Genomic DNA, 57,671 nt, shown 5'->3' with positions numbered 1-57,671 from the left:
AAAACTGGAGTACATGGGTTGCGATTATGTTCAGCTGGACATGGAGGGCACCGGGATGAACCCATTTAAGGATCTGCTTTTACTTCTCAGTCTGAGCAAAATACTAAAGTCCGTCCGACCCGATGTAGTCCTTAGCTATACGATCAAACCAAATTTGTATGCTTCTATAGTGGCTGGGAGGCTTGGCATCCCCTGCATTTGTAATGTGAGCGGACTGGGAACGGTTTTTCTATGGAAAGGCATTGTCAGAAAGCTGGCGATTCAACTTTATCGCTTCGCCTTTCGCTCCAACAAATGGATTTTTTTCCAAAACGAAGATGATCGCGAGGATTTTGTAAAACTGGTCGGTCGGTTTGCGGAGAAAAGTAGCCTACTGCCGGGATCTGGTGTAGACACCAGTCAAATTACCTTTCAGCCATTTGAGACAAAGGAAAAGACGATCTTTTTGATGGTATCCAGGTTGATAGTTGAAAAGGGTGTGCGAGAATATGCAGAAGCAGCGAGAATAATTTCCGGGCAAAGAAAAGATGTAGAATTTCGTCTTGTCGGAGCCCTGGATGAGCATCACAAACGGTCAGTGGATCAAAGTGAGCTTGATCACTGGATTGAAGCAGGGTATCTTCATTATAAACCCCATCAGGAAGACGTCATTGGTGAAATGCAGGAGTGTGAAGTGGTGGTGCTGCCCAGTTACAGGGAAGGAACGCCTAGAACTTTGTTAGAGGCAGGAGCCTTGGGTAAAGCCCTGATAGCTACCGATGTGCCGGGTTGTCGTCAGGTGGTAGATCATGGTGAAAACGGGTTTTTGTGTGATTTGAAAAACCCTCAGAACCTGGCAGAGAAAATGCTGACCTATTTATCCTTGAGCGAAAATCAGAAGCTGAAAATGAGCCTGGTTTCGAGAAAAAAGATTGAAGAACAATACGACGAAAAACATGTCATACATCTCTATGAACAGAAAATTCAGGAATTGACCCAATCCTGATCTCCTTGAAAATCCCCTTTCATTTACCATAATTTCGGCTAATTTTAGACCATACGACAACATATGCAGAAGTTCACCCACTATTCCCTTCTATTAATCGTTTGCACCCTGTTTAGCTGCCGTGTCTATCAGCAGGATATTATGTTTCGGCTCAATGAAGAGTTTGGAGAGTCTGAACTGGCCAATGCCGTGGAACAAGCTGAAAGCAACTACCGGTTACGTGCCGGGGATAAGTTACAACTTGAGGTATACACCAATGAGGGAGAACGTCTGATCGATCCCAATTATGAATTGTCTCTGGGCAATAACAATCAAGCCATGCAAATGCGGAACAGGGTATGGTACCTTGTGCAGGATGATGGGAATGTCAAACTGCCAATGGTTGGAAAAATCAAGGTGCTCGGTATGACTGTGGATGAAGCGGAGGAGGTCTTGCAGAAAGCATATGATGAAGCTTATGTGGATACCTTCGTGAAACTTACCGTTATCAATAGAAGGGTGGTGGTAATGGGAGCAGCAGGAGGTATGGTAGTGCCGCTTGAAAATGAAAACACCTCATTGATCGAAGTGCTTGCCCTGTATGGCGGGGTGAATATGCAGGCTAAAGCAGGAAATATCCGATTGATAAGAGGAAATCTAAAGGCACCGGAAGTATATGAAATTGATCTTGCTACTATCGCAGGGATGCAACAATCCATAATGGATATTGAAGCGGGGGATATTATCTATCTGGAGCCCTGGAGAAGGCCCTGGAAAGAATCAATTAAGGATATCGCTCCGGTACTTAGCCTGGTATCAAGTACGATTACGATCATATTAGTACTACAAAATCTATAACTCGGTGAGCCAGTCATTTCAAACCGAAAAATTAGGAAAGAGCCCATCCCAGGTAGAGGAGTTGGATTTGGAGAAATTGTTATTCATTCTTCGGAAAAGCCTCGTCTGGATTGGATTGATCTTCGTGGTGTTGTTGGTGGGTGCCTATCTCATGTTTGTGCGTTGGTCGAAACCATTGTATGAGTCCGAATCGATCCTGAAGCTGGATTTTGAGAGTGAAGCCAATACGCTTGGTTTGGGCTCTGAGATGAGTGGACTGAAGCTCAATGAACTGTCCGGGGAAATAGAATTGTTGAAGTCCAATTTATTCTTTTCTAAGGTGGTGGACGAAGTGGGCATGGATGTGTCCTATTTCTTTTATGGCAACTTCCTGGAAGATGAGCGATATACCAATAGTCCCTTCGTAGTTTCCTACAAGATCAAGAATGAAGGATTCTTTGATAAGCCCATTGATTTAACCATTGAGGATGCCAACAACTTTTTACTTTCCTACACCTACGGGACGGAGGTTTATAGAATTCAACGCCGGTTTGGGGAGCCCATTGAAACCCCGAATTTTAATTTTTTGATTGAAAAAAGCACCTACTTCAAAAACGACGATAGAGGACGCTACTACTTTATGATCAACTCCAGGCAGGGGCTGCTACGCTATTTTCAAAGTCGTGTAGAGGTGCAGCCGGTCAACTTCAATGCTAAAACGATTCGTATTTCTCTTTCGGATCACAATAAATACAAAGCAAGGGACCTGGTTCAGGCCATAGATACATTATATCTCGAATACACCAAAGCAGTAAAAAATCAGGCCATAGAGCAGAAGATCTCCTTTCTTCAGAATCAGATTGAAAGCACTCAGTCCAAGCTGGAGGATTTTGAAAATTACTTTGAAACCTTCACCATTACGAACAAAACCACCAACCTGGAGCGGGACATTGCCAAGACCATCGTACAACTCGATTTGCTGGATTCGCAACGCTTCAGGCTCAAAAATCAACTTTCTGATCTGTCGGTACTCAGTAATCAGATTAATTCGGAAAACACCCGTGTCTTGCCGCAGATTGGAGTGACGTCATGGCCAGAAACCATCAAAAGAAAGCTGGAGGAATATCAGACGCTCAAAATAGAACGTCAGAGAAAGCTGGGGTCTTACAGTGCCAATACATACGTTATTAAGCAGGTGGATCAGCAGATTGAATTGTTGGAGGAGGAGCTCTCCAAAATATTGGCTGATTACAAAGTCGATTTGAAAGATATGCTGGCTGAAGTTAACCGGCGACGTGCCTATTTGGAAGGTAGTTTTGTGGAATTGCCTTCCATGGGGACAGAATTTAACAAAAACAGGAGGCTGTACCAGCTGCAGGAGGAATTTTTACTGGCCCTGCGTAAGTCAAAAATGGAGCTGGAAATCACCAGGGCCGGAACGGTCACTAAATCAGTCATTCTTTCACCGGCTTCCATTCCTTCAGTTCCGATCAAGCCAAAGCCCTTTATGATTTATGGTGTTGCCTTTTCTGCTGCGCTGGCGCTAAGTATTGTGTTTGTTCTGATCAGGTATTTGCTTCATAACAACATTACCAGCTTACGCGAGCTGGAGCGACTGGTCAATGTTCCGATCCTGGGATCGATCCCGGAGTATCAGTCTGAAAAGCTGAAGGTTACGAAGATGATCATTCAGCCCAACTCCAAGTCGGCGATAAGTGAGGCGCTACGGACGATCAGAACCAACATGGAGTTTTTCAACGGGGCCAAAGGAAGTCATATCGTTACGGTTACTTCTACAGTAAGTGGCGAAGGAAAAACGTTCATAGGGGTGAATCTGGCTGCAGTGATTGCATTCTCTAATCAAAAGGTATGTGTGGTCGATCTGGATATGAGGAAGCCAAAGGTCCACCTGGCGTTCGATGATTCCGAGAGTCCTGCGGGTGTGAGCACCTACCTGATCGGTAAGGATAAAATAAAAGACTGCATCAAGAAATCACCTATCGATCATTTAGATTATATTCCGGCTGGTCCAATTCCACCTAACCCATCTGAGCTCATTCTCAATGAGCGGTACAAAGAGATGCTGGATCATTTGTCCAAACAATATGATCTGGTGGTGCTGGATACGCCTCCGGTAGGCCTGGTGACGGATGCGGTATTGTCGATGAAAAACTCAGATATACAGTTTTATGTCCTGCGGTCTGATTATTCCAAAAGAGCTTACCTCAAAACGCTGGAGACGCTTCAGAAGATGAATAACTTCACTAATCTGGGCGTTATTTTTAATTCGGTAAAAAATTCTGGGAGCCATGGTTATGGTTATGGCTACGGCTATTATGAAGATTCTGATAAAAGCTGATTAATTTTGCATGCTATCTTTTTAGCAATGCTTAGAGCGCTTTTTTCACGTAAACCACCAGAACTACTAGTTGACTTCCACTCGCATCTACTGCCGGGGATAGATGATGGTGTTCGCTCCTTTGAAGAATCCATAGAGATTTTACAGCGATTCCAGAGACAGGGTTATAAGAAGGTCATCACGACCCCACATATCAGCGAACAGTTTAGAAATACACCTGAGATCATTGAAAATCTTTGTTCTGATCTTCAAACGCGTGCTGAGCGTGCGGGATTGACCATAAAGGTGGCCTGTGCAGCAGAATACAAGGTAGATCCCACATTTTTGGATAAGCTGAAATCCGAGGAAAGGCTGCTGACTTTTGGAGATAAATACCTGCTTTTTGAAACTTCCTTTCACAGTAAACCCATGTTTTTTGATGAAGCTGTTTTCGAAATGCAATCCAGAGGTTATAAGCCCGTTTTTGCGCATCCTGAAAGATATCATTACCTGGAAGATGACTTGAGTTGGATCAAATCCGTTAGAGAACGTGGGGTTCATTTACAAATGAACCTGATGTCAATGGCGGGTGTTTACGGGAAAGAGGCTGAAAGAAGAGCAAAAACGATGTTGAAGGAGGGTTTGATCAGCTTTGTCGGTTCTGATTTGCACCGGATAAAACAATGGCAAAACATAGAAACTGCACTCAATCAAAAATTGGGTGGATATACATTTTTAAACAAGCAATTAATCTGATTTTTTGATGTGGAAAACTTTCGAACACCAAATAATGATCCCATTGGATTTTAGATTAAATTAATACCACCAGTTAGACACTTTTAAAGGTTTCTTATGCAAGAGGAATACAAACGCAAGGAGGAGAGGGAATTGATAAGAAGATTTGAGGCGCTCCTAAAGAATAAGGAATCCCATTATTTTGATGAGGAGACCTACCTGCAAATAATCACCTACTATCAGAACAGTGAAAAGTATGCCTACGCACTGAAAGCATGTGAACATGCTTTACAGCAATTTGCTTTCTCACTGGATCTTACGTTAGAAAAAGCGGATGTGTTGATCAAATTGGATCGGGCAGAAGAAGCGCTTGAAATTCTGGATGAAGTATTGAATTTCCATCCCAATGATCCTGAGGTGCTAATCCTTAAAGGGAATATCCACTCCATGCAAAGTCAGTTTGAGCAGGCCATAGAATGCTATGAAGCTGCCATTGATTATGTTGAGGATAAGGATGAGATCTATTACAATATTGGGTTGGCCTATCAGGGGCTGAGTAATTATGAAAAGGCCGCTGATAACTACAAAAAGGCCATTGAATCCAATATGCTTAACGAAAGCGCGCTCTATGAACTGGCCTACTGTCTGGATATCACTGGAGAATTGGAAGGAAGCTTATCTTATTACAAGCAATTCATTGATCAGGACCCTTATTCGGAGTATGCATGGTACAACCTGGGGATTGTATACAACAAGCTTGGTCAGTTCGAAAATGCCGTGGATGCTTACGAGTATGCCATTGCCATCGATGACGATTTTAGCAGTGCACATTTCAATGTAGGCAATTCTTATATGAGCCTCCAGCAGTTTGACAAGGCGTTGGAGTCGTATTTGAAGACGCTGGATCTGGAAGGACCAAGTGCGGAGATTTATTGCCATTTGGGTGCAGCCTATGAGAAGTTGAAACTCTACGATAGATCGATCAAATATTACCAGAAAGCTACGAAGCTGGATCAGATGTACCACGAGGCCTGGTATGGACTGGGGGTGTCCCTGGCTCTTCAGGAAAAGTGGTATGAAGCCATCCATTTTTTTAATAAAGCACTGAAAATTGATGTGGAAAATTCAGTGTACTGGAAAGCAGTGGCCGACGCCGAATTTAAAACGGGAAACATTACATCAGCGCTTGAGGCTTTTGCCGAAGCTTCTGAAATGAATCCTGATGATGAGGAGGTATGGCTGGACTGGTCTTATGTGTATTATGAGCAGGGAAATTTCGAAAAGGCACAGGATATTGTAGAAGACGGACTGAATGAATGTCCGGACTGTGCTGCGCTCTACTACAGAAGTGTTGTCTACCTCATCGAATTAGGTATGTATAAACAGGCAATAAACCGATTAGAGACAGGTTTAATGCTAGACTTTGACGGACACCTTTCATTATTCGAATTTTTCCCGAAATTGCAGACCCAAAAGGCGCTTTACAAGATTGTTGAGCAATACCGAAAAAACAACTTGTAGAAGTCGCCATTATCAACATTATTTATAATTTTTGGGGGTTTATACAAATCCGGCATAGAACTTATGAATTATCACTTAACGAATATCCCGAGCCGTACTAGCAAACCTAGGACGAATGGTTTCACCATGGTAATGGACAAGGGGTTGAGCCTGCGAGAAGTTGAAGACATGATAGACTCTTGCGGAGAATACATTGATATTGTGAAGTTGGGATGGGCCACTTCGTTTGTTACATCAAAGCTTAAGGAGAAATTGGCGCTTTTTAAAGAGGCTGGTATTCCGGTTTATTTCGGAGGCACCCTTTTTGAAGCTTTCGTGGTGAGAGGCCAATTTGATGAATATCGCAAAGTATTGGATAAGTATGGTCTTGAGCATGCTGAAGTTTCTGATGGTTCAGTAGAAATGAACCACGATGATAAATGCAACTACATCAGCACCCTTGCTGAACAAGTGACTGTTCTTAGTGAAGTGGGTTCTAAAGATGCCGCGAAGATCATTCCGCCTTACAAGTGGATCGAGCAAATGCAAACCGAACTTGATGCCGGAGCCTGGAAGGTAATAGGTGAGGCAAGAGAAAGTGGAAATGTCGGACTTTTTCGTGATTCAGGTGAGGTTAGACAAGGTTTGGTTGAGGAGATCTTGACTAAAATACCTGAAGAAAAAATTCTTTGGGAAGCACCACAGAAGGAGCAGCAGGTTTGGTTCATCAAATTGATTGGCACGAACGTAAACCTTGGAAATATTGCTCCAAATGAAGTAATTCCTCTTGAAACCATTAGACTTGGACTAAGAGGAGATACCTTCGACTATTTCTTAGACAAATGAAGCAATACATCGGACATGCCCTCAAAGGTTTAGCCATGGGGGCGGCCAATGTAATTCCTGGCGTATCCGGTGGAACCATCGCCTTTATTACAGGAATCTATGAGCGGTTGATCAATTCGGTTAAGTCCTTCGATCTTTCTGTAATCAAATTGCTGTTATCGGGTCAGTGGAAAGCATTTGTTGAGAAGACAGATTTTTACTTCCTGTTCTCAATATTGCTTGGGGTAGCAATCAGCATTGTTAGCCTTGCGAAAGTATTAGAACTGGCTTTTGTCAATTATGAAACGCTGACCCTGGCCTTTTTCTTTGGGTTGATCATTGCTTCAATTCTTGGTGTAGGAAAACAGATTGGTGTATTCAATGTGATCAATATTATTTTTCTGTTGATTGGAACTGCCATTGCTGTTGCAATAGCTTTTCTTCCTCCCGCAGAGCCTGATAGTTCATTCTTGTACCTCATTGTGTGTGGGGCAGTTGCCATTTCCAGCATGATTTTGCCGGGATTGTCAGGTTCATATGTACTGTTGCTAATGGGTAACTATGTCCTGGTGATGCAGGGGATCAGTAGTTTTAATTTTGCTATTCTGGTACCTATTGCGATTGGCTGTATCGTTGGGTTGGTGTTATTTGCCAGACTCCTTTCCTACCTGTTTAAAAATTTTCAGGACGCTACCGTGAGTTTACTCACAGGGTTCGTGGCGGGTTCTCTCGTGATTATCTGGCCATGGAAGATCACTCAGTACATGGCGCTGGAGAGTGGTAAAGAAAAAGCGACAGGATATGATTGGTATTTCCCGGAAATGGATAATAACTTTTTGATCGCGCTGGGGCTGATGGTTATCGGGTTCCTTTTGGTATGGGGGATAGAGAAATCAGCCGGTACGAATAACTAAGCACGCAGGCGACTTATAAGAGTCGCTTTTTTTATTTTTACGCCCCTTTTAATCATACTGCTTCATGAGAAAATTTGGCCTGATAGGGTTTCCGCTCACACACTCGTTTTCAAAAAAATATTTTACTGCCAAGTTTGAACAGCTAGGGTTAGCTGATCATTTCTATGACCTTTTTGAAATGGAATCTGTTGACGAGTTTGTCAAACTTTGGGAGGACCCCGAGCTGGTTGGCGTGAATGTCACCGTGCCACATAAACAAAATGTGATGCCATTTTTGGACGGATTGGATGCCAGTGCAGAAAGGGTAGGGGCTGTTAACGTCATCAAAAGACAACAGGAGGGCCTCATTGGTTACAATAGCGATTATGTAGGCTTTAAGCGGTCTCTGGAGAAATTCATTGGAGAAAACCACCCTGTAAAAAACGCAATTATCCTTGGGACAGGTGGTGCCTCGAAAGCCGTGGAGGTAGCTTTGGCTGACCTGCATATTGAGTACCAACTGGTGTCACGGCGAGCGACAGCAAACACCATTTCTTATGATCAGTTAAATGAATGTAAAGAAAAGATGCAGGAAGTACAGTTGATTGTAAACACTACTCCGCTGGGTACGTATCCTAAGGTTGATACTTGCCCGGATCTGCCTTATTCTGAGCTTTCGGATAAGCACTATTTATATGATTTGGTTTATAACCCGTCAGAGACACTCTTTCTCCAAAAAGGAAAAGCAAAGGGTGCTCAAATAATGAATGGTGCAGAAATGCTTGAGAGGCAGGCAGAGCGCTCCTGGGAAATATGGAATCAATAAACAATGGACTTTAAGCTTACCTCAGAATACACACCTACGGGAGATCAACCGAAAGCCATTGAGCAGCTATCTGAAGGAATAGAAAGTGGCGAGGCAGCACAGGTGTTGCTCGGGGTAACCGGGTCAGGTAAAACCTTTACGATGGCCAATGTGATCGCTCAGACCAATCGGCCAACACTGATTTTATGTCATAACAAAACCCTGGCAGCCCAGCTTTACGGTGAGTTCAAGAGTTTTTTTCCGGAGAACGCCGTGGAGTATTTTATCTCGTATTACGACTACTACCAGCCGGAAGCCTTTCTTCCTACCACCGGCCTTTATATAGAAAAAGATCTATCCATTAACGAGGAAATTGAGAAACTCCGCCTGAGTGCGACTTCGGCATTGCTTTCCGGGCGCAGAGATGTGATCGTAGTAGCATCGGTGTCGTGTATTTATGGTATTGGAAATCCGGAAGAGTTCGGAAAAAACGTACTTCGTTTTCAGGAAGGCGAGGAAATTCCCCGAAACCAGTTTTTGTTTTCTCTGGTCGACATCCTTTATAGTCGTACAGAAACGGACTTTAAGCGAGGAACCTTTCGGGTAAAAGGCGATACGGTGGATATCTTTTTGGCCTATGCCGACTTTGCTTATCGCTTTATTTTCTGGGGGGATGAGATTGAGGCCATCCACAGGGTTGATCCGGTTTCGGGAGAGAAGTTGGGGGACGAACGAATGGTGACCATCTTCCCTGCGAACTTATTTGTGACAGGGAAAGACCAGTTGCAGGTTGCGATCAAAGAGATCCAGAATGACATGGTGGCGCAGGTTCAGTTTTTTGAGGATGAACGTAGATTTCTTGAGGCCAAGCGATTAAAAGAACGCACAGAGTTTGATCTGGAGATGATCCGTGAGATAGGCTACTGTTCGGGTGTCGAGAACTATTCAAGGTATTTTGATCGACGAGAACCGGGAGCACGTCCGTTCTGTTTGCTGGATTATTTCCCGGATGATTTTCTATTAATGATTGATGAGAGTCACGTAACTGTACCACAGGTCAGAGCCATGTGGGGAGGTGACAGGAGTCGAAAGGTCAACCTGGTGGATTATGGATTTCGATTACCTTCAGCGCTGGATAACCGTCCATTGACCTTCAACGAATTCGAAGAGATGATCAATCAGGTGCTTTTTGTAAGTGCTACACCGTCAGAGTATGAACTTAGAAAGTCTGAAGGGGTGGTCGTAGAGCAGCTGATCCGACCGACGGGTCTGTTGGATCCGATCATTGATGTACGTCCGAGCGTGAATCAGATTGATGACCTGATGGAGGAAATACAGCTGCGTGTAGAACGAGAGGAGAGGGTGCTTGTAACGACATTGACCAAGCGAATGGCTGAGGAGCTAACCAAATACCTGATGAATGCGAGCGTGAGGACCAGGTATATCCACTCTGAAGTGGACACGCTGGATCGTGTAGAGATTCTGAGGGAATTGCGCCTGGGGGTGTTTGATGTGCTAGTAGGAGTTAATCTACTGAGAGAGGGACTTGACCTTCCGGAAGTTTCGCTCGTAGCCATATTGGATGCTGATAAAGAGGGGTTTTTGCGTAATGAGCGCTCCCTTGTTCAGACCATTGGTCGTGCGGCAAGAAATGCCAATGGTCGCGTCGTTATGTATGCAGATAAGATTACCGATTCTATGCGGAAGGCCATTGACGAGACGAATCGAAGACGCAGCATTCAGCAGGCTTATAATGAAGAGCATGGGATCGTTCCGACCACCATTATCAAAAACAGGGAAGCGGTACTCGGGCAAACAAGTGTTGCAGATAAGAAAAAAGGCGGGAAGAAGTATTATACCGGCGAGGAGGAAGCAAGTATTGCGGCCGATCCGGTGGTCGCTTATATGGCCAAAGACCAATTGCAGAAGTTGGAAGCCGAGACCAAAAGAAAAATGGAGAAGGCAGCCAAAGACCTGGATTTTATGGAAGCAGCTCGATTAAGGGACGAAATGCTCGAGATCCAGAAATTGCTCAAAGAGAGATCGTGAAATCCGATTATTTTTGAGCCTCGAAAATGACAATCAATAGCACATGTACAAACGCATAAACGGAATTCAGCACATTGGTGTAGGAGTAGCGGACTCAGAAGAGTCTCAGAAATGGTATCGTAAATTCTTAGGGATGGACATTCCCATTTTTGATGGAGTAGCACCAGCACCGTTGATGGATGTTTACACCCACAACAAGACGATCACTAAACGTGCGACGATGATCCTCAACCTGCAGGGTGGTTGCGCCATGGAGGTGGTGAATCCGACTTCGTTTGTTCCTAAAAGGCCGAACTTCGAAACTCAGCTTGGAGATATAGGCATTTATATCAACCAGATTAAGGCACGAGATGTAGCCGAGACCTACCAGTATTTCAAGGAAAATGGTGCTAAGCTACTTTCTGACGTTGTGGAATTGCCGGAAGGCGGGTTGACCTTTTACTGCGAGGATCCTAATGGATTGATTTTTCAAATACTTCCAGGTCAAAACTTCTATACCAAAGGCAAACATATTACCGGTGGTCCTAATGGCTGCGTGATTGGTGTATCTAATATTGATAAGTCATTGGAGCTCTATGCCGACATACTGGGCTATGACAAAGTAGTATATGACAAGACCGGTGTTTTTATGGATTTTGAAAGCTTGCCGGGTGGTGAAAAACAATTCAGACGAATTCGATTGACACAATCAAACCCTCCGGGTGGTGGTTTTGCCAAGGTTTCCGCAGATACTTACATTGAATTGGTCCAGGCGATTGATTACTCACCTAAGAAAATCTGGAAAGGTCGTATCTGGGGAGATGTGGGATTTGTGCATGTTGGTTTGGATGTGCGTGGCATGAAAGATCTCGGCGAAGACTTAGATGCCAAAGGTTTCGGTTTTACCTGCGACACCAAAGACACCCTGGACATGGGAGGTACGACGAGGGTCCATTGTACCTATATCGATGATCCTGATGGCATCCTAATCGAAATGATCGAGGTATATAAAATTCCGATTCTGGAAAAACTGGGAATCTTCCTGAATGTTGAGAAACGTGACCCATTAAAGCCTCTGCCGGACTTCATGCTCAAAGCTCTCAGGTTTAGCCGGGTAAAGGATTGAAGGAATTGAAGGATGTAGCAGCCTTGTTGAGATAAGGCTGTTTACTCGTTGATTAAATCTGTTTAATGCTTTAGCTGTTCAGAATACAGATTGGGTGGTGAAGTTGAAGTATTAATATCACGAGTTGCTAGTGAACCCTGGGGACTAGACTCAAAACCATCTTATGGAGTAGGGTCCATCTTTTTTGTACGCGAATCTAGGGTGCGGCTGGGTGTCCACGAAAAGCGTGGCACTTTTGAGGTTAGTGTGGTGAGCTGGGGAAAAAGGGTTTTTCGTGGTGCCCTTTTCTTGCTTCGTTCTTTTGGGCAGGCAAACAGAATGAAGTATGTCTTCTGAATCTTGGTGATTTCCAATGTGTTTTAGTAGCAATTGTGTTCATGGATCTGTACAAGGATTAAACACTTATAAGTAATAAACATATTGGTTACCCAATCACCGAGTCAAAAGCCACCTCAATTTGTATTTAATAAACTCTTGGAAACTCGCGCTTCTTCTATCTCTTATATGAATTGGAGTGACCTTTTTTAATGGGACATTAAGAAAGTCACAGATAGCCTTCACCTCAAAGCCATTATCAATATTGATTTCGAGCAGGTCCTCTGGTCTGTCCTTAAAATATGATCTCGCCTTATCATGATACTCATCGAAGGCCCGACTTAATTTTTTTTGATCATAGTTCTTGGTGCCATAGAGCTCCCTATGATATTGATCGACGGACCTGGGCCAATTCCAAATCACCTTTCCGTGACGAAACAACCACTTCATTGAATCGAGCCATGCATCTTTATTACGAGTGGTAAGAATGAATTTACTGTGCGGATATCGTTGGTCGCATGATTTGAAGAGTAGCGGTATCGGTGTGTCACTGATGGCATCATTGTGATCCACCAATGTCCAATCCTTTCCTTCAATTAGTGGCTCAATGTAATGAACGCTTCTCAAATCCAATTCCTGAAGTAGTTCATGCAGGGAGGTGGTTCCGGTTCTCGATAGTCCGATGCAAAAAACTTTGTTGTATTTAATAGTGGCATGCAATTCTGTAATGTTTGAATCAAATATACCTAACTACTTAAATGACATGACAATAGATCTGTTATTTGCTCCAGTTAAATTGCACTTAGTGAGTTTGACTTACTTCAAGATTTTTCGTCGAAATAATTATCCCTTTCAAAGAAATAATCTTGCATTCCCGGCACAACACAAGTAAATTTCATTAGGCGGACAAACCTATTAAAACTGCTAATTGGGAAAATTATTGCATGATTTTTAGCATTGTTAGAACAATTCTTATTTTTGTTTACTTGTTTATCCCGCTGAATATCATAATTTTAAGCTGTTATGCTTGACTCACTGCTTTACCGTCTAGTTAGTTACTGCTTCCTGCTCACCTTTATTACAGGAACAGCTTTTGCACAATTGGAGCCATCCCTTGCTGGTAACTCTGCTCAACTTACATATACTGAGAATCAAGGCGCACTGACGGTTGATGCTAGTTTAACAGTTTTTACCAATGTATCATCCAAGCAAGTATTAGAAGGATACGTTCAGATCTCAGGGAATTATGATTTGGATGAGGATTCGTTAATTATATCATTAGGTTCGACGCCAATTGCTGCAGTTTGGGATGAGCCATTAGGAAGGTATCGATTAGGAGGCTTTGCAACGGGGGGGTCTACTAATGATAAAGCTTTAGATTACCAGGCTCTTTTCCGTTCAATTCAATATATAAATAAGAGCGACACTCCAAATGTGGTTGTGAGAACAGTTTCATTTCAGGTCACCGATGCCAATGGTACCAGTAATACTTTTACCAGAAATATTGGTATAAATCCTGTTAATGATGCTCCCTGGTACTATAATTCAAATTCCAGTATTCCGGCGGATACCCTGGTTTATACAGCAGAGGAGGATAAGCTAAAAAACATTTTTCCGAACGCCTATGACCTGGAGGGAGATGGATATACGGTAGCGGTTTCAAGCACTGCAGAGACCGAAGGAACGGTGGTGGTCAATGGGGCTAACCCGAAGAGTGTGGATTTTCTTTCGGCTCCGGACTTTGTAGGGACTGATTATTTCGAGCTGAGTATCTGTGATGAGAATGATGGGTTGTTGTGTACTAATACGGTTTTCAAAGTAAATGTCACGCAAGTAAATGATCCTCCAAGAATCCTCAACTTTGGCGCTCGAGTAGATAGTATCTATTATGGAGCGGACCCTGACTCACTGATTGATATATGCATTGAGACCCTGGATTTAGAAGGGGATAATAGTGCGATTCAAACTATTACCACTACCACAGGAGATCCTTATCAATATGGAACGGTTTCGCAAACGGGGGATTTATGCTTTGATTATGATGCAAATCCTGATGCGCTGGGCTCTGAGTTTTTAAAGGTGATCATTTGTGATGATAATCCTATTGCTCCACGATGTGATTCTGTGGTGATCCAGGTTCAAATTCCAACAGTGAATACAGCCCCCGCTTTTGCTACTGCGGGAAAGGATACGGTGATCATTGGGGGATTGGTAAATGAGGTGCTGGAAGTAGCCATTCAGGTTACTGATCGGGAGCGGGACGATATTATTCTCACAAGAGATACAGTGCTCATGGGTAACCTTGATTCACTTTCAGCAAGTATTGTGGGAGACAGCTTGAAATTCACTTATCATCCCAACCCGGATGATTCAGCCACACAGGCTGTATTGCGATTTAATATCTGCGACGACAGACCCGTATCCCTCTGTAGCGAACTTACCGTAATTGTACCCATCAATTACTTACCGGTACTGGTAAATGACGCCGGAGGTATTGTCAACAATATTTATCTACCATTGTTGAAGAACACCCAGATTGATAGCTGTGTGAGTATGGTGGACTTTAACAGTAATTCTGTATTTGAAAGTTCTATTACCTCCACGGCACAGGGCACTTTGATTTCATCGGTTGATAATACCAATGATCGAATTTGTATGAATTACACTCCCGACACTGATTTTATCGGACTCGATACAGTGACGCTGACCATATGTGATAACGGTGATCCGGAGGGTTGTACGGATATTGAAATTGTCTGCGAGGTATTTGAAACGAATACCGCTCCGGTATTGACCGACGCGGACCTAATGACTTATACGGCCACTTTCGAGGTGAACGAAAATGATACGATCAGTATGTGTCTGCCTTTTGTGGATGTAGAAGGGGATTCTGTATATCTGGAATCCTTTGATAGCCTTTCCGGGCCGGGCAATTTCACTTTTGAGCTTTCAGGTACGAACATTTGTATGAATTACCTGCCGGACCTTAACCAATATGGCACAGCAGAAACAATGGTCACGATCTGTGATGATAATGATTATCCGATTTGTCAGACTTATGTAGTGGCGCTTAATCTTAATCCGGTAAACTATACCCCTATTTTGGGTGTGGATGAGATTGAAATTTTTAATGCTGATGAGTTTACCATGGATTTGTTGGATAATGATGCCGACCCTGAGGATGAAGGATTATTCATAGTTCAGGACCAGACACCTGCCACGGTATTGGGGGATATAGTGATTGAAAATGACAGTGTTATTCGATACATCCCCAACCCTGATGAGTATAAAGGAACGGATGAAATTATCATTATTATTTGTGATAAGGGGATTCCCGAGGTTTGTGTGGAATCAATCCTGAAGGTGAAATTTACCTTGCCCATTCCTCCATTGAAGGCTTATGAAGCGTTTTCTCCTAATGGAGATGGGATCAACGATGTGTGGTGGATTGACGGTATTACTGAGTTCCCGAACAACACTGTATATGTGACGGATCAATATTATAACGTCATCTATGAGGCAAAGGGATACGACAACCATGGGATTATCTGGACTGGAACTTCATTGAAGAAATCCGGTAATGGGCCAGCTGATGATGGCACCTATTATTATGTAGTGGATACAGGTACAGGGAAAAGATTAACCGGCTTTGTAGTCTTGAAAAGATGAGAAAGATACTGACCTATATATTGCTGTTTACAGCTGTTCAGGTTTTTGGGCAGGGAGGAAGTACGAGTTATCAGTATATGTTTAACCCCCTTCCGATCAATCCGGCATTCACCGGCTTCTTTGATGCCCCTAGTATCAGTTCCCAGTTCAGGTTTCAGAATCTAACGATTGAAGGGGCACCGGCGAATCAGAACATTGGGATGCACGCGCCAATTATGAAAGATCAGGCAGGTGTGGGGGCGTATATCTGGAATGAGACCTTTGGAGCAACCCGCAACTCAGGCGTATATGCAGCCTATTCGTACAAAATACAGACACGTACCTTAAAGCTCTCAGCAGGCTTACAGGGAGGAGTTTCCATGGGCGAGGTAGATTACGCATCTCTGAACACCCGTGCCCCAGACGATCCTGTCTTTAATGAGACTAATCGTATTCTTAACCCGAATTTCGGAGTAGGCTTCCTGGCTTATAATGACAAGTTCTACTTTGGAGCCTCAATGCCCCAGATTTTGATTGATGAAGAGTTGGGCAATGACTATCGAGAGTTGATTGGGGTGATTGGTTACGGATTTGAATTAAACCCTAATCTGGTGCTTAAGCCAAATATGCTTGCACGGGTAGGGGAAGTTGAGATAAAGGAAATGATTTTTAATGCTACCCTGACCTTTAAAGAGGTGCTCGGGGTGGGTGCGTCTTATAGCCTCCGTAACGTGGCAGCATTATTGGTACAGTTGAATGTCACGGATCAGTTACGACTGGGTTATTCAGCAGAAGGCCTTGTGGGAGACGTGAGCTTTCATGGGGTAGGATCGCACGAGATTGCGTTACACTACCTGTTTAAGAAGTCAAGGAAAAATAGTTTTTCACCAAGATATTACTAGTGAAGAAGTCTTTTGTCATACTAGCTTGTTTAATGGCATTTCAGCTATCTGCCCAGATAGACAATGTCACCATTTTGTGGAGGAATCTGGAAGAGCAGTCGGATGATCTTTACGAAAAAAGACTTTATGCCGAGGCGCTTAATGGGTATTTAAAAGTAGCCGATGATGCCTCTCCAGCCGGAGTTTCTTTGAATCTCAAAATAGCCAGAAGCTATTATAAATTACGTCGATTTAATCAGGCGGAACGATACTTTCGAATGGCTATCGAGCAGGATGATTCGCATTCCTATGCCAGTGAAGACCTGTTCAGGTATGCGGAGTGTTTGTTGTTTGACGAGAAGGTGAAGCAGGCCATCTCGATGTACAAGCGCTATCTGAGTATGACCGAAGGTGATTTGGTGGCAGAGAATCGATTGAAGGGAGCCTTAATTTACGATTCCCTGAGAGAAAGTATTAAACCTACAGTGATTGAGTCTGTCTCTGGTAATGATCGTTCTGCTTTTATCGTGCCGGTCTTTAAGGACGGTGTGATTTTCTATTCAGCCAAAGCATATCGGGAAGGTTGGTTGACAGCGGAAGAATACCTGATGGGAGACATGGAAACTTTCACACTTTATGCCAAGAATCACGATTTTGAGAGTGTAGCTGTGGAAATCCCAGGAGGATTCTATAACGTGGCTTCTCCCGTATTTCTGGAAGATGATAATGTGATTATCAGTGCAGCTAAGGATGGAGATAGAGGACTGTCTTTATATCAGGGTAAAATTAAAGATTTCAATAAGTGGACGGGATTTACAAAACTCCCTATTTCCAAGTCTGACGGCTCGATCATTTCAGCTTCTGTATCTGAGAACATGGATACTCTTTATTTTTCGTCGAATAGATCTGGTGGATTTGGGGGATTTGATCTCTATTATTCGGTTCGAACCACCAAAGGGTACACAGAACCTGTAAATATGGGGGAGTTGGTGAATACCGCCGGAGATGAAATGTATCCGCTAAGCAGAAATGGTAAATTCTATTTTACTTCGAATGGGCATCCCGGATTGGGGGGATTAGATAATTACGTGGTTGAGGGGGGTGTTGTATTCAATATGGCGGGTCCAATGAATTCATCACAGGATGACTTTGCTATCTGCTACACGGACCGTGAAAATGGTTATTTTTCGTCTAACCGAAAGGGTGGGGCCGGAAGAGATGACTTGTATGCCTTTGAACAAACGGAAAATCCGGAAGTGAATTTGAAGCTGCAGTTGACCAGAAAATATGATTCAACAATCATGGTGGATGGTGAGATCAATATGTTCGCAATTGAGAGAGAGCATGAGGTGGCTGGTCTGACTGATGAAAATGGAGAGTTTGAATCAGTCGTTCGCACCAAGACGAACTATCTGTTGACGATAGAAAAACCAGGCTTCATAACCTATAAGGATACCCTTAGGGTGGATCAGCAAGATTTGGACATTAACCTGAAACTGGATGAGCTGTTTACGTTTCAGGCGTTGGTGTTTTCAGCTGAGGATAATGGTGCTCTTGGTAATCCGCTGGTGTTTATGGATAACCTGGATAAAGGTACCAGTAAGGAATTGCAGGGAAATGGAATCGGATATTTTGAAATTAGACTGCCGGTCAGGACCAAGGCGTCCATCCTGATCACCAAAGAAGGATATGCTTTTTCAACGGATACGCTGACTTTTGAAAAACCCGAAGTAGCCCGCTCCTACTCACTGAAAAAGGCTAAACCAGCCGGAACACTTACCCTGAGGGATTTGATTTACGAGCTCGATAAATATAAGTTGAGAGATGAGTATGTGCCTGCACTGGACTCCCTTGCAGGGGTATTGAAGAAGTTTGAAAACCTCAATATCATTGTGGAGTCACATACAGATTCACGTGGAGGCTATGAGTATAATCAACAGCTATCTCAGAAGCGATCTGAGTCCGTTAGAGATTATTTGATCTCAAGAGGGGTGAATGGAGACAGGATTGGTGCAGCGGGAAAAGGAGAGGAGAATCTTCTTAACAGATGTTCTGATGGTGTTTCTTGCACCGATGCTGAGCACCGCGTCAATCGAAGGACGGAAATACGGCTTTACAACTCCAAGTAGACTTTGCAATAGACATTTCTGCTGCTAGGGTACAATCCAGGGTTCGGTAACGGGACTACCTGAAGATGTACTTTACCATCATGATGAAATGCAGGAGACTTCCTGCCATTACAAAAAGGTGCCAAATAAAGTGAGCTAATCTCATACGGTTATCAATAATGTAGAATATGATGCCGAGTGTATAAGCAACGCCACCGGAAGCAAGCAGCCAAAATGCCGGTGTTGGCAAGACTTCTTTGACCAATTCTATCTTAAAGACAATAATCCACCCCATAAAGGCATACATGATCGTGGAGATCAGGTTGTACTTACCCGTGTAGAAAACCTTCAAGATAATCCCAATCAGCGCCATGCCCCATTGTATCCCGAAGAACATCCAGCCGGTAGGTCCGCCAATGCTAATCAATAGCACAGGTGTATAAGTACCAGCTATAAGTAGGTATATGCCGCAGTGATCCAGTATGTTGAAGATGTACTTGGCCGTCTTGTGACGCAGGCCATGGTAAATGGATGAAAAGGTGTAGAGCAATACTAGGCTCGAGCCATAAAATATGGCGCTGAATAGGCTCCAGTCATTATCGCTTTTCGCACCAAAGACGATTAGTACGACCAGTCCGCCAATAGCGGCTAAACCGGTTATGCCATGAGACAACGAATTGAACCATTCCTCTAGTTTTGTTTGGGAGGATGCTTTTTCTCTTTTGGACATTTATTAGAGTTAAGTGACCCTTTTAATAAACGTAAAGAATCGCTCCACCGATATCAGAAGTGATACAAAAACAAAAAAGCCAGTGAGCTTACTCACTGGCTTTGGATATTTATCTATTCGGAGAGTTACCCGATAGAGATTCTTTTGAATGCAGAAACAGTCAAACCTTTAGATACGGTATCAAGGTACTGCTGGATAGACAAGGAGTTGTCTTTTACGAAAGACTGGCTCAACAAAGTGTTCTCTTTGAAGAACTTCTGAAGTTTACCCTGAGCAATTTTCTCAAGGATCTGCTCTGGCTTACCTTCTTGTCTTGCCTGCTCTTTACCGATCTCGATTTCCTTTTCTACGATAGAAGCATCTACACCGTCTTTGTCAACCGCTACAGGGTTCATCGCAGCAATTTGCATCGCTACATCTTTTCCAGCATCTTCTACTGAAGCACCATTTACGTTTTTAAGCGCTACAAGCACGCCAAGTTTGCTGTTGGAGTGGATGTAAGGAACAACCGCCTCACCTTCAACAAATTCGTAAGCAGTGATATCAAGTTTTTCACCGATTTTACCAGTTGCTTCGATGATCTTCTCACCTAAAGTAATGCTACCTGCAGGAAGAGCTTTGATGCCATCTACATCAGCAGGCTGGTTAGCAAACGCAGCGTCAGCGATTTCATTAGCCAATGCTACGAAATCTTCGTTTTTCGCCACGAAGTCAGTTTCGCAAGTGAAAGCCAATACCATACCTTTAGTGCCATCTTCGCTGGTTCTGGTTACCACAACACCTTCAGTAGTCTCTCTGTCAGCTCTTGATGCAGATACTTTTTGACCTTTCTTTCTAAGCAGCTCTACAGCCTTATCAAAATCTCCTTCAGCTTCGGTAAGGGCTTTTTTACAGTCCATCATACCGGCACCAGTCATTTGTCTTAGTTTGTTTACGTCTTGCGCAGTAATTGCCATTTTTATCTTGTTTTGAATTGAATCGTGTAATAACAAAAATTGAACACCAATCCCGATGGGGATCGGGACGATGTTCAATCAAAATTATAGTTTCATATGTGTGAGCGGATTAAGCTTTTTCCTGCTCGTCCACTTCTCTTTTAGCTTGCTCTTCTTCCTGAGCTTTAGCTTCTTCCTTATCTTTCTTTCTTTCGTTAAGACCTTCTTCAGCCGCTTGCGCGATGTAGTTGGTGATAAGGTTGATTGACTTCCATGCGTCGTCGTTACCAGGGATTGGGTAATCTACCTGAGTAGGGTCAGAGTTGGTATCAACCAAAGCAAATACAGGGATGTTCAGCTTTTGAGCCTCAGAGATCGCAATGTGCTCTCTTTTGATGTCGATAACGAAAAGGGCAGCTGGAAGTCTGTTTAGGTCAGCGATACCGCCTAGTACTCTTTCCAATTTATCCTTCTCACGGCTGATCATCAAACGCTCTCTCTTAGCGAGGTTTTTGTAAGCCTCATCTTTCATCAGCTTGTCGATGCTCGCCATTTTTTTCAATGACTTTCTGATCGTTGCGAAGTTGGTAAGCATACCACCTAACCATCTTTCAGTCACGAATGGCATGTTCAGGTTCTTCGCAGCAGTTTCTACTACTTCTTTCGCCTGCTTCTTTGTTGCCACGAACATCACTTTTCTTCCTGATCTTACAATTGCCTGAAGCGCATCAGCTGCTTCTTCCATGGCAGTAAGAGTTTTGTTCAGGTCTATGATGTGGATCCCGTTTTTCTCCATGAAGATGTAAGGAGCCATTTGCGGATTCCACTTGCGAGTAAGGTGTCCGAAGTGAACACCAGCATCTAATAGGTCTTTATATTCTACTTTTTGCATGTCTCTTAAATCTTAACGTTTACTGAACTGGAATCTTCTTCTAGCTTTTCTTCTACCTGGTTTCTTACGTTCAACCATTCTTGGGTCTCTCGTAAGAAAACCTTCTTTCTTTAATGCAGGCTTGTTTTCTTCGTCAAGCTCTACAAGTGCTCTTGATATCGCTAGTCTTACGGCTTCTGCCTGACCTTTTGGTCCGCCACCGTCTACGTTGATATCAATGTCGAATTTTCCATCAGCTTCAAGTGTTTCAAGAGGCTGCTTTACGATCAATTGAAGGATCTCAGAAGGGAAGTAAACGCTAAGTTCTTTCTCGTTTACTTTGATTGCTCCTTTTCCGACTTGTAGGTAAACTCTTGCTACCGACGTTTTCCTTCTTCCTATGGTGTTTATGATATCCATTCAGATTACAGTTTTACTTCAGTTGGTTGTTGTGCTTCATGTGGGTGCTCAGAACCTTCATATACAAATAGGTTCTTGTAAAGTTTGTTACCCAGTTTGTTCTTAGGTAACATACCTTTCACAGCTTTCTCTACCAGGATGGTAGAAGATTTAGCCTTCACCTCCAATGGAGTAGCAATTCTCTGTCCTCCAGGATATCCTGTGTGTCGCACGTATTGCTTTTCTGACCACTTGTTACCAGTGAGTCTGATTTTGTCAGAGTTGATGACAATGACATTATCTCCGCAATCTACGTTAGGAGTGTAGCCAGGCTTGTTCTTCCCTCTAATGATTTTAGCTACCTCACTTGCCACGCGACCAAGTACTTGTGCCTCCGCATCAACGATGACCCATTTCTTGTCAGCCGTAGCTTTGTTTAGTGATACTGTTTTATAGCTTAAAGTATCCAATGTTTTAAGTTTTAAAAATTAATTATTTTAACTACCCTTCGCGAAAAGGGACACAAAAATAGACTTTTGTTTTTGTAAAAGCAAAAGCTAACCCTCACTAAATCAAGAGTTTTTTCTCAGTTGCTTCAGTAGTACCTCGAAATCTTTAGGATAAGGAGCTTCCATCTCGATGATTTCGTCTTCATTAGCGCCAAAGTCCTGAAAAGCAATGCTATAGGCATGTAGCGCCACCCGTTTGATCAAGGGCTGCTCATCTTCAAATTTCCCGATGTTATATTTCCTTTTTAGCGAGGATAAGTAAAGCCACTCTCCACCATAGGTGGGATCACAGGCGATTGGTGCGCCATGAAAAGCCAGGTGTACACGGATTTGATGTAGACGACCGGTCACCGGAAAGCATTTGATCAGCGTGTTAGACTTGAAATGCTCAATCGCAGAGATCAGAGTCAGTGAAGGCTTTCCTTCCCTAAAGTCGACCCTGGATTTGCTATTGGATGAGTAGATGGGCTGATCTGCTTCCAGATCCTGAAAGTCATGAATGCCATTTAAAACTGCATGATAAATTTTCTTTACACGCCTCTTTTCCAAATTCATGGCAAAGTGACGGTAGGCATCGGGATGTTTAGCAATGACCAATGCTCCTGAAGTTTCTTTATCCAGACGGTGGCAGACCTGTGCTTCTTCAAAGTAGTCCTTAGCCAGGCCCAGAATATTTTGTGGGTCATTTCGATCCTCCAAAGTGGAAATGTATGGAGGTTTATTAATGACTATGTAATTGTCGTTTTCAAAAAGGATAAGGTCTTTGAAGTCTATCCTGCCTTTAATCTTCATCTTCGTCGTCTTCTTCGTAGACAAACCGGTGTGATACGGGTTTGCCCTTTTTCAGCGCAAAGCTAAAGACTGATCCTTTCTTATATTCACTTTCTACGGATACTTTGGAGTCGTGTGCCTCCATAATATGTTTTACAATCGCCAGCCCCAGGCCGGTGCCTCCTTTTTCTTTCGATCGTGACTTGTCCACACGGTAAAATCTCTCGAAGATCCTGTTGATGTCTTCTTTAGGGATTCCACGTCCATTGTCTTTTACATAGGTATAGATGGAACCGTGCTTTTCTTCAAAATCGACCCAAACTTTACCGCCCTTACGGGTATACTTGACCGCATTGGATATCAGGTTGGTAAGAACCTGGTAAATCCTGTGAAAATCTGCATAGACAAAGTGTTTTTTGACTTCTCCGGAAATGGTGATTTCGATGTCTTTTTTTGCCGCCTTTCCTTCCAACTGGTCTTCCACTTCCTTGCACATTTGCACAATGTCGAAGTGCTCATAATGCATCTTGATCTCCCCGGTCTCCATTTGTGAAATGGTGAGGAGCTCATGTACCAGGATATCCAGACCATCAAGGCTTTTTGCAGCCTTTTTAAGGAATTTCTTTCTAACTTTTTTATCCTCAATGGCACCATCCAGAAGGGTGTGAACAAATCCCTGTGCAGCGAAAATGGGTGTTTTCAATTCATGGGAGACGTCAGCCATAAATTCCCTACGGAAGGCTTCGAGTTGCTTTAGTTCAATGATTTCCTGCTGCTTTTGTTCGGCATAGTTGAAAATCTCCTTGTTGACGTTTTTGAGCGGGTTGAAAGAGGTCTTTGCGGTGGATTTGATCAAAAATGATAAATCCTGATCCTTCATGTCCCTGATATTTTCTAGCACCTCGAAAATGGAGTTGATCTGACGGAAGAAAATAAACTCTAGCGTGATGAGGATAAAAATGTAGGAAGTGGAAAACGACAAGAAAAATGCGATCGTCACCGCAACGTCATTAACCGATTCTACCATAGATATAAACGCCGTGGTGATGATAGAAATAATCAGCGCCAGCAAAAGCGAAATACCACGGGAATTAATCATAAGATCAGTTCATGTCAAACTTGTAACCTACTCCCTTTACAGTTGAGATGTATCCTTCGCCAATTTTCTCTCTTACTTTCCGGATGTGTACATCCACTGTTCGAGCAAGTACATATACGTCAGTGCCCCAAATATTTTGTAAGAGTTCGTCGCGGCTGAATACCTTTCCGGGATTTTGTGCAAGGAAATAAAGTAATTCGAATTCTTTCTTCGGAAGATTGATTTTTTCTTCTCCGGAGATGACTGTGTAAGACGATCTGTCAATGATCAAATCTCCCAGTTCCACTTTATGGGACTCTTTTTTCTTCTTGGATTCTCTTCGGAAAAGGGCATTGATACGGCTCACCAATGCCCGGGGTTTGATCGGCTTCGTGATGTAATCATCGGCTCCCATGTCAAAGGCGGCTACTTCCGAATATTCTTCAGATCTGGCAGTAAGGAAAATCACAAAGGCATTGGCCAACTCGGGAACTTCTCTCATTTGGCGACAGGTCTCCACGCCATCCTGCTTGGGCATCATAATATCAAGAATGATGAGATCAGGGATAAAGCCCTTGGCTATCTCTACACCTTTAATACCGTCAGAGGCTGTTTTTACTTCATAGCCTTCTTTGCTGAGGTTGTATTTTAGAAGTTCCAGGATATCCGGTTCGTCATCAACGAGCAGAATTTTTTGGTTTTGTTTCGCCATGAGTTATGTTAAGGAAGTAATATTCAGTTAATGATTCGATTAACTTAAATTAAATAATCCCTCTTGGAAATCTGAGCAGTCCCCCAAAAATGATTACCTGCTCGATAATATTCAAATTTAACCAGAAATCAATTTCTACCGGAAATGGTAACAATTTGTTAATTGCAGCTATTTACCATGGGTTTCTTTCATGCCCTGGATAAACAGGTGAAGATCTTTGTTGTGCTGAGCATAAAGGGTGGTTAAAGTGTCGCTTTGTCCATGGTACCTGATCAGTGACATGAAATACGCATTATTGAGTTTTCGATCTTTAAATACCTCTTTATAGAAAGGTTCGTGAAAGTCGATCGTATCAAGGTTATTTACGATTTCGCGTATGTAGAGGGCTTTTAGGTGAGCTTTGATGCTGTCCGGTTCTCTTGTAAAACTTTGATAGAGGCTATCCAGTCCATTTGCCCCTCTTAGCATGTGAACGGTAAACCTTTCATGGTCTTCAAGTTCGTTTTGATAGCTTATTAGGGCTTCGGAACTATCGCCAAAATGTTTGGAGAGGAAAAGTTCGGCTCCTCTTTCACCAATAAATGAGGCCAGGTTTTCATTAAAATCAATTTGTTCTTTGACGAAGATGGTCGCGTGCGTCAATTCATGAATGATTACCTCTGCCAATTCCCCATCACTGCGCTCAAGCATATTGCTTAAAAGGGGATCGTTGAGAATGCCCAGGGTCGACCAACCACTTACAGGACGAACGCGAGTGTCATAACCGAGCGAGTCGAGGATTTGCTCTTCCGCCTGAGCCTTCTTCAGTTTGAAAAAGCCCTTATACGGTACTTCTCCAAGGAAGGGAAAATACCAGGTATATGGCTCTAACTTAAATGGATCACTGGCAGATAGGTTCCAAAGTAAAATTTTGCCCTTTTGATCGTAAAGCTTCGTGTAGGTCTTTGACTGGTTAAGTCCCAGTTCTTCCATGGCGAATGCGCGAACTTCCTTCGACAACAGAAGCTTTTGTTTAAGTGAGTCCGGAAAATTGGGGTCAGACAGGAACTCATCGATTGGACGTGCATTTATGATCACATCAAGTTGTCCGCGTCCCTGTGCAATGCCGTATTTAAGCAAATCCCATTGCCAAATGATCGTGGCCAACAGAACCAGGATGGATAAAAGCATAAGGATACGCGTCTTTTTTTTCATGGTGGGCAAATTACTCAAAGCCGGTCAATGCGGTAACGGAGATGATGAATTTGGATTGCATGATAAGCATATTTGAATGATAATAATATTAGTCTTTTAATTAATTTGCTAAAAATTTTAGCTTTTACCTTTTATTATAGATAGATAAGCTTAATTTTGTTGGCATTGAATCAACCAAAATAAACGCTCGAAAGGAAACCTCTTATGGCTGATAATTCTGAAAAATTTAAAGCGCTGCAACTTACCATAGATAAACTGGAAAAGACCTATGGAAAGGGAACCATCATGAAACTGAGTGATAACAAGGTGCTTGATGTGCCCGTGATCTCAACAGGTTCTTTGAGTCTGGACATGGCTTTGGGAGTTGGGGGTATACCCAGAGGTAGAATCATTGAGGTTTATGGCCCGGAATCATCCGGTAAGACGACATTGGCGATGCATTGCATTGCTGAAGCGCAGAAAAAGGGAGGACTTGCAGCGATCATCGATGCGGAGCACGCTTTTGATAAGACTTATGCTGAAAAACTGGGGATCGATACGGAGAACTTGTTAATCTCTCAGCCGGATAATGGAGAGCAGGCGCTGGAGATTGCGGAGCATCTAATTAGATCCGGAGCGATTGATATCATTGTGATTGATTCCGTGGCGGCTTTGGTGCCAAGAGGAGAGCTTGAAGGCGAGATGGGAGACAGTAAAATGGGGCTTCAGGCCCGATTGATGTCTCAGGCCTTGAGGAAATTAACGGGTGCCATCAATAAAACCGGTTGCTCTTGTATTTTCATCAACCAGTTGAGAGAAAAAATTGGAGTGATGTTCGGAAACCCTGAAACAACCACGGGAGGTAATGCTTTGAAGTTCTACGCTTCTGTGAGGTTGGATATCAGAAGAATCGGCCAAATCAAGGAAAGTGCGGATAACATACTGGGAAACCGTACCCGTGTGAAAGTCGTGAAGAATAAAGTAGCGCCTCCATTCAAAGTGGTAGAGTTTGATATCATGTATGGAAGGGGAATCAGTAAGGCCGGAGAAATCATTGATATCGGGGTAGAGCTTAATGTTATCCAGAAATCAGGTTCATGGTTCTCCTACAATGACAATAAACTAGGGCAGGGAAGAGACTCCGTGAAGCAGCTTATAGAGGATAATCCTGAATTAATGGAAGAACTCGAAGTGAAGATCAAAGAAAAGATCAGTGGCGCGGTGGTTCCCGAAAAGGAAGAGGCTTAATTCAGCTTTGATAATCTCCAAAAATCCAGTTTCCCAGCTCGGAGGGATCATCGGAGGTAAGAAAGCCCTCAACAGCCAGAACGAGTTCGTACCGTGAGAGCCGATCGTCTGAGTTACTATCCAATTTTTCGTAAAGGAGACTGGCCTTTGAGTCGTCGATGCTCAGTACCTGGAAAATCTCCTGATATTCTTCAAGAGAGAGGAAGCCATCATGGTTTTCGTCAAAAAGGCCAAAAATAAAGCCCAGGAGTAGTTGTGTCAGCTCGGCCAGGTTGTCCTGATCTCCTGATTCAATAATTTCCTTGTCAATGTATTTCACCCATTCGTGCATTCCGATTCGACTTGGATCTGAGGGCTCGAGGCTCTTGATTAGTCGATTGTAAAAGGTCATGCCTCTGTACACCAACTGATTATAAGCCTTGCTGTCTATTTTACCATTGACAAAAGGGGCTACACGTTCTGCCAGGAGCGTGAAATCATTCTTCTGAATGATTCCATTATCATTAATATCCAGCAAGTTGAATAAATGCTTGAATTTGGTTGACTGAAATTCTGAAAGCATGACTTTACACAGTTGGTTAAGTAAATCAATTTAATGAAAATGGTCCTTGTCGGACATACCCCTATAGGTCATTTTAATTATTAAATATTGTGTTTAATCAATCTAACAATAATTTGTATTAATAGCATGTTCGCGGTTATCTTAGGGAGATTTTCTAGTCAAGTGAGGTTAATGCTGATTTTGTCTAAGAAAACAAAACTATTCGCTAATTTTGCGCTCTTGTTTAAACAAAGACCTTCAGGTTAAAAGACTCCCTGTGAAGTAAACCGCATTTCAAATTCGACACACATTTGTGGGTCGATGAATGTGCGCTGACGCTTCAAATGGCCATAAAAAAGCAACTATAGAATGAAATTATCTGCATTTAAATTTGACTTACCTAGTAGTCACATTGCTTTACATCCAACAGAAAATCGCGACGAATCCAGGTTGATGGTGATCCACAAGGATACCGGAGAGATCGAGCATAAAGTATTCAAAGATATCGTGGATTACTTTGATGATGAGGATGTTATGGTCATCAATGATACGAAGGTTTTTCCTGCCAGACTATATGGGAATAAGGAAAAGACCGGGGCGAAGATTGAGGTTTTTCTTCTACGGGAGTTGAACAAAGAGATGAAGCTTTGGGACGTATTGGTGGATCCTGCGAGAAAGATCAGGGTTGGAAACAAGCTTTATTTTGGTGATGGAGAATTAGTGGCTGAGGTCATTGACAATACTACCTCTAGAGGTAGAACCATTCGTTTCCTTTATGATGGCGACGAGTCGGACTTCTATAAAATGATTGATAGACTGGGAGAGACCCCTCTCCCTAAAAATATTGAAAGAAAAACGGTTCCTGAGGATCGTGAGCGTTTTCAAACAATCTATGCTAAGAATGTAGGAGCAGTGGCAGCGCCGACTGCAGGACTGCACTTCACCAAGCAGGTGATGAAAAGACTTGAGATTGTAGGGGTTGATATTGAGCCAATTACACTTCATGTTGGACTTGGAACATTTCGACCGGTAGATGTGGAAGATCTGACTAAGCACAAAATGGATTCTGAGAACTATTTTGTAACTGAGCATACTGCTGATCGCGTGAACAAAGCGCTTGATGATAAGAAAAAAGTTTGTGCTGTAGGTACAACAGTAATGCGAACGTTGGAGTCATCGGTATCTGCATTGGGCCGATTGAAGGCTAATGAAGGATGGACTGATAAGTTCATTTTCCCTCCATATGAGTTCAAAATATGTGATGCATTGATAACCAACTTCCACTTGCCTGAGTCGACTCTGTTAATGATGGCGTCAGCATTTGGTGGTTACGATCTAGTCATGGAGGCGTACCAAACTGCAATCAAAGAAAAATATCGTTTCTTCACTTATGGAGATGCGATGTTGATCATCTAAAACATTGTAATCGTGTCCCGAAACAACGCCATCATCGTAGCAGGTGGATCCGGAACACGGATGAATTTAGCCACTCCAAAACAGTTTTTGGAAATACACGAAGTGCCTGTTGTGGTCCACACCATACAGGCATTTCTTGCTTACGATCCTGACATTTCCCTGGTGCTGGTACTTCCGGCTAATCATTTCGATTCATGGATGTTGCTGAAGTCGAGCTATCTGCCAGATGTCAAGGTTCAGACGGCAAAAGGAGGCGAGACAAGGTATCAATCGGTAAAGAATGGGCTAGAGCTGGTGAAGGAAGGATTGGTAGCCATTCATGATGCTGTTCGTCCTTGTGTTACTCAGGAAGTTATTCAGAAATCCTTCGAGGCTGCAGAAAGGTATGGTTCAGGGATCGTGACGACTGCTCTCAAAGACTCGATTCGAAAGGCTGATAAAGAATATTCTCATGCCATGGACCGCAGCCTGTTCAGGATCGTCCAAACGCCACAAACCTTCCAGGTAGATAAGATCAAAGAAGCATTTCAGGGAGAGGAGAAGGAGATATACACAGACGATGCTACGGTCTATGAGCACGTGCTGGGTGAGCAGGTGACCCTGGTTGATGGCGACTACAGAAACATCAAGATAACTACCCAGGAAGATTTGCAGGTGGCTGCATTATTCCTCGAAACGAAAAAACCCCAAGCTAATCATTAGCTGGGGGCTTTTCCATGAAATATCTTTAGAATTAAAGCTTAGTACTCATCCTCATTAAAGAAGAAGTCCTCCTTAGTGGGGTAATCCGGCCAGATTTCTTCTATGCTTTCATAAGGATTGCCATCGTCTTCCAGTTCCTGTAGATTTTCTACAACTTCAAGAGGAGCACCTGATCTTATTGAGTAATCGATCAATTCGTCTTTTGAAGCCGGCCATGGTGCGTCTTCCAAATAAGAAGCGAGTTCTAGTGTCCAGTACATAATTCGTTGGCTTTAAAAATTTCGTGCAAAAATAGTTTTATTACTGAGAAATCAAACTTTTGTTTCGTTTTAAAAAATATAATCCATAATCGCGAAAGACGGGCATTTTGTTCCAAGCTTTTTGAAAAAAGTCTCAACTTTTTTTCAAAAGGGCCAGTAACTGCTCTTTAACCGCAACTTTAGATTTTTGCTGATGGAGTTGTTTTTCAACCAATGGGCTAATTTGACCGGAAGCCGTAGCAAATTTTTCAGCATTTTCTGAATACTGTTTGAGGTCTTCTTTGTCCCTTCGAAGCAGATCTTCAAGTAATTTGATTTGTATATCTGCCTGCTCTTTTTCAGAAAGTTCGCTGTAGTTACTCCTTTTCTTTCTGGCCAGGCCCTGTATAAAAGTCCTTTCCTTAAGTAGCTGCATCTTAGCAAAAAGTTCCCTTTTATCACTTCTTGATTTGTGATCCACCGGGTTGTAGCCTCTTAAGGCCCCTTTGAATTGATCCAGGGCTTTTCCATCTATAGGAATCTCTCCCTCAATCATTTGATTGATAGACTTTTGAATGGGCTGGATGTCCATTACTGGTTTTTTACCATGTTTGACCCCGGGTTTCAGGAGCTTATTGAACTCGTCAATCAATGGGCTGTACTCCTCCTTCGGAATATTGCCAAGAGCGGCCCACTCATCTTTTAGTTGTTTTACTTTTTGGAACCTTTCCTTACCGTGAAGGTTATTGATCTTTTTCGCTTCTTCCACCAATGCAGCATAGGACTCTTTTGCCTTGTCCATCAATCGGCGCTTATCCTCATAAAAAGCCTTTTTCTTTTCAAAAAAGGCCTGCACTACTGACCAAAACGCCTCTTCCAATTGCTCATTCTCTTCTTCTACGGCATTTCCGGTTTTGATCCAGCGTGTTTTGATATCATGGATTTCTACTGTGGCTTCCTTCCAGTTGATCTTTTCTACAGCAACCTTCACTTCTTCGATCAGGGCCTTTTTAATCTCTGTATTTTTCTCGCGATTTTTAGCGATAATATCATTGATCAGGGATTCCTGCGCTGTCAATCGATCCAGTAACAGCTGATAATCACCTAAGCCGTCATGCGTTCCGAGTACTTCCTTCATATGAAGGAGCTTCATGAGAAAGGAACCTTTGTTGGTGGATTCGGTAATGAGGGCTTCTAGTTCCTGAACTTTGGTAACAAGGTCTTCAAAACGCTCTTCAAAATATTGGAGTGAAGCCTCAGGGTTTTCATCCTTCACTTCTCCGATTTCTCTTTCTTGCGAGTCTCCCCACGATTTAAGGAAAACCTTGCCGTCTTTTACGTATCCGTATGCCGTTTCTGTGGCTGCCACTATTTTTTATTGATTATTGGTGAATATTTACTGCTGAGGAAGATTAGCTGTAAATTCGAAATCATTTTGAACAATCTCAAAGATGTCAGACGAAAAAATCATATTCTCTATGGCTGGGGTGAACAAAATCTACCCCCCAAAGAAACAAGTTTTAAAGAACATTTACCTATCCTTTTTTTATGGAGCCAAGATTGGCGTGCTGGGTTTGAACGGATCCGGGAAGTCTTCGCTACTCAGAATCATCGCAGGTATAGACCAGGATTTCCAGGGTGAAGTGGTGTTTTCCCCGGGATTTAGTGTTGGATTGTTGGAGCAAGAGCCTCAATTAGATCAGGATAAAACGGTCAAAGAAGTAATTAGTGAGGCTGTTTCTGAGATTACAGCGCTACTTCAGGAGTATGATGAGATCAATTTGAAGTTTTCTGAACCGGAAATTCTTGAGGATCCGGATAAAATGAACGCCCTTATCGAGCGACAGGGAGAGGTGCAGGAAAAACTGGATCATGCCGGAGCCTGGGAGCTGGACAACAAGCTCGAAAGAGCAATGGATGCCCTGCGTACACCCCCGGAAGATGCTATCATCAAGAATCTGTCTGGTGGGGAAAAGCGTCGTGTAGCCCTGTGCAGGCTGTTATTGCAAAAGCCGGATGTGCTATTACTGGATGAGCCGACGAATCACCTGGATGCCGAGTCGGTGCATTGGTTGGAGCAACACTTGCAACAATATGAAGGGACTGTGATCGCTGTAACTCACGACCGTTATTTCCTCGACAATGTAGCCGGTTGGATCCTTGAATTGGATAGAGGGGAAGGTATTCCATGGAAAGGAAATTATTCCAGCTGGTTGGACCAAAAGCAAAAACGACTGGCGCAAGAAGAAAAGACCGAATCTAAAAGACAGAAAACACTTGAGAGGGAGCTCGAATGGGTGCGCATGTCTCCGAAGGGACGTCAGGCAAAATCCAAGGCCAGATTGGGAGCTTATGACAAACTATTAGGTCAGGAAGGAAAGGAAAAAGAAGCACAGCTTGAGCTCTATATTCCACCGGGACCAAGATTAGGAGCAAAAGTGATAGAGGCGAATGGCGTTTCTAAATCTTATGGAGATAAGGTGTTGTTTGAAAATCTGACTTTTAGCCTGCCACAGGGAGGAATTGTAGGTGTTGTCGGACCAAATGGTGCGGGAAAAACGACCCTGTTCAACCTGATTACCGGTAAAGAGCAACCGGATGCGGGAACATTCGAAGTGGGTGATACCGTGCAAATGGCTTATGTAGATCAGGAGCATGATGACCTAAAACCGGATGACTCTGTGTTTAAAGCAATTTCAGGAGGTAACGAGCTGATTCAATTGGGAGGAAAGGAAATGAATGCACGTGCTTATGTAAGCAGATTCAATTTCTCAGGATCGGATCAGGAAAAAAAAGTCGGGGTTCTGTCCGGTGGAGAGCGAAACCGGGCCCACCTGGCGATTACGCTGAAGCAAGGAGCTAATTTGATCCTTCTCGATGAGCCTACCAATGATTTGGATGTGAATACTTTGCGAGCGTTGGAAGAAGCCCTGGAAAGCTTTGCAGGCTGTGCAGTGGTAATTAGCCACGACAGATGGTTCCTGGATAGGATAGCCACTCATATTCTGGCTTATGAAGGGGACTCTCAGGTTTATTGGTTTGAGGGTAACTATACCGATTACGAAGAGAATCGAAAGAAACGATTGGGCGACAAAGAACCTACCAGGGTCAAGTATAAGAAGCTGATGAAATAATGAATGAACCTGACGGATTCAAATGCTGTTGGGCTCAAATTTTTCCGCAATGTCCGACATCAAAATCGAACAAATTGAAAAGGATCGTAGAGGCTTCTTTAAGGCCTTTTCAGATGATCTGAAAGCGGGTCTGATGGTTTACTCCTGGATTGATGATTCAACATTTGTTATTGAGCATACGGAGGTAAACGCTGATTTTTCCGGAAAGGGAATTGGAAAGCAACTGGTCCTCGCCTCGGTAGAATTTGCCAGAAATAAGGGGCTTAAAATTGTACCTCAATGCCCTTTTGCGAGGAAGATGTTTGATAAAACCGAGGCGATCCGGGACGTGATGTTCTGATTTTTCAACCATCAAATGATATTCTCAATCCCAACTATTGTGTTCTAAATAGGGTCGATAGAAAAATGATCGTGAGACCCATGAAAAACTTTTTACCCCTATTAGCTCTTGTCTTCAGCCTAAATCTGGCCTTTGCCCAGGACAAGGTCTATTTCTCTTGTTTCGAGATGATTAATGTGGATCAAGGCTACAACTACAGTGCGACCAAGCTGTTCAAGGTCTACTCCGATGCTCACGGAAAATATCAGGTCATACTGCCTGCGGACTTTACTCCTGAGAGTTTCATGCCTTCCATGGAGGAGGTGCAGCAGGAAGCTCAGAGATTAGGAGCCACTTATTTTCTTAGCGGAGAGATCAATGGTCTTCAGAAAACCCTTATAGTGAGTGTCAGTCTATATCGTACAAGCGATGGAGGCTTGGTTTGGAGTGATTTTGTGAAGGGCGCAAGTCTTGATGATTTGGATCCGGTATTGGAATCATTGGCAATCAGTATGGGTACGAAGAAAAAGGCCCTGGTCAACGAGGATATCTATTCTGTAACAAGCTATGATCGGCTGGAGCTTTCCAAAAAGGAAGCCAATAGCTTTTTTGGTGTATCCGTGGCAGGACTGGGTACCAGGCTTCGTAATGTAGATGAGAACTTCTCCAGTGGTATAGGCGTCAAATTGAGCTATGATGTGCGGGATATGATTCTGGATATTAATGCCGACATGTTTTTTGGAGATATAGATATCTATAATCTGAGCCTGGCGGCTATTTTTCCATTTCAGGCGCGGCAAAGATCTCCTTTCGTGGGTGGTGGATTAGGCTATGGAAGTCACAAAGTTGATTTTGAGGTGCTAAGTGCGGATTATGAAGAGGACAAGGATCAAGGGTTGTCCACCCATGTATATGTGGGTTATATCTTGAGTCGTACTTCTACCGTGCAGATGCGTGCCACATTAACAGGAACGGTTGCCACTTATAAAATCAATCAACAAACTCCGACGGGCCTCGGTTTTGGGCTGGCTATTTTGTTTTAGTTAATATTGAGGATTCTTTAAGTTCCTGACCGTAAAGCTGATTCCTAGAGATCTGCGCACAAACAGCCTTCCTCAGTGTAGCATGAGGATATCATAAGGTACTGTTTCATTTTTTATGGTGGCTTTAGGGCCTGCAAGCCATTTATTCAGTATTTTCCCTGACGACCTGATTGAACAACCCTCACTATTTTCCGGTTAGTTTAGAAACATCATTTTCACGATTATGAAAAAATGGGTTTGGCTGTTGTTGGTGATGGCTCCGCTCCTGAGTTTTGCCCAGGATAGCAGCTTTGGAAACTGGATTAATTATTTCGGTACTAAGAAGCTCAGTGATCGCTTCAATTTTCATCATGAGATCCAGTATCGAAATTATAATGCAGTTGGGGATCTCGAGCAATTGCTTTTAAGGACAGGAGTGGGTTACAACCTAACTGAAGGGAATAATAATTTGCTCCTGGGTTACGGGTTTATTCATAGTCAGAATTATGTGCCGGGGGAACTTGAGAAGAATGAGGTGGATGAGCACCGAATTTTTCAGCAGTTCATAACTACTCAGAAAATTAATCGGGTCAATGTCCAACATCGCTATCGGTTTGAGCAGCGATTTATTGAAGGAGATTTTAAATTGCGATACCGTTATTTTCTTTCGCTGAATGTTCCTCTGAACAATAGCGAGCTTTTGGCTAAAACGATATATTTGTCAGCTTATAACGAGATTTTCCTGAATGATCGGAATGGGGTTTTTGATCGGAACAGACTGTATGGAGGACTGGGGTATAAATTTTCGGATGCTATCCGCTTAGAACTGGCTTATATGAACCAGTTTCTTCGGGGTAAAAGCCGTGACCAGCTCAACATCAATACGTTCGTCAGCTTCTAGTTTCAAAAGAGTAAAAAAGGGTGAAGGGCACAAAGCCACCCCACCCTGATACCCCATAATTATATCTTATCGGTTGTTTGTTTAAGTAATTCAGTATCAATGATTTGCTCTAACACATGTTTGGGTAGCGCTCCGGGCTGCATCAGAGGCTGTTCGTTCAGTGGGATGAAAAGCAAGCTAGGGATACTTCTGATTTGAAAAACTACAGCAAGTTCCTGTTCCACCTCTGTGTCTACTTTATAAACAACCAGGTCCTGATATTCATCCGACAACTCTTCCGGGATTGGTGAGACCATTTTACAAGGCCCACACCAGTCAGCATAAAAGTCGATAATCGCTGGTTTGCTCCCTTTATATTTCCATTCTTGCTCAGTAGTGTAATCGAAGATATCTTCCTTAAATTTCTGAGTAGTTAATTTCACTGTTGCCATGAGTTATTTCTTTTAAGGCAAAGGTGAGATGGGATTTCGGGAAGATTTGTAACACTTGTTACGTTAAAGTGGCGGGAGAAAAAATACCCGGGCAAATTGCCGGGTTTCCTTTATAAGAATTCATCTCGGATTTTCGACGTATGCCTTAAAATTATTGAGGATCGCTTGCCAGCCTCCTTTTTGCATTTCGACGGGATTTTCGCTTTCCGCCTCGAAAGTCTCAATAATTTCTACACCCTCAGCGGACTTATTAAAGCTAATATCCACTGTACGTTCATCATCCATGGTATAGGCAATGTGTTTGCCTTCTTCTAAAGCGGTATAGGTGCCACCAAATTCAAAACTTACACTGCCATCTTTCGCCGCCATCGTGCAGGTAAGTCGTCCGCCTACTTTTGGGTCGTTACTGGCTGCAGGGCAATGCCAGCTGTCAATGGCGAAGTTCCACTTCATGATGTGTTCAGGTTGATTCCAACATTCCCAAACGGTTTGAAGGGGCGCATTTACGACTGCTGAAATAGTGATCATAGTCTTTTCCATAGTATTTAGATTTATAGCGTAGTGCTGTGCTCGTTGTACAATACAATGTTAAGTTCTAAAATTATTTTTTGTAAAGTGTAAATACGTCATTCGAATAGGGCGAATACGACATATGCCCGGTTTCATGGCTTTGGTAACAAATGTTACGTATATAGGATGAGGGTCATCCTACTTTTGCTACAGGATTTTAAAAGAATATGGATATACTCAAGGTCATTTCGGATAGTTACGAAGGTTATGCTAATTACCTGTGGAATGAAATCACATATCCGGGATGGCATAATTACTTTTATTGGCTGATCGGTGTTTCTGCCTTCTTTTTTTTGCTGGAGCTTGCGAAGCCCTGGCGAAAAGATCAGGCAATACTCAGAAAGGATTTCTGGTTGGACTTCTTCTATATGTTTTTCAACTTCTTTTTGTTTTCACTGATCATCTATAATGCAGCTTCCAATGTCGTAGTTTATTTTTTTAATGACCTGCTAGCCTCCATTGGAATAAATAACCTGGTTGCTTTCGAAGTGATGACCTGGCCAACCTGGGCTCATTTGCTCGTAGGGTTTATAGTTCGGGATTTTATACAATGGTGGACTCACAGGTTATTGCATGCCTCCCCTCGATTATGGGAGTTTCACAAGGTGCATCATTCAGTAGAGCAAATGGGGTTCGCGGCCCATCTAAGATACCATTGGATGGAAAATGTGGTGTATCGAACCATTGAATATATACCGCTTGCGCTTATTGGTATTGGTTTAAGGGACTTTTTCATCATTCATATTTTCACGCTGGCGGTTGGGCATTTTAATCACAGCAACATCAGGATCAATCTTGGGCTTTTTAAATACATTTTCAACAACCCTCAGATGCATATTTGGCACCATGCCCACGATTTGCCTGAAGATAGAGTAAGGGGCGTCAATTTTGGACTTACCTTAAGTCTGTGGGATTATCTATTCAGAACAAATTACATACCCCATAGCGGGCGAGATATTCCTTTAGGGTTTCCCGGTGTAGAGGATTTCCCCAAGGACTTCATTCATCAAAACCTACACGGATTTCAAAACCTTAAAAAGAAGAAAACATGATACGACTATCTATTTCATCGAGCCTTGTGATTCTACTAGTGATGTTGGTCACCGCCTGTCAGTCTGGAAAAGCACAAGGCGTTAGGCAGGTCAATGGAGAGGAACTGAAAAGCCTGCTTCAGGAAGAAGAGGTTCAATTGCTTGATGTGCGTACCCCTGAAGAAGTAGCTTTTGGGGTTATTGAAGGTGCCTTGGTTATTGACTTTTATGATCCCGAATTTGATTCTAAGCTGGAGGAATTGAATAAGGATCAACCGATTGCGGTATACTGTGCTGCGGGAGGGAGAAGTGCGAAAACGGCGAATAAGCTGAAAGAAACCGGGTTTAATGTGATATATGATCTCAAGGGAGGAATGAGAGGCTGGATTGCTGAAGGTCGCCCCGTATCAAAAGTGAAACAGAGATGATGAATCAAGAGAGACAAAAACTTTGGATTGCGATTGTGCTTTCGCTTACGTTGGGGTTGGCACCGTTTTTTCCGGAACCGCATCTGGTTGGAAAGATAAGGTGGGTGTTTGGGGGTGCAAATGGCATGCAGTCGATGGATTACTTTGACCTGATATTGCATGGAAGTCCCTGGCTGTACCTCGTTTATGCAGTGGTTCGAAAAGTATTTGAAGCGAAAGGGCAAAATGACACTGCTAACTGATAGTCTTTTACTCTCTTAAAATTATGAAGCTTGCTGCACGTGTCTGAAAGAATATGCCTCATTGGACATGTTCTTCCCATGTGCTGAAATACATTTTCCCAAATGTCAGTTTGTCCTGGTATCAGAGGTAGATGGATTATTCAGTTCTTCCGAAAACCTGGCCAACCAGTCGCGTGCTTCAGATTCACTGGTAAACAAACGTGTGGGGTTTTTAGGTTTGCTAACGGTCATAAAGAAATTCCCGATCATTTTAGTCACGGAGGAGCTAACAAGCAAAGCACTGGCAACAACCAAATCGTTACCCTCATTCGCCATATAATCGCGCCCATCTTTATTGGTTGATTTTACTTCACGTATGTCAAATAAACTCGGGTAGGATTTCCCTTCTTTAAATGCAATGCGACCCTTAACTATTTTAATGGCGGTTTCCTTGTCCAATAAGTCCAATGGTTTGTAGACCATTAGAAATAACTCATCCTTAATGGACATATATACATACTGTGTTTCTAGTTCTCTATCCATGGCTCTAAACCCCTAATTGCAATAATAATCGCGGAATATAGGTATATTCTGAGGTAATTGACAGTTACATATAACTGGTTACATTATATCACGTATTTTAATTATATTAATTTACGAAAATATGGCATATGGCGAAAATTATTCATAACAATATATTGGACACAGTAGATGCTGTATTTACAGTTTCTAAGAATAAAGGCTCATTACATCTGTATGCCGAAGATGATACTCTTGATGGTCGACACCTTACCATCAATGGACGAAAAGTCCTCCATTTTGGTACTTGTGGGTATCTCGGACTTGAACACCATCCCAAACTTAAACAGGGGGCTATTGATGCAATCATGAAGTATGGCACGCAGTTTCCCATGTCACGAACCTTTGTATCTAACCCATTATACAATGAATTGCATGATCGGATCCAGGAGATGTACAAGGCCCCGGTGGTTGTCTCAAAAAATTGCACCTTGTCTCATCTTACGACCATTCCGATATTGATCACGCAGGAAGACCTGGTGGTAATGGATCACCTGGTACATACGAGTGTACAGGAAGCAGTTAAAAAGATGCTTTCCCAAGGAGTAACGGTTGAGATGATTCGGCACAACAACCTGGAAATGTTGGAGGCTATTATTAAAAAGAATCGGAGCAAATACAGTCGGATCTGGTATATGGCTGATGGCGTTTATTCCATGTACGGTGATTATGCACCTATAAAGGAGATGATAGCCTTAGCTGAAAAGTATGAGCAATTATATCTTTATGTAGATGACGCTCACGGAACCAGTTGGGCGGGTAAGCATGGCACCGGATATGTCATGAGCCAAATGGATGGTCTGTACCGTAAAATGATACTGACTGCCAACCTGGGAAAGGCATTTGGGGCATGCGGCGGATTGACAGTTTTTCCGGACGAAGAGCTGCATCGAAAGGTCAATATTTTTGGAGGTCCATTGAGCTTTTCCGTTCAAATAGAGCCCGCCACACTTGGAGCGGCAATAGCCTCAGCAGACATTCACCTGAGTGACGAGATCTATAAGATGCAAGAATCACTACTGGATAAGATCATGCATTTTAATAAACTCCTGAGGGGTACCGATCTGCCTTTGATTGTGGAAAACGACAGTCCAATCTTCTTTATCGGAGTAGGGACCATGGACATGGGAAATTATATTGTCAGAGAAATGGTAAAGGATGGTGTTTATGTAAACATCGGACCATATCCTGCAGTGCCGGCCAAAAATATTGGCATTAGGGTTACCATATCTCAACATAACACAAAGGAAGATATAGAAGAGCTCGTCAGAAAGTTGGATGTCCATTTTCACAAGGCACTAGTTGCTACCAATCAGACATTGCTCAATATCAAAAAGGCATTCAAGCTGCCAATTGATAATGAAACTAAAGAGGCAGGTCCTGTTATTAGGCATGATAGATCATTTCAGGTAAGCCTGTTTGATAGCATCAAACAAATTGACCCATCGGAGTGGGATGATCATTTAGGCAAGCGTGGAATGTTCGACTGGAATGGACTAAGCCTCCTTGAGCGATCTTTCATTAATAACGAAGAGGAAGCGAACAACTGGAAGTTTCGATACATGGTTTGCAGAGATCAAAATGGCCAGATCCTACTCATGACCTTCTTTATCAGTGCACTTTATAAAGAGGATATTTTCTCAAGAGCTTCAATATCTATTGCCCTGGAAAAAGAGCGAACCATAAATCCGAATTACCTGATATCCAGAGGGATATTTATTGGAAGCCTGTTTACCGAGGGTAATCATTTGTTCCTTGACAGAGATAACCCGGATTGGAAGCCGGCAATGAAGAGTCTCATTGATGAGTTGTATCGATTTCAGGAAGAGGAGGACGCCTCGAATATCATGTTTCGTGATCTTGAAGTCGGAGATAGCGAATTTGAAGAATACATGATAGAACATGGATTTGTCAGGGTGGACCTTCCGGAGTCATGTGTGGTAGAAAATCTTAGCTGGGATACTGAGGAAGAATTCGTTCAGGGGATGACCCCGGAAACTAAAAAGAACTTTAGGAGGTACATTAAGCGATATGAACATTTATGTGATGTGGAGTTCCGGGATAAGCTTAGTGAAGAGGAGCTACAGCACGCACTAAAGCTTCACGAGGCCGTCAATAGAAAAAATATGGCTATCAACACCTTCCTTTTTCCTGAAAGAGTCTTTAGGGAGATGGTTGATGACCCGATGTGGGAATTTGTTCAGGTGAAGATCAAGCCGCAATTTAATGACACGGATGAGGCGATTGTGGTATGCTTTTGCCAGAAAAACTCACGTGGTGTTTACAGTTTTATGCTTACCGCCATTGATTATGATCGGGTGTACGATTATTCCGGATATCGGCTGGCGCTTTGGGCGATGGTAAAGCGTGCCAGGGAGCTAAAGTGTCATCAGGCGAACTTTGGGATATCGGCTACCGTTGAGAAAAAACGAGTAGGGGCAAGACCCCATCCAAGAGTTGGTTATTATCAGGCTAAAGACAATTATGCGATGGAAATGATGGAGACTACTATCGCCAAAGAGAAAGATTAAATAGGTATGCGCTAAAGAATTCAATATAATTCACCATGGATAACGGAATGATTAAGGCAGGATTAAAAGCTCGCATTGATGAAATCAGTGAGCTAATATTCCAGGTAGCAAATGGCAATTTTGACTACACTATTGATCAATCAAACGAGGGGGAAGAACTTGACGCGATCATTGCTGGTGTAAATATGTTAGGTGAGGAGCTCAAAACCTCTACCGTGTCGAGAGATCATGTGCAGAGTATGTTTGATGGAGTTATTGACATGATTCTCGTTATGGATCTTGACATGAGGGTTACAAAAGTCAATGATGCTTGTACACACGCTTTGGGCAAAAAGGAAGAGGAACTCAACGGCTTGATGGTCACTGAATTGATAGCTGAAGATACCAATCAAATTGGCCTGATCAAGAAAATTAAGCAGCAGTTGAATGATTCCGGAAAGTATCAGGGAGCAGAGCTCTATTTCAGAAAATTGTCGGGAGATATCATACCAACTTCGTCCTCCTTTTCATACCTTAAAAACACCAAAGGCGAACGAGAAGCCATAATGATTGTGGCTCGTGACATCACAAAAATTAAAGAAACTGAAGACAACCTGATTCGTGCCAAAGAAGCGGCAGAAGAAGCTAATCAGGCCAAAGGGCGTTTTTTATCAAATATGAGTCACGAGATCAGGACCCCATTAAATGGAATTATAGGTTTCACCTCTTTGCTTTTGGGTACAGAGATGAAAGCTGATCAGCGTGAATACCTTGAAATGATTAGGGTTTCGAGCACCAATCTTGCCAAGCTTCTCAACGATGTGCTGGATCTAAACAAAATTGATCTCGATAAGCTCACGCTTGAGATCGTCCCTTTTGATTTTCGGGAAACGATTGGTTCCAACCTCAATCCGTATAAACATTTAGCTAAGGAAAAAGGACTTGAGCTCAATTTTCATATTGAATCCAATGTGCCGAAAGTGATTGAAGCAGACCCAACAAAGCTCAACCAAATATTGCTAAATCTCATTGGTAATGCGATTAAGTTTACGTCGAATGGCTATGTTGATATATTCTTTTCAGGATCACAAGATGGGGAAAGGAAGTTCCAGCTAAACTGTGAAGTAACTGACAGCGGGATCGGTATCCCTGAATCTAAGCGTGAAACCATTTTTGAGACTTTTACTCAATCTGACAATACAATCACCCGGCAATATGGCGGTTCAGGTTTGGGGTTGGCCATTTGTAAACAATTAACAAAACTAATGGGTGGTGAAATTGATGTAATCAGTCCGCCTGTGGGAAAAGATTCGGGCACCACTTTTAGGCTCATGGTCCCGGTTGGAGTTGGCGAAATAGCTGAGGAGAAGGAAGTCGCAAACTTTGATGGAAAAGTCAAACTTCCTGAGGGAACGAGGATACTTGCCGTAGATGACAATGATGTCAATCTGATGTTGCTCAACAAGGTGCTTGAGGACGCCGGCGCACAGGTCACGACTGCAGAAAATGGAAAAGAGGCAGTGCAATTTGCCGGGCGTGAAGATTTCGATATGATACTAATGGATATCTACATGCCGGTAATGGATGGTTTAACCGCCACGGCTCTATTGAAGGCTAATGGTTATGAAAGGCCTATTATCGCTCTTTCTGCCAATGTGGATAAAGAAAATATTCAGAATATCTATAATGCCGGGATGGTTGATCATTTGCAGAAGCCCTTTCAACCAGGAATACTCATAAACAAGGTGAAAGGCTGGATATTGAAGGGGCAGAATAAGCTTAATAATAGATAGATTTAACCTTTTTAGGCCAATGTTCCTCTATTTCACATAATTGATTGAAACAACCTGAATGGTCGTGTTAGCCCTCTGAATGTTGCGTGCTTAATTTGATGTGTGGAAAATTGTATGGAGCTAGAGGACAAATTGAAACCCATAAATGATTGTCCTCTAGCGTCCTAAAATTACGAGGCTATCGAAACATATCCGAAAGAATCCATCGCTTCAAGCATGTGCTTTCTGTGCGTGGCAATGATATTCTCCACAACTTTTAAGTTTCGCTGGTGGTGGAGATTGCCGGATTTCAAGGATTTTTCCAGATGCTGTCTAACCTTTTCAGCACATTTGATTGCCTGAATATTTTCTTCAAGGCTTAAGGTTTGTGCTAGTTGGCCGATGTCCTCTCTATAGTGGTTGGTTGAGATATTCATATCGCTGGTTGTTGGTTGTTGGTTGTTGGTTGGTTGTTATTTAATTCTTTCATGAAGTTCGTTATACCATTTTAATTAATGAACTAATAATACCTGAACAGGAATTTTACTTGCTTGAATCAGGTGCTTTGAGTAATAAGCCAAAATGGCTTCGCTGTTGATGTCGGCAAAGTAATGTTCCACAGAAGAAGGGGATGTTATGGCATAATTAATTCTACATTTATTTAGACAGGCTCTCATGAAGTAATTGTGATGAACTTAGCCGTTGTAATAAAACCGACCTGTTTTGTGATGTTTGAAACTATTTGGGAAGACTTCCATGTTTTGAAATCGTAGTTATTTTCCTTTTTGCTTTGACCGCCTACGAGCATTTTCGGATTCTATTGGTTACTTTTGCCCTCCATTTTGGAAGGTCATAGGACCATTTTCAAAATATTGATTCGAGCATTTAGAATAAAGACAAAATAAAACATGGGAAAAACGCTGTTTGATAAGGTATGGGACTCACACGTGGTACGTAAGATTGAAGGCGGACCGGATGTGTTTTTCATCGACAGACACATGGTGCACGAGGTGACAAGCCCTGTAGCATTTTTAGGAATCAAGAACAGAGGCGTTGAGGTTCTGTACCCGAAGAAAACTTTCGCAACGGCTGACCACAACACCCCAACTATCAACCAACACCTTCCGGTGCAGGATCCACTTTCAGCAGGACAGTTGAAAGCCTTGGAAGAAAATGCCAAAGAATATGGTATCTCTCACTGGGGACTTGGTCATGAGAAAAATGGTATTGTTCACGTAGTAGGACCTGAGTATGGAATTACCCTTCCTGGCGCTACTATTGTTTGTGGTGATTCTCACACATCAACTCATGGTGCTTTTGGAGCAATTGCTTTTGGTATTGGTACTTCAGAGGTTGAGATGGTTTTGGCTACGCAATGTATCATGCAGCCTAAGCCTAAGAAAATGAAAATTAATATCAACGGCCAACTTCAAAAAGGAGTTACTCCGAAGGATGTGGCGTTGTTCATTATCTCTCAATTGACCACTTCAGGTGCCACAGGTTATTTCGTAGAGTATGCTGGTGATGTTTTTGAAAACATGACCATGGAAGGAAGAATGACGGTTTGTAACCTGAGTATCGAGATGGGTGCCCGAGGAGGTATGATTGCACCGGATCAGACAACTTTTGATTACATCGAAGGCCGTGAGTTCACTCCTAAAGGAGCGGATTGGGATAAGGCCATGGAATACTGGAAAACGTTGAAGACAGACGACGATGCAGTATTCGACAAAGAGTTTAACTATGATGGTTCTCAGATCGAGCCGATGATCACCTATGGTACCAACCCGGGAATGGGAATGGGTATCAGCGGAAGCATTCCGACTGCAGAACAGCAAGATGGTAATCCTGCCACTTTCAAGAAATCTCTCACTTACATGGATTTCAATGAAGGTGATTCAATGATTGGTAAGAAAATCGATTATGTATTCATCGGAAGTTGTACCAATGGTAGAATTGAGGACTTTAGAGCTTTCGCTTCTCTTGTGAAAGGACATAAAAAAGCAGATCATGTTACGGCATGGTTGGTTCCCGGATCTCATAAAGTTGAAGCGGCGATCAAAGAAGAAGGATTATTGGATATCCTGAACGAAGCTGGTTTTGAGCTAAGAGAGCCTGGTTGCTCGGCATGTCTTGCGATGAACGATGATAAAGTTCCAGCAGGCAAACTGGCGGTGAGTACTTCGAATAGAAACTTCGAGGGAAGACAAGGTCCTGGTTCGAGAACACTTCTTGCCAGCCCACTGGTAGCGGCAGCAAGTGCAGTGACCGGAGTCGTAACTGACCCACGTGAACTTCTAGAAGGAGTAATGGCATAACGCTTAACGCCGAACGCCCTGCGCTTGGGGTGACGAAAAATAAAGATTAATCAAAGCAAAGGGCCAATGGCCAATTGCGAATATCGAATAGCAAAATAATGGCATACGATAAATTTGAAATACTAACATCATCAGCAGTTCCACTTCCAATCGAAAACGTGGACACTGACCAAATTATACCAGCCAGATTCCTGAAGGCAACAAAGCGTGAAGGATTTGGTGATAACCTTTTCCGTGACTGGAGATATAATAATGATGGCTCTCCTAAAGAAGATTTCATCCTGAACAATCCTATCTACAGCGGAAAGATCCTTGTTGGTGGAAAGAACTTTGGTTCCGGTTCATCAAGAGAGCACGCTGCCTGGGCCGTTTATGACTACGGATTCAGATGCGTGATCTCCAGTTTCTTTGCGGACATTTTCAAGAACAACTGTCTGAATATTGGTGTTCTTCCGGTGCAGGTAAGTGCTGAGTTCCTTGATAAAGTTTTTAAAGCGATCGAAGCAGACCCTAATGCTCAGTTTGAAGTAAACCTTCAGGAGCAAAAGGTGACCATCCTTGCGACTGGTGAAAGTGAAGGTTTTGATATCAACTCCTATAAAAAAGGCAACATGCTCAATGGGTTTGATGATATCGACTATTTGCAAAACATGAAAGGTGAAATCGAGCAATTCGCTGAGACCAGACCTTTTTAATAACCTCTTTTTTGTCATCCCGACAGCGGAGGGATCTTCCTAATTAAATTAGTTAATCCTAAATAAATAGTGAGATTTCTCCTACGTCGAAATGACATTCCTTTTGGATGACATTTAGCTTATAAAGCATTGAAAGTAGAAGTTCTTGATACGACATTACGCGACGGAGAGCAAACCTCCGGTGTTTCCTTCACGGACAGTGAGAAGCTGACCATCGCACAGCTATTGCTGGAAGAGTTGAAGGTTGATCGTATTGAGGTGGCATCCGCCAGGGTTTCTGAAGGAGAGTTTAAAGGAGCACAGAAGATTCTGGACTGGGCAGGCCAAAATGGTTATGCTCAGCAGGTCGAGATTCTTGGGTTTGTTGATGGTACGATTTCAGTTGACTGGATCAAGAATTCCGGTGGAAAAGTGATTAACCTCCTTTGCAAAGGCTCCAAAAAGCATTGTGAAGGACAGTTGAGGAAAACTGTACAGGAGCATTTAGCCGATATTGAAGGAACGATCAGGTATGCCCATGATCAGGGATTGATCATCAATGTGTATTTGGAAGACTGGTCCAATGGGATGCGGACCTCTCCCGATTATGTGGATACCATGATCGAGGGCTTGCTAAAAATGCCTGTCAAAAGGATCATGTTGCCGGATACATTGGGAATACTGAATCACAAGGAGTCAGCAGAATATTGTGGGCAAATGACTGCTAAGTTCCCGAAAGCACATTTTGACTTCCACGCACATAATGATTACGATTTGTCTACTGCCAATGTATATGAGGCATTGGAGGCAGGCATTACCGGAATACATACAACTTTAAACGGTTTGGGAGAGCGAGCAGGAAATGTTCCGCTTTCCAGTGTGATTGGAATCGTTAAGGATCACCTAAAGGGTGAAATGAAAGTAGACGAAACCAAGCTGTATAAGGTATGCAAGATCGTTGAGTCTTTCTCCGGCGTTCGCATTCCACCCAATAAACCATTGATTGGGGAGTTTGTTTTCACACAAACGAGCGGTATTCATGCCGACGGAGATAGCAAGGATAACCTGTATCATAATAGCCTGAATCCGGAGCGTTTCGGCAGAACTTATTCTTACGCACTTGGTAAGATGTCCGGTAAAGCCAATATCAAGAAGAACCTAGAGGAGCTGGGTATTGAGCTGAGTAAGGAGGAAACCAAGAAGATCACTGAAAAGATCATTGAACTTGGAGATAAGAAGGAGGTCATTACCAAAGAGGATCTTCCATTCATCATCAATGATGTGCTTAGAAGTGAAAAGCTGGAGCGAAGGGTTAAGATCCTGAATTATTCGCTATCTGTAGCACAAGGGCTTCGGTCTGTGGCAACGCTGAGCATTGAGATAGATGGGAAGACTTACCAGAAGACAGCTTCAGGAGATGGTCAGTACGATGCATTTATGAACTCGCTGAAAAGACTTTATAAAGATCTCGGAAAAACCCTTCCCAAGCTCATAGACTATGAAGTTCAAATCCCTCCCGGAGGTGAAACTGATGCTTTGGTAATTACCACAATTACCTGGGATAGCGGGAAGAAGTTCAAGACCAGAGGATTGGATCCAGATCAAACGGTGGCAGCTATTAAAGCCACCATCAAAATGTTGAATATCATTATATCATAGAATAAATCTTAAATAAATGGATTACAAAATAGCAACCCTTCCGGGTGATGGTATCGGTCCTGAGATCGTGGACCAGGCGATCAAAGTCATGAAAGCCGTTGGAACGAAATTCGGACATTCTTTTGATTTTCAATTTGCCCCGACTGGTGCGGCAGCTATTGATCAGGTAGGAGAGCCATATCCCGATTCTACTCACGAAGTATGTATGAATGCCGATGCAGTACTTTTTGGAGCTATTGGTGATCCAAAATATGATAATGACCCTTCTGCTAAAGTAAGACCTGAGCAAGGTTTGCTTTTGATGAGAAAGAAATTGGGTCTTTATGCCAATATCCGTCCGGTAGCTACTTTTCCTTCTCTGATTGACAAGAGCCCATTGAAGAACGATCGTGTCGAAGGCGCGGATCTAATGGTGGTAAGGGAGCTTACAGGGGGTATCTACTTTGGTGAAAAAGGTAGATCGGAAGACATGACTAAGGCTTTCGATAACTGTGTTTATTCAATTGAAGAGATCGAAAGAATCTTGAAGTTGGCATACGAATATGCTGAGAAAAGAAATAAAAGAGTGACTGTTGTTGACAAAGCGAATGTACTTTGTACTTCCCGACTTTGGAGAGAAGTAGCTCAACGAATTGAGAAGGAATTCCCTCAGGTGGAAACAGACTATATGTTTGTGGACAATGCAGCGATGCAGCTGATCCAGTGGCCAAAGAAATTTGACGTGATGGTTACTGAAAACATGTTCGGTGATATCCTTTCTGATGAAGCAAGTGTGATTACCGGTTCATTAGGATTGTTGCCATCTGCGTCTGTTGGTCTCCATACTTCGGTATTTGAGCCAATCCACGGTTCTTATCCTCAGGCGGCTGGTAAAAACATTGCCAACCCGGTTGCAACGATCCTGTCTGCAGCTATGTTGTTAGAGTCCTTGAATCTTTTGGAAGAGGCGAAGGCAGTAAGAGATGCAGTAAATGCTTCGCTTGATGCCAATTTCGTTACTGAGGACATTTCTAAAGAAGCTTCTAAGTCTACCACTGAGGTAGGTGACTGGATTGCTGCTCAGATAGCTTAAGAAAACGGTGCCCCAAGGCTACTCTCGGAGAGAGTCTTCGCCTATCATTGTGATTATCACTCGAAGTGTAAAGATCCCCTTCGGGAATAGACTTAAAGATGTAAGTGTTGGGGTAATAGCAAGGCATAATCAGTCTTAATAAATAAAAAACCCGGACCATTGGTCTGGGTTTATTTTTGCACCTCTTTTTCAGAGGAAATGATGCCCTGTAGCTCTCGTAGAGAGTCTTCGCAGATGATCACGAGTATCACTCAAAGCGCGAATATTCCCTTCGGGAATGGACTTAAAGATGGAAGTATTGGGGTAAAAGCAAGGCATAATCAGTGCTTTTGTGAGTAACTTAAAATTTATTGGTAATTAGCATTTCCACTCCCAAAATGATAAGGAGGATCAGAAAGGTAATCAGGAAAACAAGGATCCCATTCTTTAATAAACGCTTTTCTTTCCTGATCAGGCCAATAATAAATATGGATATGCCCGAGAGAAAACCGAGGGTTCCGAAAATAAACTTGATTAGACCGACCCAATCCATGCTAATTGGTCTTTGATCTGCATTCCTCCAAAGCCTTTCTCGCTTTCTCTACTTCGGCCTGAGCGAATTTTGCCTGCTCTTCAGCTATGGCAGCTTGCTTTTCGGCATTATTTTGTGCTACCAGGGCTTCAGCATGAGCCTTTTCGGCAGCATACCTTGCTGCTTCAGCTTTGGTTTTTTCCACTACTGCAATTGTGGTTTGTTGCTCCGCAATTTCCGCTTGTTTTGCGGCTTCTTTTTTAGCCATTTCGACCTCTTTTCTGGCTCTATTTAGTTGGTCCAGGAGTTTCAGGTGCTCCTCGGGATTTTCGCATTCGGCAATGTGCTTATACCTTTCTGCTCGATTTCGTTGCATAATGGCCTCGGCAGTTCGTTGCTCAGCCAAAGTTGCTAACTCGTCAAACTTCAATGCCTGTTCTTCAAGTTGTGCTTTTAGGAACTCATTTTCTTTTTGTAGTTCCTTGTTGTCACAAGACCATAATGTGATGAGTAAAATTAGCGGCAATATTTTTTTCATTTAATTGAGGTTTATGTCATTTTCAATTTGGTTAATATAAACTTTTTAATCCGATCAACTCAGAAACGTAATTGCTATCTTTAATAGGTGAAAAGTCTGTTATTAAGTGTTTTCCTTTCCATAGCCTCGGTGGCGTTTTCTCAGTCCCTATTACAGGTCTCGGGAAAGTGGGTAGGGACCTCAAAGGCAATGATGACCACTTATCAAATCTCAGCAGATATTTCGCAAAAAGGTAATCTGTTGGAAGGTTATGTGATCACCAAATCCATGGACGGCAGGGACTCTGTCAGGATGAATGTTAGTGGAGCGGTCAATGAGAAGGAAATTATCCTGGTGGGTTCAGAGATTGTCTATCATACCATTCCCACTTGTTTATCCAGCCTTCATCTTGAATATGTCAAAGCGGATGGAGTCATTAGCATGATAGGCTATTGGAAAGGTGACTGGTCATTAAAAACCTGTCCTCCGGGCAGCAAGGGAGATGTAATCCTCTACCTTGACAAGCCAATTCGGAATGATGATCTGGTTGTGCTTGAGGAAAGGAATGCTTCCCGACCTGGTGAAATGGAAATGGGATTGGATGACTTAGGAAATGTGTTGGTCAATGAGCTAAGTCAAAGAAAGTTTTATTCGCTGATTATTGGCATTGATGAATATCCAGATGCGGAAATTGAATCATTGGATAGACCAGTGAGTGATGCGCTAAATCTGGCAGCGGTACTCAAAAAACATTACACTTTTGAAGAGGAGCAGATGATCATTCTGAAAAACCCAAAAAGGGCTCAGATTATTGAATCGCTTGATGAATTGGCAGAACGGGTTGGAGAAAAGGATAATCTTCTGATATTTTATGCGGGTCATGGTATATGGAACGAGCAGCTAGGGCAGGGATACTGGCTGCCATCTGATGCTTCCATGCAATCCCGTTCGCAATGGTTGTCGAATAGTACCATCAGGGACTATGTAGGTGGCATAAGGTCTAAGCACACGCTACTGATCTCCGATGCTTGCTTCAGTGGTGGTATCCTAAAAGAGCGAGCCGTAATGGAGCATAGTAAGGCAATTCTGGAACTGTATAAACTGCCTAGCCGCAAGGCGATGACCAGTGGTACGATGACCACCGTTCCGGATCAGAGTGTATTTATGCAGTATCTATTGAAAAATCTCTCCATGAACGAGCAACCGTTGATATCATCGGATGAATTGTTTCGCAAGTTTAAGATCGCAGTGATCAACAATAGCTCTGACGGGCAAGTACCACAGTATGGTGCCATTGCTCAAACTGGTGATGAAGGGGGTGACTTTGTATTTCTGAAAAGAGCGTACAGGGTCACAGAATAGCTTTACTCACCAACCTCTTTAGGTCACACCCCGAATTAATTACATTCTAGAGTTTAATGATTTTTAGAAATGTCACTTGACCATTTGTTTGAGTAATACATAAAGTATAAACCCCATGACTTAGTGAGGATAGGTTCATCGGACTTTCAAAATCGTCCACAATTAATACAGAGTTTCCAGTGATATCAATAATTGATATTTCAAGGATTTCATCCAAGTCGTGAACCATTGATATTTCAGCAAAATTTTCAATTGGGTTTGGATAAACATGAAAAGAGGATAATTGGGTTGATACATTTAGCGGAAACAAGGTTGAATCCTGTTTATCCTGGGGAATAGTTTTTTCATTCTTTTTAAAAATTACGCCATCACTGATAACATAATCATAGTTAATGGATTCTGAATACAATCTGGAATTCGCAGAGACCGTCACTGTATAATAATCATCCATAAAAATACCTGCAGTATCAACTAAAATATTGAAGGTCCCATTAGGAAGTCCTTGAAAGGAATAATTGCCCGCAGTGTCTGATAAGCTATACGCAATTGGAGTGTTATCAGGTTCTGTTGAGAGTATTACATCAATAAATCGTTTCGGGTTTCCAAGGGAATCTTCTATTGAACCTGAAATTGCTCCGTTTCCTTCTAAAGTTGGTAATTCAATAAGGTTTATTATCAATTCAGTAATGGCCGTATCGGAATTAATATTCAGTTGGATAGCGTCATCCCATAAAAACTGGTCTCCTAAATAAGCACCCATAAACTGATTGTCATAATAATGGGCTTTTAAAAAATAGTAGCCAGAATCACTTAAAGACAATTCAAATTGGCCATTACCAATAAAATTGTCATATACGGTTACTAATTTCTCGTTTTGAACTTTGGTCAATTTTATTCTGGCAGATGAGGGGCTGCCTTGTTTGTGTATCTCTCCCTGGATTGAAGCATCTACCTGCGGACTTCCTATTTTAGCAATGAAACCATTCGCATTTCCAGCAAGGGGACCTTCTATGTAAATGTCTCCAAAGTTCAATCCGTTAGCCCACCGGTATGCTGACCCGGTGAGTAGAAATTCGCCATTTCTAATTGGAGCCATGGAATAACCTATATCATCTTCTCCCCCACCGCCAGCTGTGATGAGATCAGTCAATTGCCCTGATCTTGTTTCGTATCCGGCTACGAAAATCTCTTCAAAGAGGCCAAGTTCACCAACTTGAATTGAATCGAATTCTCCGAAATTTCTATAACTGCCGCATACTAAAACTTTATCCTTCGAGATCTCAATGTCATACGGGGTAGCCAGAGCAGGTTTCGCCCAGAGAATTTGCGAAGAGGTATCCATATTGATCAAAAACATGCCTGTTTTTTCAATGTCCTGGCTAAAAACTTTTTGATTATCCTTGAGAATATTTTGCTGATAAACCCCTGCAAAAACGAGGCTGCTATCATTCCATTCACAGGCGTTTATATTAAGTATCCCATTTGGGATTTCGAGCTCTGATATTTTGGAGATCAATCCATTACTGTCAATTATCCGGCTATCGTAGCTGCTTATGCTCTCACTGTTGGAGGCAATTAAGTAGTCGCCCGACTTTGAGAGATAAGTTGCATTATTTCCAAGACTGGCAAGTGAATCTCCATTTGTGGCATAAACTATAACGTTCCCGTCTGCAGCAAGGTAAATAAGATTATTAAGGACTGTCATTATCCTTCGCTTGGTGTACCAGGTATATCCGAGGCCTATTTGCCTCTCCCAAATAAGCTCTCCATCCGAGTCATACTTTATTAGGATGGTGTTTTGAGCATCATTTAAGCTTCCAGCGACATAGACATTTCCAAGGGAGTCAATAGCTATTGAGCTTCCAAAATCTCTTTTATCAGATGGGCCAAACTTTTGTGCCCAAACCACATTTCCATCGCTATTAAGCTTAACTGTCAATATATCATTTCGGTAATCCGATGTAATTGACGAATTTTTGAAAGTCCATGATCCTTGAAAATGCCCTGTTAAGTAGGTGTTTTGATTTGAATCCAATGCGATATCAAAAAATGAAGACAAGACATCACAGTCTGTAACATTTGCAGATTTCCAAGCGATTTGGGAGTATGAAGTATTGATTAAGCAAAAAAAAAGAGCAAAAAAGGTATAAGGTCTGAACATTTATCAGTAACATGATTAATAACTGAAAGATAATGCTAATTTGGAATATTAGGGACTTATTCACCAACCGAGATATTCTTGGATTTACCCCCTTGTATGTTCAACAGCGGCTGCCCTTCAGGTATATCGAAACTCACATCTTTAAAAACTACATTTCTAGTATCTGTAAGCTCAATCCGGCTGGAGTCTGCTTTGATTTGGATGTTCTTAAGGGTAAAGCCATCCAGGTCGGCGACCCTGATTAATTGTTTGCAGTTTACTACGGCATTTTCAATGGTCAGGTTGGTTAAAGGGGATTCCGGTATTCCAATGACTTTCAGAAAATGATCTCCATTTTCGATGATCAGGTCCTTTGCGAAAATGTTGGAGTAGCGTGGGGTTAACTCATTCACTTCTCTTTCGGGAAGTCGGTTGGCAAGTTCGCCTACTGAGCTGGTCGAGCCGAGCATATCCCATTTAAATACCGTATATCTGGTATTCATCCGTATGCGTTCGTAATATAGGTTTTCACCTCCGCCTCCACGGGGTCTTCTGGTTTTAAATCGAATACCGACACCCGTATCTTCAAACACACAATCATGAACATAGAGGTTTCGGATCATTCCGGCAGTTTCACTTCCACAGGTGATTCCGCCATGCCCTTCCTTGGCCAGGCAGTAACGAACGACTACGTTTTCGGTTGGCTTGTTGACCCTGAGTCCATCAGCACCTCTTCCGGCCTTCATGGTGAAACAATCATCGCCACTGCTGAGCGTACAATACTCAATTAATACATTCTTACTCGACTCAATATCAATACCATCACCGCGAGGGATTCCAACGGATTGGACCTCAACACCTCGAATAATGACTGTGTCACAATAGATGGGAACCACATTCCAAAAGGCAGTGTGCTCAAGAGATACCCCTTCGATCAGAACATTAGTGCAGTTAATAGGAGAGATGAACATTGGTGCAAAGAGCCAGTTTTGCTGTGATCCATCATGAATGCGTTCCGAAACGGGTAGTGATAAATCAACCACATTTTCGATCAGGTCATGGTCCATGATTCTTTCTCGAATAGGTCCCTCAGATGGACCGATGAGTTTTCCATTACCGGTTATGGCAATATGATCTTGTCCATTGGCATAGATGCATGCGCCAAGCGACATTACCTCATATCCTTCTATGCGAGTAAAAACTGCTGGTCGATAATCTTCGGGTTCACCGCTGAATTGTACGATAGCACTATCCTCAAAGTGGAGATTGATATTGCTTTTCAGCTCGATTCGCCCAGAACTCCAGGAGCCTTTTGGTATGATCACCATACCACCTCCAAGGGCACTTACTTCGTTGATGGCCTCGTTGATAACCGATGTGATCTTTTCGCTTTCAATGGCGCCTCTGTCCTGAATGTTGACTGACAGTTCGGGGAAAGTCGGCATCTTAAGTTCCGGCATTGGAAAAGGAGCAACAATTTGTTGTATTGTATCAGGTAGGTTGGATATGCCCACCATTTCGGCGGTAGGGATTGGAGGGCCTAAAGGCTTCCCTTCAGGTTGCTTCCTGGAGCATGAGAGCACCGCGAACACAAAGATGAGGTATGCTAAATACTGTAAACGCATGTTACAAAACTAGCATAACAAAAAGGCTGAAGCGATAGGATCGTCCAGCCTTTGATTCTGTAATCTGTAGGGAAATTACATTCCGGTGTAATTGTACGGAGTAATCACCCTAAGTTCTTCTTTGATCGCGTCCGAAACGTTCAACCCGTCAATGAAGCGATGGATGAGTTCTTTGGTGATTTTTTCTCCGGTACGGGTAAGCTCTTTCAGCGCTTCATAAGGTTTTGGATAGGCCTCACGTCGCAGAATGGTCTGAATGGCCTCAGCAACTACCGCCCAGTTATCTTCCAGGTCAGCTAAAATATTAGCCTCACTCACTTCCAGTTTTCCGATTCCCTTTTTCAGAGATGAAAGGGCCAATAAGCTGTGTGCATACGGCATCCCTACATTTCTCAATACAGTCGAGTCAGTAAGATCTCTTTGCAGTCTGGAGATGGGAAGTTTTGCACTCAGGTGTTCAAACAATGCATTCGCTATACCGAAGTTTCCTTCAGCATTTTCAAAGTCAATCGGGTTTACCTTATGAGGCATCGCTGATGAGCCAACTTCTCCTGCTACGATTTTTTGCTTGAAGTAGTTGACAGAGATGTATTGCCAGATATCGCGGCTGAAGTCGATGAGGATGGTGTTCACCCTTTTCATGCAGTCAAACAAGGCTGCGAAATAATCATAATGCTCGATCTGTGTTGTTGGGAAACTTCTTTTGAGACCCAAAGACTCAGAAACAAATTTGTCACCGAAAGCATGCCAGTTGGTATCCGGATATGCAACATGATGAGCATTGAAATTACCAGTTGCTCCACCAAACTTGGCAGCGAATGGGATAGCTTCCAGGTCTTTAATCTGTTCGTTGAGCCTGCTGGTAAATACCTTGATTTCCTTTCCTAAAGTTGTTGGAGACGCTGGCTGACCGTGAGTCCTGGCTAAGAGAGGAATGCTTTTCCACTCTTCTGATAAGGATTCTAAAGTGCTCACGATGGCTTTTAGTTCAGGAAGGTAAACTTCCAATAGAGCATCTTTAGAAAGTAAGGGGACAGAAGTATTGTTGATGTCCTGAGAAGTCAGTCCAAAATGGATGAATTCCTTGTAATCACTCAGTCCTAGGGCATCAAACTTTTCTTTGATGAAATATTCGACGGCCTTTACATCGTGGTTCGTGATCTTCTCAATGTCTTTAATGGATTGAGCATCTGCTTCCGAAAAGTCTTCGTAGATTTTTTTCAATGAGCCAAAAACCGCATGATCAACCCCTGATAACTGGGGAACGCCATGTTCGCATAATGCGATGAAATAGAGAATTTCTACTTTCACACGATATTTGATCAGGGCATATTCAGAAAAGAATGGTGCCAGAGCGTATACCTTGCTTCTATATCTTCCATCTATTGGCGAGATGGCGGTTAGGTCATTTAAAATCATTATTTGTGCATTTTGAGGCTGCAAAAATAGGCCATTAGATTAAACTTGTCAGGCAAAAGGCGGGGATTTACATTTGCAGCAATTATTGAAAAGCTTATGGTATTCGGATTTTTAAAGAAAAAGAAAAAAAAGAGTGACAACAGGTACTTCACCTTGACTGTCAAGGATGTGATTGCTGTCTCTGAAGATGCGGTAAATGTGGTTTTTGAGAATCCGGGCAGCAGGTTTGTCTATGAGCCTGGCCAATTCATTACTGTGATTGATGTTGTGGACGGTGAGAAACTAAGGCGTGCCTATTCACTATGCACCACTCCGTTTTTAGACGAATATCCCGCCATTACGGTTAAGCGTGTGCAGGATGGTCGTATGTCAAACCATATCAATAACAAATTCAAGGCAGGAGACAAAGTGGAGGTGATGGAGCCCATGGGGCATTTCACTACCAAATATGATAATGATAAAGTCAGAAAGGCGATATTCTTTGGGGGAGGAAGTGGTATTACTCCACTTTATTCGATTATGCGGTCGGTGCTTGAAAAAGAGTCGTTTAGTAAGGTGGCCTTGGTTTACGGGAACAGAAACGAAAAACAGATCATATTCAGAAAAGAGTTAGAGGCGCTATCAGAAGAATTTGGAGGTAGATTTCAGTTGATACATATCCTTGAGGAGGATCCTGAAGGATTAACCCATCATCATGGATTACCTACTACGGATTTGATTGGGGACATCCTGACCGAGATCAATTTTGGAGCGGCGGCTGAGTTTTATATCTGTGGACCACAGCCAATGATGGATGTGGTGAAGGATGGTCTGATCCGCGCTGATGTTGACACCGACAAGATCAAGATGGAAAGTTTCGCGTCAGGGGTAACTTCTCCTGAAGATCGATTGGATGGAGATTCAACTGCTGTAGAAAAAGGGGTTGCCAGTCGGGTGACCATTTTATTGGAAGGGGAGGAATATGAGGTGGACGTAGCTCCGGATATTCCGGTCTTAGATGCAGCCCTGGATCAAAATATTGATATGCCTTATTCCTGTCAGAGTGGTTTATGTACTGCTTGCCGTGCAAAATGTCTGGAAGGAAAAGTGAGCAAGGATGCGATTGAAGGACTTACTGAGGAGGAAGTAG

52 protein-coding genes (2 of these 52 cut by a window edge) are annotated in these 57,671 nt (G+C 42.7%); 31 read left to right on the top strand and 21 right to left on the bottom strand.

Going from position 1 to position 57,671, the window contains the following annotated elements; genetic code table 11:
- The 10 genes from NXR94_RS13850 to NXR94_RS13805 all read left to right on the top strand — a co-directional run.
- Window positions 1-985, top strand: the 3' portion of a protein-coding gene (locus NXR94_RS13850; protein ID WP_258105253.1) for a glycosyltransferase family 4 protein. It extends 125 nt beyond the left edge of the window; the window shows 985 of its 1,110 coding nt (coding positions 126-1,110); its start codon lies beyond the left edge, outside the window; it ends in the stop codon at window positions 983-985.
- 63 nt (window positions 986-1,048) lie between these two features.
- Window positions 1,049-1,822, top strand: coding sequence for a polysaccharide biosynthesis/export family protein (locus tag NXR94_RS13845; protein WP_258105252.1), 774 nt, complete (start codon window positions 1,049-1,051; stop codon window positions 1,820-1,822).
- A 4-nt stretch (window positions 1,823-1,826) separates the two neighbouring features.
- Complete coding sequence (locus NXR94_RS13840) at window positions 1,827-4,160, top strand: polysaccharide biosynthesis tyrosine autokinase (protein WP_258105251.1); 2,334 nt, start codon at window positions 1,827-1,829, stop codon at window positions 4,158-4,160.
- A gap of 27 nt (window positions 4,161-4,187) precedes the next feature.
- Entirely contained in the window at window positions 4,188-4,895 is a 708-nt protein-coding gene (locus tag NXR94_RS13835) for a tyrosine-protein phosphatase (RefSeq protein WP_258105250.1), read from the top strand.
- 96 nt (window positions 4,896-4,991) lie between these two features.
- A complete protein-coding gene (locus tag NXR94_RS13830; protein ID WP_258105249.1) occupies window positions 4,992-6,395 on the top strand; it encodes a tetratricopeptide repeat protein in 1,404 nt (467 codons plus the stop codon).
- A 63-nt stretch (window positions 6,396-6,458) separates the two neighbouring features.
- Window positions 6,459-7,220, top strand: a complete 762-nt coding sequence (locus NXR94_RS13825; RefSeq protein ID WP_258105248.1) for a phosphosulfolactate synthase — start codon at window positions 6,459-6,461, stop codon at window positions 7,218-7,220.
- Window positions 7,217-8,113 carry a DUF368 domain-containing protein gene (locus tag NXR94_RS13820; protein ID WP_258105247.1) on the top strand — a complete coding sequence of 299 codons (897 nt, stop codon included), beginning with the start codon at window positions 7,217-7,219 and terminating at the stop codon, window positions 8,111-8,113. The genes NXR94_RS13825 and NXR94_RS13820 overlap by 4 nt, the downstream gene beginning before the upstream one ends.
- Window positions 8,114-8,177: 64 nt before the next feature.
- Window positions 8,178-8,918, top strand: a complete 741-nt coding sequence (locus NXR94_RS13815; protein WP_258105246.1) for a shikimate dehydrogenase — start codon at window positions 8,178-8,180, stop codon at window positions 8,916-8,918.
- 3 nt (window positions 8,919-8,921) lie between these two features.
- On the top strand, window positions 8,922-10,946 hold the full coding sequence (gene uvrB, locus NXR94_RS13810) for an excinuclease ABC subunit UvrB (protein ID WP_258105245.1): 2,025 nt from the start codon (window positions 8,922-8,924) through the stop codon (window positions 10,944-10,946).
- A 43-nt stretch (window positions 10,947-10,989) separates the two neighbouring features.
- Window positions 10,990-12,051 carry a VOC family protein gene (locus NXR94_RS13805; protein WP_258105244.1) on the top strand — a complete coding sequence of 354 codons (1,062 nt, stop codon included), beginning with the start codon at window positions 10,990-10,992 and terminating at the stop codon, window positions 12,049-12,051.
- Window positions 12,052-12,483: 432 nt separating this feature from the next.
- Here the strand turns inward: NXR94_RS13805 and NXR94_RS13800 are convergent, their stop codons facing one another.
- Window positions 12,484-13,086, bottom strand: coding sequence for a sulfotransferase family protein (locus NXR94_RS13800; protein ID WP_258105243.1), 603 nt, complete (start codon window positions 13,084-13,086; stop codon window positions 12,484-12,486).
- Window positions 13,087-13,389: 303 nt separating this feature from the next.
- Here NXR94_RS13800 and NXR94_RS13795 point away from each other — a divergent pair, with 303 nt between their 5' ends.
- Genes NXR94_RS13795 through NXR94_RS13785 form a run of 3 tightly spaced genes read left to right on the top strand, consistent with a single transcriptional unit; the run spans window position 13,390 to window position 19,024 of the window.
- A complete protein-coding gene (locus NXR94_RS13795; protein ID WP_258105242.1) occupies window positions 13,390-16,035 on the top strand; it encodes a tandem-95 repeat protein in 2,646 nt (881 codons plus the stop codon).
- Window positions 16,032-16,916 carry a PorP/SprF family type IX secretion system membrane protein gene (locus NXR94_RS13790; RefSeq protein ID WP_258105241.1) on the top strand — a complete coding sequence of 295 codons (885 nt, stop codon included), beginning with the start codon at window positions 16,032-16,034 and terminating at the stop codon, window positions 16,914-16,916. The genes NXR94_RS13795 and NXR94_RS13790 overlap by 4 nt, the downstream gene beginning before the upstream one ends.
- Window positions 16,917-16,948: 32 nt before the next feature.
- On the top strand, window positions 16,949-19,024 hold the full coding sequence (locus tag NXR94_RS13785) for an OmpA family protein (protein WP_258105240.1): 2,076 nt from the start codon (window positions 16,949-16,951) through the stop codon (window positions 19,022-19,024).
- Between the two features lie 55 nt (window positions 19,025-19,079).
- On the opposite strand, the gene NXR94_RS13780 is transcribed toward NXR94_RS13785, so the two are convergent.
- From NXR94_RS13780 to NXR94_RS13740, 9 genes are all read right to left on the bottom strand, one after another.
- Window positions 19,080-19,733, bottom strand: coding sequence for a hemolysin III family protein (locus tag NXR94_RS13780; protein ID WP_258105239.1), 654 nt, complete (start codon window positions 19,731-19,733; stop codon window positions 19,080-19,082).
- Window positions 19,734-19,858: 125 nt separating this feature from the next.
- Window positions 19,859-20,689, bottom strand: a complete 831-nt coding sequence (tsf, locus tag NXR94_RS13775) for a translation elongation factor Ts (RefSeq protein WP_258105238.1) — start codon at window positions 20,687-20,689, stop codon at window positions 19,859-19,861.
- A gap of 109 nt (window positions 20,690-20,798) precedes the next feature.
- Window positions 20,799-21,560 carry a 30S ribosomal protein S2 gene (gene rpsB / locus NXR94_RS13770; RefSeq protein ID WP_258105237.1) on the bottom strand — a complete coding sequence of 254 codons (762 nt, stop codon included), beginning with the start codon at window positions 21,558-21,560 and terminating at the stop codon, window positions 20,799-20,801.
- Between the two features lie 12 nt (window positions 21,561-21,572).
- The gene (rpsI, locus tag NXR94_RS13765) at window positions 21,573-21,959 is read right to left on the bottom strand and encodes a 30S ribosomal protein S9 (protein WP_258105236.1); all 387 of its coding nucleotides are present in this window, start codon (window positions 21,957-21,959) and stop codon (window positions 21,573-21,575) included.
- Between the two features lie 5 nt (window positions 21,960-21,964).
- Window positions 21,965-22,408 (bottom strand): 50S ribosomal protein L13, encoded by a 444-nt coding sequence (rplM, locus tag NXR94_RS13760; protein WP_258105235.1) that lies wholly within the window; start codon window positions 22,406-22,408, stop codon window positions 21,965-21,967.
- Between the two features lie 102 nt (window positions 22,409-22,510).
- Window positions 22,511-23,239, bottom strand: coding sequence for an RluA family pseudouridine synthase (locus NXR94_RS13755; protein ID WP_258105234.1), 729 nt, complete (start codon window positions 23,237-23,239; stop codon window positions 22,511-22,513).
- The gene (locus tag NXR94_RS13750; protein ID WP_258105233.1) at window positions 23,229-24,317 is read right to left on the bottom strand and encodes a cell wall metabolism sensor histidine kinase WalK; all 1,089 of its coding nucleotides are present in this window, start codon (window positions 24,315-24,317) and stop codon (window positions 23,229-23,231) included. The genes NXR94_RS13755 and NXR94_RS13750 overlap by 11 nt, the downstream gene beginning before the upstream one ends.
- Window positions 24,318-24,321: 4 nt before the next feature.
- Window positions 24,322-25,008 carry a response regulator transcription factor gene (locus NXR94_RS13745; protein WP_258105232.1) on the bottom strand — a complete coding sequence of 229 codons (687 nt, stop codon included), beginning with the start codon at window positions 25,006-25,008 and terminating at the stop codon, window positions 24,322-24,324.
- A gap of 168 nt (window positions 25,009-25,176) precedes the next feature.
- Complete coding sequence (locus NXR94_RS13740; RefSeq protein ID WP_258105231.1) at window positions 25,177-26,202, bottom strand: aminopeptidase; 1,026 nt, start codon at window positions 26,200-26,202, stop codon at window positions 25,177-25,179.
- Window positions 26,203-26,406: 204 nt separating this feature from the next.
- On the opposite strand from NXR94_RS13740, the gene recA reads away from it, so the two are divergent.
- Window positions 26,407-27,429, top strand: coding sequence for a recombinase RecA (gene recA, locus NXR94_RS13735; RefSeq protein ID WP_258105230.1), 1,023 nt, complete (start codon window positions 26,407-26,409; stop codon window positions 27,427-27,429).
- 1 nt (window position 27,430) lies between these two features.
- On the opposite strand, the gene NXR94_RS13730 is transcribed toward recA, so the two are convergent.
- Window positions 27,431-27,991, bottom strand: coding sequence for an EF-hand domain-containing protein (locus tag NXR94_RS13730; RefSeq protein ID WP_258105229.1), 561 nt, complete (start codon window positions 27,989-27,991; stop codon window positions 27,431-27,433).
- 348 nt (window positions 27,992-28,339) lie between these two features.
- Between NXR94_RS13730 and queA the strand changes: the two genes are divergently transcribed.
- Entirely contained in the window at window positions 28,340-29,386 is a 1,047-nt protein-coding gene (gene queA, locus NXR94_RS13725) for a tRNA preQ1(34) S-adenosylmethionine ribosyltransferase-isomerase QueA (protein ID WP_258105228.1), read from the top strand.
- 12 nt (window positions 29,387-29,398) lie between these two features.
- Window positions 29,399-30,088, top strand: coding sequence for a 2-C-methyl-D-erythritol 4-phosphate cytidylyltransferase (locus tag NXR94_RS13720; protein ID WP_258105227.1), 690 nt, complete (start codon window positions 29,399-29,401; stop codon window positions 30,086-30,088).
- A 38-nt stretch (window positions 30,089-30,126) separates the two neighbouring features.
- On the opposite strand, the gene NXR94_RS13715 is transcribed toward NXR94_RS13720, so the two are convergent.
- Together NXR94_RS13715 and NXR94_RS13710 are read right to left on the bottom strand one after the other, a co-directional pair.
- A complete protein-coding gene (locus NXR94_RS13715; RefSeq protein ID WP_258105226.1) occupies window positions 30,127-30,348 on the bottom strand; it encodes a DUF2795 domain-containing protein in 222 nt (73 codons plus the stop codon).
- Between the two features lie 133 nt (window positions 30,349-30,481).
- Window positions 30,482-31,696, bottom strand: coding sequence for a DUF349 domain-containing protein (locus tag NXR94_RS13710; protein WP_258105225.1), 1,215 nt, complete (start codon window positions 31,694-31,696; stop codon window positions 30,482-30,484).
- Between the two features lie 82 nt (window positions 31,697-31,778).
- Here NXR94_RS13710 and ettA point away from each other — a divergent pair, with 82 nt between their 5' ends.
- The 4 genes from ettA to NXR94_RS13690 all read left to right on the top strand — a co-directional run bounded on the left by ettA (window position 31,779) and on the right by NXR94_RS13690 (window position 35,703).
- A complete protein-coding gene (gene ettA, locus NXR94_RS13705) occupies window positions 31,779-33,461 on the top strand; it encodes an energy-dependent translational throttle protein EttA (RefSeq protein WP_258105224.1) in 1,683 nt (560 codons plus the stop codon).
- Between the two features lie 49 nt (window positions 33,462-33,510).
- Window positions 33,511-33,801 (top strand): GNAT family N-acetyltransferase, encoded by a 291-nt coding sequence (locus tag NXR94_RS13700; RefSeq protein ID WP_258105223.1) that lies wholly within the window; start codon window positions 33,511-33,513, stop codon window positions 33,799-33,801.
- Window positions 33,802-33,881: 80 nt separating this feature from the next.
- On the top strand, window positions 33,882-34,823 hold the full coding sequence (locus NXR94_RS13695; RefSeq protein WP_258105222.1) for a hypothetical protein: 942 nt from the start codon (window positions 33,882-33,884) through the stop codon (window positions 34,821-34,823).
- A 223-nt stretch (window positions 34,824-35,046) separates the two neighbouring features.
- Window positions 35,047-35,703, top strand: a complete 657-nt coding sequence (locus NXR94_RS13690; protein WP_258105221.1) for a DUF2490 domain-containing protein — start codon at window positions 35,047-35,049, stop codon at window positions 35,701-35,703.
- Window positions 35,704-35,762: 59 nt separating this feature from the next.
- Here NXR94_RS13690 and NXR94_RS13685 read toward each other — a convergent pair whose 3' ends face one another.
- Window positions 35,763-36,134 carry a thioredoxin domain-containing protein gene (locus tag NXR94_RS13685; RefSeq protein ID WP_258105220.1) on the bottom strand — a complete coding sequence of 124 codons (372 nt, stop codon included), beginning with the start codon at window positions 36,132-36,134 and terminating at the stop codon, window positions 35,763-35,765.
- Window positions 36,135-36,254: 120 nt separating this feature from the next.
- Window positions 36,255-36,674, bottom strand: coding sequence for an SRPBCC family protein (locus tag NXR94_RS13680; RefSeq protein WP_258105219.1), 420 nt, complete (start codon window positions 36,672-36,674; stop codon window positions 36,255-36,257).
- 197 nt (window positions 36,675-36,871) lie between these two features.
- Between NXR94_RS13680 and NXR94_RS13675 the strand changes: the two genes are divergently transcribed.
- From NXR94_RS13675 to NXR94_RS13665, 3 genes are read left to right on the top strand one after another with little or no spacing between them, the layout of a single operon-like run.
- Window positions 36,872-37,756 (top strand): sterol desaturase family protein, encoded by an 885-nt coding sequence (locus tag NXR94_RS13675; protein ID WP_258105218.1) that lies wholly within the window; start codon window positions 36,872-36,874, stop codon window positions 37,754-37,756.
- Window positions 37,753-38,163, top strand: coding sequence for a rhodanese-like domain-containing protein (locus tag NXR94_RS13670; RefSeq protein WP_258105217.1), 411 nt, complete (start codon window positions 37,753-37,755; stop codon window positions 38,161-38,163). Before NXR94_RS13675 ends, NXR94_RS13670 begins: the two co-directional genes overlap by 4 nt.
- Complete coding sequence (locus NXR94_RS13665) at window positions 38,160-38,405, top strand: hypothetical protein (RefSeq protein WP_258105216.1); 246 nt, start codon at window positions 38,160-38,162, stop codon at window positions 38,403-38,405. Before NXR94_RS13670 ends, NXR94_RS13665 begins: the two co-directional genes overlap by 4 nt.
- A gap of 105 nt (window positions 38,406-38,510) precedes the next feature.
- Here the strand turns inward: NXR94_RS13665 and NXR94_RS13660 are convergent, their stop codons facing one another.
- Window positions 38,511-38,927 carry a hypothetical protein gene (locus NXR94_RS13660; RefSeq protein ID WP_258105215.1) on the bottom strand — a complete coding sequence of 139 codons (417 nt, stop codon included), beginning with the start codon at window positions 38,925-38,927 and terminating at the stop codon, window positions 38,511-38,513.
- A 128-nt stretch (window positions 38,928-39,055) separates the two neighbouring features.
- Here NXR94_RS13660 and NXR94_RS13655 point away from each other — a divergent pair, with 128 nt between their 5' ends.
- Both NXR94_RS13655 and NXR94_RS13650 read left to right on the top strand, forming a co-directional pair.
- Window positions 39,056-41,494, top strand: a complete 2,439-nt coding sequence (locus NXR94_RS13655) for a bifunctional aminotransferase class I/II-fold pyridoxal phosphate-dependent enzyme/GNAT family N-acetyltransferase (RefSeq protein WP_258105214.1) — start codon at window positions 39,056-39,058, stop codon at window positions 41,492-41,494.
- Window positions 41,495-41,529: 35 nt separating this feature from the next.
- On the top strand, window positions 41,530-43,266 hold the full coding sequence (locus tag NXR94_RS13650; protein WP_258105213.1) for a response regulator: 1,737 nt from the start codon (window positions 41,530-41,532) through the stop codon (window positions 43,264-43,266).
- Between the two features lie 170 nt (window positions 43,267-43,436).
- Here NXR94_RS13650 and NXR94_RS13645 read toward each other — a convergent pair whose 3' ends face one another.
- Window positions 43,437-43,682, bottom strand: a complete 246-nt coding sequence (locus NXR94_RS13645) for a hypothetical protein (protein ID WP_258105212.1) — start codon at window positions 43,680-43,682, stop codon at window positions 43,437-43,439.
- A 471-nt stretch (window positions 43,683-44,153) separates the two neighbouring features.
- Here NXR94_RS13645 and leuC point away from each other — a divergent pair, with 471 nt between their 5' ends.
- The 4 genes from leuC to leuB all read left to right on the top strand — a co-directional run bounded on the left by leuC (window position 44,154) and on the right by leuB (window position 48,968).
- Window positions 44,154-45,563, top strand: a complete 1,410-nt coding sequence (leuC, locus tag NXR94_RS13640) for a 3-isopropylmalate dehydratase large subunit (RefSeq protein WP_258105211.1) — start codon at window positions 44,154-44,156, stop codon at window positions 45,561-45,563.
- 98 nt (window positions 45,564-45,661) lie between these two features.
- Complete coding sequence (gene leuD, locus NXR94_RS13635) at window positions 45,662-46,258, top strand: 3-isopropylmalate dehydratase small subunit (protein WP_258105210.1); 597 nt, start codon at window positions 45,662-45,664, stop codon at window positions 46,256-46,258.
- A gap of 129 nt (window positions 46,259-46,387) precedes the next feature.
- Complete coding sequence (locus NXR94_RS13630; protein ID WP_258105209.1) at window positions 46,388-47,896, top strand: alpha-isopropylmalate synthase regulatory domain-containing protein; 1,509 nt, start codon at window positions 46,388-46,390, stop codon at window positions 47,894-47,896.
- A gap of 16 nt (window positions 47,897-47,912) precedes the next feature.
- Window positions 47,913-48,968, top strand: coding sequence for a 3-isopropylmalate dehydrogenase (leuB, locus tag NXR94_RS13625; RefSeq protein WP_258105208.1), 1,056 nt, complete (start codon window positions 47,913-47,915; stop codon window positions 48,966-48,968).
- Window positions 48,969-49,501: 533 nt separating this feature from the next.
- Here leuB and NXR94_RS13620 read toward each other — a convergent pair.
- On the bottom strand, window positions 49,502-50,017 hold the full coding sequence (locus tag NXR94_RS13620) for a hypothetical protein (RefSeq protein ID WP_258105207.1): 516 nt from the start codon (window positions 50,015-50,017) through the stop codon (window positions 49,502-49,504).
- A gap of 87 nt (window positions 50,018-50,104) precedes the next feature.
- On the opposite strand from NXR94_RS13620, the gene NXR94_RS13615 reads away from it, so the two are divergent.
- Window positions 50,105-51,358: a caspase family protein gene (locus tag NXR94_RS13615; protein WP_258105206.1), complete on the top strand. Its 1,254-nt coding sequence runs from the start codon at window positions 50,105-50,107 to the stop codon at window positions 51,356-51,358.
- A gap of 46 nt (window positions 51,359-51,404) precedes the next feature.
- Here NXR94_RS13615 and NXR94_RS13610 read toward each other — a convergent pair whose 3' ends face one another.
- The 3 genes from NXR94_RS13610 to purB form a co-directional block, all read right to left on the bottom strand.
- The gene (locus NXR94_RS13610) at window positions 51,405-53,417 is read right to left on the bottom strand and encodes an SBBP repeat-containing protein (protein WP_258105205.1); all 2,013 of its coding nucleotides are present in this window, start codon (window positions 53,415-53,417) and stop codon (window positions 51,405-51,407) included.
- A 158-nt stretch (window positions 53,418-53,575) separates the two neighbouring features.
- Window positions 53,576-55,123, bottom strand: coding sequence for a glycoside hydrolase family 28 protein (locus tag NXR94_RS13605; protein ID WP_258105204.1), 1,548 nt, complete (start codon window positions 55,121-55,123; stop codon window positions 53,576-53,578).
- Window positions 55,124-55,198: 75 nt separating this feature from the next.
- Entirely contained in the window at window positions 55,199-56,542 is a 1,344-nt protein-coding gene (gene purB, locus NXR94_RS13600) for an adenylosuccinate lyase (RefSeq protein WP_258105203.1), read from the bottom strand.
- Between the two features lie 96 nt (window positions 56,543-56,638).
- Here purB and NXR94_RS13595 point away from each other — a divergent pair, with 96 nt between their 5' ends.
- Window positions 56,639-57,671, top strand: the 5' portion of a protein-coding gene (locus NXR94_RS13595; RefSeq protein WP_258105202.1) for a ferredoxin--NADP reductase. The gene runs 68 nt beyond the window's last position; the window shows 1,033 of its 1,101 coding nt (coding positions 1-1,033); its start codon is at window positions 56,639-56,641; its stop codon lies off the right edge, out of view.

The sequence above is a fragment of the Marinoscillum sp. MHG1-6 genome (assembly GCF_024714475.1).
In the GTDB taxonomy this organism is placed as follows: Bacteria; Bacteroidota; Bacteroidia; order Cytophagales; family Cyclobacteriaceae; genus JAMZMI01.
The sequence above is the reverse complement of the archived record's forward strand: the minus strand, read 5'-3'. Positions and strand labels throughout refer to the sequence as shown.

Excerpts from the sequence above, each read along its gene's own strand:
- leuB (WP_258105208.1), top strand. The coding sequence starts at position 47,913 with ATGGATTACAAAATAGCAACCCTTCCGGGTGATGGTATCGGTCCTGAG.
- NXR94_RS13830 (WP_258105249.1), top strand. The coding sequence starts at position 4,992 with ATGCAAGAGGAATACAAACGCAAGGAGGAGAGGGAATTGATAAGAAGA.
- NXR94_RS13750 (WP_258105233.1), bottom strand. The coding sequence starts at position 24,317 with ATGATTAATTCCCGTGGTATTTCGCTTTTGCTGGCGCTGATTATTTCT.
- NXR94_RS13695 (WP_258105222.1), top strand. The coding sequence starts at position 33,882 with ATGAAAAACTTTTTACCCCTATTAGCTCTTGTCTTCAGCCTAAATCTG.
- NXR94_RS13620 (WP_258105207.1), bottom strand. The coding sequence starts at position 50,017 with ATGAAAAAAATATTGCCGCTAATTTTACTCATCACATTATGGTCTTGT.
- recA (WP_258105230.1), top strand. The coding sequence starts at position 26,407 with ATGGCTGATAATTCTGAAAAATTTAAAGCGCTGCAACTTACCATAGAT.
- uvrB (WP_258105245.1), top strand. The coding sequence starts at position 8,922 with ATGGACTTTAAGCTTACCTCAGAATACACACCTACGGGAGATCAACCG.
- NXR94_RS13745 (WP_258105232.1), bottom strand. The coding sequence starts at position 25,008 with ATGGCGAAACAAAACCAAAAAATTCTGCTCGTTGATGACGAACCGGAT.
- NXR94_RS13835 (WP_258105250.1), top strand. The coding sequence starts at position 4,188 with ATGCTTAGAGCGCTTTTTTCACGTAAACCACCAGAACTACTAGTTGAC.
- NXR94_RS13790 (WP_258105241.1), top strand. The coding sequence starts at position 16,032 with ATGAGAAAGATACTGACCTATATATTGCTGTTTACAGCTGTTCAGGTT.
- NXR94_RS13820 (WP_258105247.1), top strand. The coding sequence starts at position 7,217 with ATGAAGCAATACATCGGACATGCCCTCAAAGGTTTAGCCATGGGGGCG.
- NXR94_RS13680 (WP_258105219.1), bottom strand. The coding sequence starts at position 36,674 with ATGGAAAAGACTATGATCACTATTTCAGCAGTCGTAAATGCGCCCCTT.
- NXR94_RS13700 (WP_258105223.1), top strand. The coding sequence starts at position 33,511 with ATGTCCGACATCAAAATCGAACAAATTGAAAAGGATCGTAGAGGCTTC.
- NXR94_RS13780 (WP_258105239.1), bottom strand. The coding sequence starts at position 19,733 with ATGTCCAAAAGAGAAAAAGCATCCTCCCAAACAAAACTAGAGGAATGG.
- NXR94_RS13645 (WP_258105212.1), bottom strand. The coding sequence starts at position 43,682 with ATGAATATCTCAACCAACCACTATAGAGAGGACATCGGCCAACTAGCA.
- queA (WP_258105228.1), top strand. The coding sequence starts at position 28,340 with ATGAAATTATCTGCATTTAAATTTGACTTACCTAGTAGTCACATTGCT.
- tsf (WP_258105238.1), bottom strand. The coding sequence starts at position 20,689 with ATGGCAATTACTGCGCAAGACGTAAACAAACTAAGACAAATGACTGGT.
- NXR94_RS13670 (WP_258105217.1), top strand. The coding sequence starts at position 37,753 with ATGATACGACTATCTATTTCATCGAGCCTTGTGATTCTACTAGTGATG.
- NXR94_RS13675 (WP_258105218.1), top strand. The coding sequence starts at position 36,872 with ATGGATATACTCAAGGTCATTTCGGATAGTTACGAAGGTTATGCTAAT.
- ettA (WP_258105224.1), top strand. The coding sequence starts at position 31,779 with ATGTCAGACGAAAAAATCATATTCTCTATGGCTGGGGTGAACAAAATC.
- NXR94_RS13785 (WP_258105240.1), top strand. The coding sequence starts at position 16,949 with ATGGCATTTCAGCTATCTGCCCAGATAGACAATGTCACCATTTTGTGG.
- NXR94_RS13685 (WP_258105220.1), bottom strand. The coding sequence starts at position 36,134 with ATGGCAACAGTGAAATTAACTACTCAGAAATTTAAGGAAGATATCTTC.
- NXR94_RS13730 (WP_258105229.1), bottom strand. The coding sequence starts at position 27,991 with ATGCTTTCAGAATTTCAGTCAACCAAATTCAAGCATTTATTCAACTTG.
- NXR94_RS13815 (WP_258105246.1), top strand. The coding sequence starts at position 8,178 with ATGAGAAAATTTGGCCTGATAGGGTTTCCGCTCACACACTCGTTTTCA.
- purB (WP_258105203.1), bottom strand. The coding sequence starts at position 56,542 with ATGATTTTAAATGACCTAACCGCCATCTCGCCAATAGATGGAAGATAT.
- NXR94_RS13795 (WP_258105242.1), top strand. The coding sequence starts at position 13,390 with ATGCTTGACTCACTGCTTTACCGTCTAGTTAGTTACTGCTTCCTGCTC.
- NXR94_RS13755 (WP_258105234.1), bottom strand. The coding sequence starts at position 23,239 with ATGAAGATTAAAGGCAGGATAGACTTCAAAGACCTTATCCTTTTTGAA.
- NXR94_RS13805 (WP_258105244.1), top strand. The coding sequence starts at position 10,990 with ATGTACAAACGCATAAACGGAATTCAGCACATTGGTGTAGGAGTAGCG.
- NXR94_RS13715 (WP_258105226.1), bottom strand. The coding sequence starts at position 30,348 with ATGTACTGGACACTAGAACTCGCTTCTTATTTGGAAGACGCACCATGG.
- rpsB (WP_258105237.1), bottom strand. The coding sequence starts at position 21,560 with ATGCAAAAAGTAGAATATAAAGACCTATTAGATGCTGGTGTTCACTTC.
- leuD (WP_258105210.1), top strand. The coding sequence starts at position 45,662 with ATGGCATACGATAAATTTGAAATACTAACATCATCAGCAGTTCCACTT.
- NXR94_RS13845 (WP_258105252.1), top strand. The coding sequence starts at position 1,049 with ATGCAGAAGTTCACCCACTATTCCCTTCTATTAATCGTTTGCACCCTG.
- NXR94_RS13655 (WP_258105214.1), top strand. The coding sequence starts at position 39,056 with ATGGCGAAAATTATTCATAACAATATATTGGACACAGTAGATGCTGTA.
- NXR94_RS13660 (WP_258105215.1), bottom strand. The coding sequence starts at position 38,927 with ATGGATAGAGAACTAGAAACACAGTATGTATATATGTCCATTAAGGAT.
- NXR94_RS13740 (WP_258105231.1), bottom strand. The coding sequence starts at position 26,202 with ATGAAAAAAAAGACGCGTATCCTTATGCTTTTATCCATCCTGGTTCTG.
- leuC (WP_258105211.1), top strand. The coding sequence starts at position 44,154 with ATGGGAAAAACGCTGTTTGATAAGGTATGGGACTCACACGTGGTACGT.
- NXR94_RS13605 (WP_258105204.1), bottom strand. The coding sequence starts at position 55,123 with ATGCGTTTACAGTATTTAGCATACCTCATCTTTGTGTTCGCGGTGCTC.
- NXR94_RS13690 (WP_258105221.1), top strand. The coding sequence starts at position 35,047 with ATGAAAAAATGGGTTTGGCTGTTGTTGGTGATGGCTCCGCTCCTGAGT.
- NXR94_RS13825 (WP_258105248.1), top strand. The coding sequence starts at position 6,459 with ATGAATTATCACTTAACGAATATCCCGAGCCGTACTAGCAAACCTAGG.
- NXR94_RS13665 (WP_258105216.1), top strand. The coding sequence starts at position 38,160 with ATGATGAATCAAGAGAGACAAAAACTTTGGATTGCGATTGTGCTTTCG.
- rpsI (WP_258105236.1), bottom strand. The coding sequence starts at position 21,959 with ATGGATATCATAAACACCATAGGAAGAAGGAAAACGTCGGTAGCAAGA.
- NXR94_RS13650 (WP_258105213.1), top strand. The coding sequence starts at position 41,530 with ATGGATAACGGAATGATTAAGGCAGGATTAAAAGCTCGCATTGATGAA.